At 59.3% G+C, this 57,671-nt stretch carries 51 protein-coding genes (2 of these 51 only partly in view); 27 read left to right on the forward strand and 24 right to left on the reverse strand.

The features are described from left to right. Positions 1–936 carry the 3' portion of a peptidoglycan DD-metalloendopeptidase family protein gene (locus HU718_RS27530; protein WP_186616290.1) on the forward strand. Its footprint begins 483 nt before the window's first position, so only the last 936 of its 1,419 coding nucleotides appear in the window; the start codon falls outside the window, past its left edge; its stop codon occupies positions 934–936. Positions 937–939: 3 nt separating this feature from the next. Continuing rightward, positions 940–2,031, forward strand: coding sequence for an anhydro-N-acetylmuramic acid kinase (locus HU718_RS27535; protein WP_110720705.1), 1,092 nt, complete (start codon positions 940–942; stop codon positions 2,029–2,031). A 73-nt stretch (positions 2,032–2,104) separates the two neighbouring features. Here the strand turns inward: HU718_RS27535 and erpA are convergent, their stop codons facing one another. Next, positions 2,105–2,455 carry an iron-sulfur cluster insertion protein ErpA gene (gene erpA / locus HU718_RS27540; RefSeq protein WP_008077999.1) on the reverse strand — a complete coding sequence of 117 codons (351 nt, stop codon included), beginning with the start codon at positions 2,453–2,455 and terminating at the stop codon, positions 2,105–2,107. Positions 2,456–2,623: 168 nt separating this feature from the next. Then, a complete protein-coding gene (gene argC, locus HU718_RS27545) occupies positions 2,624–3,658 on the reverse strand; it encodes an N-acetyl-gamma-glutamyl-phosphate reductase (RefSeq protein ID WP_102901762.1) in 1,035 nt (344 codons plus the stop codon). Between the two features lie 133 nt (positions 3,659–3,791). Here argC and hemJ point away from each other — a divergent pair, with 133 nt between their 5' ends. The 6 genes from hemJ (at position 3,792) to coq7 (ending at position 8,368) form a co-directional block, all read left to right on the forward strand. Next, positions 3,792–4,220, forward strand: a complete 429-nt coding sequence (gene hemJ, locus HU718_RS27550) for a protoporphyrinogen oxidase HemJ (protein ID WP_150793336.1) — start codon at positions 3,792–3,794, stop codon at positions 4,218–4,220. A gap of 33 nt (positions 4,221–4,253) precedes the next feature. After that, positions 4,254–5,222, forward strand: a complete 969-nt coding sequence (locus HU718_RS27555) for an NAD(P)H-dependent flavin oxidoreductase (RefSeq protein ID WP_186616291.1) — start codon at positions 4,254–4,256, stop codon at positions 5,220–5,222. 78 nt (positions 5,223–5,300) lie between these two features. Continuing rightward, positions 5,301–6,251 (forward strand): DUF805 domain-containing protein, encoded by a 951-nt coding sequence (locus HU718_RS27560; RefSeq protein WP_186616292.1) that lies wholly within the window; start codon positions 5,301–5,303, stop codon positions 6,249–6,251. Between the two features lie 61 nt (positions 6,252–6,312). After that, positions 6,313–7,101, forward strand: coding sequence for an SDR family NAD(P)-dependent oxidoreductase (locus tag HU718_RS27565; RefSeq protein ID WP_186616293.1), 789 nt, complete (start codon positions 6,313–6,315; stop codon positions 7,099–7,101). 81 nt (positions 7,102–7,182) lie between these two features. Further along, positions 7,183–7,521, forward strand: a complete 339-nt coding sequence (locus tag HU718_RS27570) for a histidine triad nucleotide-binding protein (RefSeq protein ID WP_003228789.1) — start codon at positions 7,183–7,185, stop codon at positions 7,519–7,521. Positions 7,522–7,720: 199 nt separating this feature from the next. Then, entirely contained in the window at positions 7,721–8,368 is a 648-nt protein-coding gene (gene coq7 / locus HU718_RS27575; protein WP_150708533.1) for a 2-polyprenyl-3-methyl-6-methoxy-1,4-benzoquinone monooxygenase, read from the forward strand. 110 nt (positions 8,369–8,478) lie between these two features. Here coq7 and speD read toward each other — a convergent pair whose 3' ends face one another. Both speD and HU718_RS27585 read right to left on the reverse strand, forming a co-directional pair. Then, complete coding sequence (gene speD / locus HU718_RS27580) at positions 8,479–9,273, reverse strand: adenosylmethionine decarboxylase (RefSeq protein ID WP_095122652.1); 795 nt, start codon at positions 9,271–9,273, stop codon at positions 8,479–8,481. A 237-nt stretch (positions 9,274–9,510) separates the two neighbouring features. Further along, positions 9,511–9,933: an OsmC family protein gene (locus tag HU718_RS27585; RefSeq protein WP_003228794.1), complete on the reverse strand. Its 423-nt coding sequence runs from the start codon at positions 9,931–9,933 to the stop codon at positions 9,511–9,513. Positions 9,934–10,169: 236 nt separating this feature from the next. Between HU718_RS27585 and crp the strand changes: the two genes are divergently transcribed. Beyond that, the gene (crp, locus tag HU718_RS27590; protein WP_095122650.1) at positions 10,170–10,814 is read left to right on the forward strand and encodes a cAMP-activated global transcriptional regulator CRP; all 645 of its coding nucleotides are present in this window, start codon (positions 10,170–10,172) and stop codon (positions 10,812–10,814) included. Between the two features lie 9 nt (positions 10,815–10,823). Here the strand turns inward: crp and HU718_RS27595 are convergent, their stop codons facing one another. The 4 genes from HU718_RS27595 to HU718_RS27610 form a co-directional block, all read right to left on the reverse strand. Next, positions 10,824–11,525: a lipoate--protein ligase family protein gene (locus tag HU718_RS27595; protein ID WP_150730249.1), complete on the reverse strand. Its 702-nt coding sequence runs from the start codon at positions 11,523–11,525 to the stop codon at positions 10,824–10,826. A gap of 135 nt (positions 11,526–11,660) precedes the next feature. Further along, a complete protein-coding gene (gene trpC / locus HU718_RS27600) occupies positions 11,661–12,497 on the reverse strand; it encodes an indole-3-glycerol phosphate synthase TrpC (RefSeq protein WP_122842381.1) in 837 nt (278 codons plus the stop codon). Further along, entirely contained in the window at positions 12,494–13,543 is a 1,050-nt protein-coding gene (gene trpD, locus HU718_RS27605) for an anthranilate phosphoribosyltransferase (RefSeq protein WP_038363370.1), read from the reverse strand. Before trpD ends, trpC begins: the two co-directional genes overlap by 4 nt. 9 nt (positions 13,544–13,552) lie before the next feature. Then, positions 13,553–14,146, reverse strand: coding sequence for an aminodeoxychorismate/anthranilate synthase component II (locus HU718_RS27610; protein ID WP_034155101.1), 594 nt, complete (start codon positions 14,144–14,146; stop codon positions 13,553–13,555). 408 nt (positions 14,147–14,554) lie between these two features. On the opposite strand from HU718_RS27610, the gene estP reads away from it, so the two are divergent. After that, positions 14,555–16,462 (forward strand): esterase EstP, encoded by a 1,908-nt coding sequence (gene estP, locus HU718_RS27615; protein ID WP_186616294.1) that lies wholly within the window; start codon positions 14,555–14,557, stop codon positions 16,460–16,462. Between the two features lie 171 nt (positions 16,463–16,633). On the opposite strand, the gene trpE is transcribed toward estP, so the two are convergent. The 10 genes from trpE to HU718_RS27665 all read right to left on the reverse strand — a co-directional run bounded on the left by trpE (position 16,634) and on the right by HU718_RS27665 (position 29,286). After that, a complete protein-coding gene (gene trpE, locus HU718_RS27620) occupies positions 16,634–18,115 on the reverse strand; it encodes an anthranilate synthase component I (RefSeq protein WP_186616295.1) in 1,482 nt (493 codons plus the stop codon). 71 nt (positions 18,116–18,186) lie between these two features. After that, positions 18,187–19,005, reverse strand: coding sequence for a phosphoglycolate phosphatase (locus HU718_RS27625; protein WP_150708527.1), 819 nt, complete (start codon positions 19,003–19,005; stop codon positions 18,187–18,189). After that, entirely contained in the window at positions 19,002–19,676 is a 675-nt protein-coding gene (gene rpe / locus HU718_RS27630; protein ID WP_007918813.1) for a ribulose-phosphate 3-epimerase, read from the reverse strand. The genes HU718_RS27625 and rpe overlap by 4 nt, the downstream gene beginning before the upstream one ends. A gap of 114 nt (positions 19,677–19,790) precedes the next feature. After that, positions 19,791–20,939 (reverse strand): iron-containing alcohol dehydrogenase, encoded by a 1,149-nt coding sequence (locus HU718_RS27635; RefSeq protein ID WP_186616296.1) that lies wholly within the window; start codon positions 20,937–20,939, stop codon positions 19,791–19,793. Positions 20,940–21,330: 391 nt separating this feature from the next. Next, on the reverse strand, positions 21,331–22,155 hold the full coding sequence (locus tag HU718_RS27640) for an ABC transporter permease (RefSeq protein ID WP_008084123.1): 825 nt from the start codon (positions 22,153–22,155) through the stop codon (positions 21,331–21,333). A 12-nt stretch (positions 22,156–22,167) separates the two neighbouring features. Then, positions 22,168–23,415 (reverse strand): ABC transporter permease, encoded by a 1,248-nt coding sequence (locus HU718_RS27645; RefSeq protein WP_008084125.1) that lies wholly within the window; start codon positions 23,413–23,415, stop codon positions 22,168–22,170. A 194-nt stretch (positions 23,416–23,609) separates the two neighbouring features. Beyond that, complete coding sequence (locus HU718_RS27650; RefSeq protein ID WP_038363355.1) at positions 23,610–24,653, reverse strand: ABC transporter substrate-binding protein; 1,044 nt, start codon at positions 24,651–24,653, stop codon at positions 23,610–23,612. Positions 24,654–24,701: 48 nt separating this feature from the next. Further along, entirely contained in the window at positions 24,702–25,826 is a 1,125-nt protein-coding gene (locus HU718_RS27655) for an ABC transporter ATP-binding protein (protein ID WP_038363353.1), read from the reverse strand. 348 nt (positions 25,827–26,174) lie between these two features. Further along, positions 26,175–26,804 (reverse strand): response regulator, encoded by a 630-nt coding sequence (locus HU718_RS27660; RefSeq protein ID WP_038363404.1) that lies wholly within the window; start codon positions 26,802–26,804, stop codon positions 26,175–26,177. Positions 26,805–26,889: 85 nt separating this feature from the next. Then, positions 26,890–29,286, reverse strand: a complete 2,397-nt coding sequence (locus tag HU718_RS27665) for a PAS domain-containing sensor histidine kinase (RefSeq protein WP_186616297.1) — start codon at positions 29,284–29,286, stop codon at positions 26,890–26,892. Positions 29,287–29,359: 73 nt separating this feature from the next. Here HU718_RS27665 and HU718_RS27670 point away from each other — a divergent pair, with 73 nt between their 5' ends. Then, positions 29,360–30,349: an alpha/beta hydrolase family protein gene (locus tag HU718_RS27670; protein WP_186616298.1), complete on the forward strand. Its 990-nt coding sequence runs from the start codon at positions 29,360–29,362 to the stop codon at positions 30,347–30,349. Between the two features lie 123 nt (positions 30,350–30,472). On the opposite strand, the gene HU718_RS27675 is transcribed toward HU718_RS27670, so the two are convergent. From HU718_RS27675 to HU718_RS27685, 3 genes are read right to left on the reverse strand one after another with little or no spacing between them, the layout of a single operon-like run. Continuing rightward, positions 30,473–31,240: a DnaJ domain-containing protein gene (locus HU718_RS27675; protein WP_186616299.1), complete on the reverse strand. Its 768-nt coding sequence runs from the start codon at positions 31,238–31,240 to the stop codon at positions 30,473–30,475. Between the two features lies 1 nt (position 31,241). Further along, on the reverse strand, positions 31,242–31,913 hold the full coding sequence (murU, locus tag HU718_RS27680) for an N-acetylmuramate alpha-1-phosphate uridylyltransferase MurU (RefSeq protein WP_095122624.1): 672 nt from the start codon (positions 31,911–31,913) through the stop codon (positions 31,242–31,244). Next, the gene (locus HU718_RS27685; RefSeq protein WP_150730243.1) at positions 31,910–32,929 is read right to left on the reverse strand and encodes an aminoglycoside phosphotransferase family protein; all 1,020 of its coding nucleotides are present in this window, start codon (positions 32,927–32,929) and stop codon (positions 31,910–31,912) included. The genes murU and HU718_RS27685 overlap by 4 nt, the downstream gene beginning before the upstream one ends. Before the next feature lie 130 nt (positions 32,930–33,059). On the opposite strand from HU718_RS27685, the gene HU718_RS27690 reads away from it, so the two are divergent. The 11 genes from HU718_RS27690 (at position 33,060) to HU718_RS27740 (ending at position 47,168) form a co-directional block, all read left to right on the forward strand. After that, the gene (locus HU718_RS27690; RefSeq protein ID WP_186616300.1) at positions 33,060–35,873 is read left to right on the forward strand and encodes an LPS-assembly protein LptD; all 2,814 of its coding nucleotides are present in this window, start codon (positions 33,060–33,062) and stop codon (positions 35,871–35,873) included. Then, positions 35,854–37,170, forward strand: coding sequence for a peptidylprolyl isomerase SurA (surA, locus tag HU718_RS27695; protein ID WP_146033668.1), 1,317 nt, complete (start codon positions 35,854–35,856; stop codon positions 37,168–37,170). Before HU718_RS27690 ends, surA begins: the two co-directional genes overlap by 20 nt. Beyond that, positions 37,167–38,156 (forward strand): 4-hydroxythreonine-4-phosphate dehydrogenase PdxA, encoded by a 990-nt coding sequence (gene pdxA, locus HU718_RS27700; protein ID WP_186616301.1) that lies wholly within the window; start codon positions 37,167–37,169, stop codon positions 38,154–38,156. The genes surA and pdxA overlap by 4 nt, the downstream gene beginning before the upstream one ends. After that, a complete protein-coding gene (gene rsmA, locus HU718_RS27705) occupies positions 38,153–38,971 on the forward strand; it encodes a 16S rRNA (adenine(1518)-N(6)/adenine(1519)-N(6))-dimethyltransferase RsmA (protein WP_102900136.1) in 819 nt (272 codons plus the stop codon). Before pdxA ends, rsmA begins: the two co-directional genes overlap by 4 nt. Positions 38,972–39,084: 113 nt before the next feature. Further along, the gene (apaG, locus tag HU718_RS27710; protein WP_186616302.1) at positions 39,085–39,465 is read left to right on the forward strand and encodes a Co2+/Mg2+ efflux facilitator ApaG/CorD; all 381 of its coding nucleotides are present in this window, start codon (positions 39,085–39,087) and stop codon (positions 39,463–39,465) included. Beyond that, the gene (locus HU718_RS27715; RefSeq protein WP_186616303.1) at positions 39,465–40,346 is read left to right on the forward strand and encodes a symmetrical bis(5'-nucleosyl)-tetraphosphatase; all 882 of its coding nucleotides are present in this window, start codon (positions 39,465–39,467) and stop codon (positions 40,344–40,346) included. Before apaG ends, HU718_RS27715 begins: the two co-directional genes overlap by 1 nt. 33 nt (positions 40,347–40,379) lie before the next feature. Then, on the forward strand, positions 40,380–40,709 hold the full coding sequence (glpE, locus tag HU718_RS27720; RefSeq protein WP_016983139.1) for a thiosulfate sulfurtransferase GlpE: 330 nt from the start codon (positions 40,380–40,382) through the stop codon (positions 40,707–40,709). 297 nt (positions 40,710–41,006) lie between these two features. Next, positions 41,007–42,929 (forward strand): PrkA family serine protein kinase, encoded by a 1,923-nt coding sequence (locus HU718_RS27725; RefSeq protein WP_007910115.1) that lies wholly within the window; start codon positions 41,007–41,009, stop codon positions 42,927–42,929. A 121-nt stretch (positions 42,930–43,050) separates the two neighbouring features. After that, positions 43,051–44,322, forward strand: coding sequence for a YeaH/YhbH family protein (locus HU718_RS27730; RefSeq protein WP_007910114.1), 1,272 nt, complete (start codon positions 43,051–43,053; stop codon positions 44,320–44,322). Next, the gene (locus HU718_RS27735; protein ID WP_186616304.1) at positions 44,319–45,881 is read left to right on the forward strand and encodes a SpoVR family protein; all 1,563 of its coding nucleotides are present in this window, start codon (positions 44,319–44,321) and stop codon (positions 45,879–45,881) included. Before HU718_RS27730 ends, HU718_RS27735 begins: the two co-directional genes overlap by 4 nt. Positions 45,882–45,944: 63 nt before the next feature. After that, positions 45,945–47,168, forward strand: coding sequence for a multifunctional CCA addition/repair protein (locus HU718_RS27740; RefSeq protein WP_186616305.1), 1,224 nt, complete (start codon positions 45,945–45,947; stop codon positions 47,166–47,168). 90 nt (positions 47,169–47,258) lie between these two features. Here the strand turns inward: HU718_RS27740 and folK are convergent, their stop codons facing one another. Then, positions 47,259–47,774, reverse strand: a complete 516-nt coding sequence (folK, locus tag HU718_RS27745; RefSeq protein WP_186616306.1) for a 2-amino-4-hydroxy-6-hydroxymethyldihydropteridine diphosphokinase — start codon at positions 47,772–47,774, stop codon at positions 47,259–47,261. Continuing rightward, positions 47,765–48,121, reverse strand: a complete 357-nt coding sequence (gene folB, locus HU718_RS27750) for a dihydroneopterin aldolase (protein ID WP_186616307.1) — start codon at positions 48,119–48,121, stop codon at positions 47,765–47,767. The genes folK and folB overlap by 10 nt, the downstream gene beginning before the upstream one ends. A gap of 74 nt (positions 48,122–48,195) precedes the next feature. Between folB and plsY the strand changes: the two genes are divergently transcribed. Then, positions 48,196–48,765 carry a glycerol-3-phosphate 1-O-acyltransferase PlsY gene (gene plsY, locus HU718_RS27755; RefSeq protein WP_038363312.1) on the forward strand — a complete coding sequence of 190 codons (570 nt, stop codon included), beginning with the start codon at positions 48,196–48,198 and terminating at the stop codon, positions 48,763–48,765. 23 nt (positions 48,766–48,788) lie between these two features. On the opposite strand, the gene tsaD is transcribed toward plsY, so the two are convergent. Further along, a complete protein-coding gene (gene tsaD / locus HU718_RS27760) occupies positions 48,789–49,814 on the reverse strand; it encodes a tRNA (adenosine(37)-N6)-threonylcarbamoyltransferase complex transferase subunit TsaD (protein ID WP_186616308.1) in 1,026 nt (341 codons plus the stop codon). 199 nt (positions 49,815–50,013) lie between these two features. Here tsaD and rpsU point away from each other — a divergent pair, with 199 nt between their 5' ends. From rpsU to HU718_RS27780, 4 genes are all read left to right on the forward strand, one after another. Continuing rightward, positions 50,014–50,229 (forward strand): 30S ribosomal protein S21, encoded by a 216-nt coding sequence (rpsU, locus tag HU718_RS27765; RefSeq protein ID WP_002551877.1) that lies wholly within the window; start codon positions 50,014–50,016, stop codon positions 50,227–50,229. 485 nt (positions 50,230–50,714) lie between these two features. After that, the gene (gene dnaG / locus HU718_RS27770) at positions 50,715–52,679 is read left to right on the forward strand and encodes a DNA primase (protein ID WP_102900131.1); all 1,965 of its coding nucleotides are present in this window, start codon (positions 50,715–50,717) and stop codon (positions 52,677–52,679) included. Positions 52,680–52,746: 67 nt separating this feature from the next. Beyond that, entirely contained in the window at positions 52,747–54,591 is a 1,845-nt protein-coding gene (gene rpoD / locus HU718_RS27775; RefSeq protein ID WP_095122598.1) for an RNA polymerase sigma factor RpoD, read from the forward strand. A gap of 126 nt (positions 54,592–54,717) precedes the next feature. Continuing rightward, a protein-coding gene (locus tag HU718_RS27780) for a bifunctional diguanylate cyclase/phosphodiesterase (RefSeq protein WP_186616309.1) crosses the window boundary here: on the forward strand, positions 54,718–57,671 show its 5' portion. The gene runs 793 nt beyond the window's last position; the window shows 2,954 of its 3,747 coding nt (coding positions 1–2,954); the start codon lies at positions 54,718–54,720; the stop codon falls past the right edge of the window.

Raw genomic sequence — 57,671 nt, forward strand, 5'->3', positions numbered from 1 at the left:
GAAGGCCAACTGACCAGTCTGCACAGCAAGGTCAGTGACGTCGAAACCATTACCCTGGCCAGGAATGACAAGGGTTATGCCTTCAACCGGGTTACCGCAAAACCCACCGTTCGCACCGCTTACGTACACGGCGTGATCAACAGCTCGCTTTCACAATCTGCGGCCCGAGCCGGCCTATCTCACAGCCTGACCATGGATATGGCCAGCGTCTTTGGCTACGACGTCGACTTCGCTCAGGACATTCGTCAGGGCGACGAATTCGACGTGATCTACGAGCAGAAAGTAGTCAACGGCAAAGCAGTCGGTAATGGCCCGATCCTGTCTGCCCGCTTCACCAACCGCGGCAAAACCTACACCGCCGTGCGTTACACCAATAAACAAGGCAACAGCAGCTACTACACCGCTGATGGCAACAGCATGCGCAAGGCTTTCATCCGCACACCGGTGGACTTCGCCCGCATCAGCTCGAAGTTCTCCATGGGCCGCAAGCACCCGATCCTCAACAAGATCCGCGCCCACAAAGGCGTTGATTACGCTGCGCCGCGCGGTACGCCAATCAAGGCTGCCGGTGACGGTAAAGTGCTGCTCGCCGGGCGTCGTGGTGGCTACGGCAACACCGTGATCATCCAGCACGGCAATACCTACCGCACGCTGTACGGCCACATGCAAGGGTTCGCCAAAGGCGTGAAGACTGGCGGTACCGTGAAACAGGGCCAAGTCATCGGTTACATCGGCACCACCGGCCTGTCCACCGGCCCGCACTTGCACTATGAATTCCAGGTCAACGGCGTTCACGTCGATCCTCTGGGCCAGAAGCTGCCAATGGCTGATCCGATTGCCAAAGCCGAACGCGCTCGCTTCCTTGCACAGAGCCAACCGCTGATGGCGCGTATGGATCAAGAGAAGGCCACCATGCTGGCTTCGAGCAAGCGCTAAGCCATGGCTCTTTATATCGGTGTGATGTCCGGAACCAGTCTCGACGGTCTGGACATTGCCCTGATCGAACAGTCTTCGGCGATCAAGCTGATCGCCACGCACTACATTCCAATGCCTGAATCCCTGCGCGCCGAGCTGCTTGGCTTGTGCGCCAGCGGTCCTGACGAAATCGCCCGCTCGGCGATTGCTCAACAGAACTGGGTGAAGCTCGCTGCGCAGGGCATTCATACCCTCCTCGATCAGCAGCAACTCAAACCCCAAGACATTCGTGCGATCGGCAGCCACGGCCAGACTATCCGCCATGAACCGGCGCGCGGTTTCACCGTGCAGATCGGCAACCCTGCCCTGCTGACCGAACTCACAGACATAACCGTAGTCAGCGACTTCCGCAGCCGCGATGTCGCAGCCGGAGGCCAAGGTGCTCCGCTGGTTCCCGCGTTCCATGAAGCTTTGTTCGAAGAGCGTACCGGTAATCAGGCCGTCTTGAATGTCGGCGGTTTCAGCAATCTCAGCCTGATTGAGCCGACCAAGCCTGTAGCCGGTTTCGACTGTGGCCCTGGGAATGTGCTGATGGACGCCTGGATTCAGCAGCAACGTGGCGAAAACTACGATCGCAATGGCGACTGGGCAGCCAGCGGTAAAGTGGAGCCAACGTTACTCGAAGCGCTCCTCCGCGATCCGTTCTTCGTCACCAAAGGACCAAAAAGCACCGGCCGGGAAGTGTTCAACCTGCCATGGCTGGAACAACACCTTTCACACCTGCCAACCTTTGCCGCTGAGAATGTGCAGGCCACGCTGCTTGAACTGACCGCATTGACCGTCATCGAGTCGCTGCAAAGCGCTCAATCCGACACTCAGGAATTGTTGGTCTGCGGCGGCGGCGCGCACAACGCCACACTGATGGAGCGTCTGGCCGATCTGCTGCCAAACGCAACGGTCGCCAGCACCGCCACTCATGGCGTTGACCCGGACTGGGTTGAAGCCATGGCCTTCGCCTGGCTGGCCCATTGCTGCCTTGAAGGCATCGCCGCCAACCGCCCAAGCGTCACCGGCGCACGCGGCCTTCGGGTTCTCGGCGCCATCTACCCGGCCTGATTAAATAGCACACAGCAAAACGCCGCAGAACCGTGAGGCTCTGCGGCGTTTTGTTATCTGGAACGAGGAGCGATCAGATCGAGAACGAAGACCCGCAACCACACGTCGTGGTGGCGTTCGGATTCTTGATCACGAAACGCGAACCCTCCAGACCTTCCTGGTAGTCCACCTCAGCACCGGCCAGGTACTGGAAGCTCATCGGATCTACCACCAGGCTCACGCCTTCGCGCTCGACGATGGTGTCGTCCTCGGCCACATCTTCATCGAAGGTGAAACCGTACTGAAACCCTGAACAACCGCCGCCCGTAACGAATACGCGCAGCTTCAAGCGATCATTCCCCTCTTCATCGACCAGGCTCTTCACCTTGTGCGCAGCACCGTGGGTGAATTGCAAAGCCGTGGGGGTGAAGGATTCGACGCTCATGCTGACTATCTCCCGGCGTTACGCCGCCATAATGCGTGATGACGCGCATTATCCGCTTGTCCGAGAAAATCGGTCAACTATTGTTACGGTATATCAATAAACCCGACGAGCTGATCAGAATACAAAAAGGCCCGTCAGACGGGCCTTTTCGCTGTGCCGTTTAAAATGTTACGGCAGCATACCGGCATGGGACAGACCGAAGCGTTCGTCCAGACCGAACAGGATGTTCATGTTCTGCACCGCCTGACCCGACGCACCTTTGACCAGGTTATCAATCACCGACAGCACCACCACCAGATCGCCATCCTGCGGACGGTGAACGGCGATACGGCAAACGTTGGCGCCACGCACGCTACGGGTTTCCGGATGGCTGCCGGCCGGCATCACGTCGACGAACGGTTCGTTGGCATAACGCTTCTCGAACAGCGCCTGCAGATCCACCGAGCGATCAACCACCGTCGCGTAGAGCGTGGAGTGAATGCCACGGATCATTGGGGTCAGGTGCGGAACGAAGGTCAGACCAACGTCCTTACCCGCTGCACGACGCAGACCCTGACGAATTTCCGGCAGGTGACGGTGACCTTTCACCGCATAGGCCTTCATGCTTTCCGACGTCTCGGAGTACAGCGAGCCGACAGCCGCGCCGCGACCAGCACCGCTTACGCCGGATTTGCAGTCGGCGATCAGACGCGAAGTATCGGCCAGACCCGCCTCCAGCAATGGCAGGAAACCCAGCTGCGTTGCGGTCGGATAGCATCCAGGCACCGCAATCAGACGGGCCTTCTTGATCTGCTCGCGATTGACTTCCGGCAGACCGTAAACCGCTTCGTCCAGCAACTCCGGCGCGCCGTGCGGCTGACCGTACCACTTGGCCCACTCTTCAGCGTCTTGCAGACGGAAATCGGCCGACAGGTCGATGACCTTGGTGCCCGCTGCCAGCAATTCGCCCGCCAGCGCGTGAGCGACACCGTGCGGCGTGGCAAAGAACACCACGTCACAAGCGCCAAGGGTCTTGATGTCCGGCACGCTGAAGGCCAGGCCGTCGTAGTGACCGCGCAGGTTCGGGTACATGTCAGCCACGGCCAGACCGGCCTCGGATCGGGAAGTGATAACAGCCACTTCTGCCTGCGGATGCTGCGCCAACAGACGCAGCAGTTCGACACCGGTGTAACCCGTGCCGCCGACGATACCGACCTTGACCATAACCTGCCCTCAAAGAACCCACTGGAAAGCCGTCGATAATAGGGGCCGCGGGGCCCTGCGACAACCATCAAGGTGACGTGCGGACGCTCAAGCCTCTACTATCCGGCTTACCGTGAACTTGGAATAACTAAAAATGCTCTATCTATGGATCAAAGCTTTTCACATCGTCAGCGTCGTGTGCTGGTTTGCCGGGCTGTTCTACTTGCCGCGTCTGTTCGTGTATCACGCGCAAAGCGAAGACACGATCAGCAAAGAGCGCTTCAGTGTCATGGAGCGCAAGTTGTATCGCGGCATCATGGGCCCGGCGATGATCGCCACGCTGATCTTCGGCGGCTGGCTGATCTATCTCAACCCGAGCCTCTTCAGCATGGGTGGCTGGATTCACGCCAAGTTGACACTGGTCGTCTTGCTGATCGGCTACCACCACATGTGCGGCGCGCAGGTAAAACGTTTTGCCCGTGGCGAAAACACCCGCAGCCATGTCTTTTATCGCTGGTTCAATGAAGTGCCGGTTCTGATATTGCTGGCTATCGTAATTCTGGTCGTGGTCAAGCCGTTCTAACTTCAACAAGTACAGATCCTTGGGGTGTTCATAATGTCGCTGCCCGCACTACTCGAACAACGTCTGCGTCTGCCTGTGGTGGCCGCACCGATGTTTCTGATTTCCAACCCGGAACTGGTACTCGCCTGCTGCCGCAATGGCGTGGTCGGCAGTTTTCCGGCCTTGAATCAACGCGAAAGCAGCGGGTTCAAAGCCTGGCTGGAACAGATTGAAGCGGGACTGGCGACACTGAACAACCCGGCGCCGTACGCGGTGAACCTGATCGTGCACAACAGCAACCCGCGCTTGCAGGCGGATCTGAACATCTGCGTCGAGCACAAAGTGCCAATCGTCATCACCAGCCTCGGCGCGGTGAAGGAACTGGTCGACGCGGTACATAGCTATGGTGGCCTGGTCTTCCACGACGTGACCACCCGCCGCCACGCCGAGAAAGCCGCCGAAGCCGGTGTCGACGGGTTAATTGCCGTGGCGGCTGGCGCCGGGGGCCATGCTGGCACCTGGAGTCCTTTTGCGCTGATCGCCGAGATCCGCCAGTTCTTCGATAAAACCCTGCTGCTTGCAGGATGTCTTAACCACGGTCATGAGATTCTCGCCGCACAGCTGCTCGGCGCGGATTTGGCCTACTTCGGTACGCGATTTATCGGCACCACCGAAAGTCATGCGCCTGACGCCTACAAGGAGATGCTGCTGACAGCCAAGGCTGCGGACATCATCCATACTCCAGCGGTCTCGGGAGTGCCGGCGAGCTTTATGCGTCAGAGCCTGGAGGCGGCCGGTTTCGATATGGCGGCTCTGCAAGGCAAGGGCGAGGTCAATTTCGGTGACAAGCTCAAGCCAATCAGCGATGAAGCCAAAGCCTGGAAAACCGTGTGGTCGGCCGGTCAAGGCGTAGGGCAGATCGACGACCTGCCAAGCGTTGATCAATTGATCGCCCGACTGGACGCCGAGTATCGCCAGGCACAGGAACGCGCAGCCCAGCTACCGCAACGCTGGCCACGCTAAGAAAAATCAGGCCAGCCCCAATCGACTGGCCTTACACTGCTGACCTTTCAATCTATTCGCGACAAGGATGCCTCGGCCATGAGCGAACCCCGTTACAAGATCGTGTTCGACGGAGCTCTACAGCCCGCTGTCGATATCACCACGGCCAAACTCAATCTGGCGGATCTGTTCAAAAGCGATGTGGCCGCGATCGAACGCCTGTTCAGTGGCCGCACCGTCGCACTCAAGCGTGATTTGTCCCACAGTGATGCGCAGGCCTATCTGCAAGCGCTGAGCAAAACCGGGATCGACGCACGCATTGAAGCTGAAACGGCAATCGAGCTGAACCTGGCGGACGTCCATGAGCACACCGCCGTTGTGGCCGAACCGGACTCGCCGTATGCACCGCCTCGCGCAAGCGTTGGCGAAAGCCAGGCTGAGTTCGCCACACTCAAGCCGTTCAGCGTCGAAGGGCGAATCGGTCGCTTGCGCTTTCTGGCGTGGACGATGGTCCTGAGCCTGGTGACCCTGCCCATTGTCGGCGTGTTCGCCCTGCTGGCTCTGGGGCTGGTCAGCGGCGATTCCACCACTGGCCTGATCATCGGCGGAATCTTCGCCTTTTTCCTGTTTGTCGCATTCCTGATTGTCAGCATTCTGTTCAGCGTCCAGCGTCTGCACGATATCGGCTGGTCGGGCTGGCTCTGGTTGCTGAACCTGGTGCCGTTCGTGGGCAGTTTCTTTCCGCTGGTGATCATGGTCGTACCGGGCAATACCGGCGCCAATCGCTATGGCCCTCCCCCGCCGCCCAACAGCACCGCCGTGAAAGTGCTGTGCTCCCTGTGGATCGTGTTCTTCGCGCTGATCTTTGTCGGTGGAATGCTCGGCGGGATCTCGGCTATCCAGCAGGAATATGAAAGCAATCTGGAAAGCAGCTACGAAAGTGGCTCGGTGACCACTGATGAAGTCGAAGTACAAGTCGAATCACCTGTGGATTCCGCCGACGAGGCAGCCGAAGCGGCGCAGGCCCCTGTAGACTCTGCGAAAGAATGAACAGCGCTCCCCGCCGTGACACCCGCGTCGCCGGCGCGGAGCTGTTGCGATGGAGAATTGCATGACCCGTTACGCACTGATCACCGGCGCCTCCAGCGGCATCGGCCTGGCGATGGCCGAAGCACTGGCCCGGCGTGGCCGCAGCCTGATTCTGGTGGCCCGACAGCGTGATCAGCTGGAAAGCATTGCGATCGAATTGACCCAGCGTTTTGGCATCGAGGTACTGTTCCGCGCCTGCGATCTGGGCGAGCCATTGCGTCTGTCCGGCTTCCTGCTGGAACTGGAAGAAGGTGACCGGCATATCGACTTGCTGGTCAATTGCGCCGGCATCGGCACCTGCGGCCCGTTTCTCGCGCAGGACTGGATGACCGAGCAGGATCTGATCGAAGTGAACATCCTCGCCCTCACCCGCCTCTGCCACGCCATCGGCAACAGCATGGCGCTACAGGGTGGCGGGCAGATTCTCAACGTTGCCTCGGTCGCCGCGTTCAATCCCGGCCCGTGGATGAGCACCTACTACGCCAGCAAGGCGTATGTGCTGCACTTCTCCGAAGCCTTGCGGGTTGAACTCAAACAAAGTGCGGTGAAGGTTTCGGTGCTCTGCCCCGGCCCGACCCGTACGGCATTTTTCCGCACGGCACAGCTCAACAGCGACAAACTCAAAGACAGCAAATTGCTGATGAGTCCCGAGGAGGTTGCGCTGTACACCGTGCGCGCCCTCGACAAGAACCGCGCCATCATCATTCCGGGGCGGCGCAACCGCTGGTTCGCGTTTTTACCGCGACTGGGTTCGCGCTGGCTCAACCGTACCATTGTCGGCATGGTCAACAAGGCTTACTGCCCGCGCTGAAATGCCCTACAGGTAAAACACTGGGCGGGATAAGCCGCCCTGCGTACACTCAGACCAGCCCAAACAACGGAGAAAACAGCAGTGGATACTCTGTTCACCAAGATCATCAACCGGGAAATTCCGGCCAAGATCATCTACGAGGACGACCAGGTTCTGGCGTTCCACGACATCGCCCCTCAGGCACCGGTGCATTTCCTGGTGATCCCGAAAAAACCGGTGCGCACCCTCAATGACCTGACCGAAGACGACAAGGCTCTGGCCGGGCACATCCTGTTCACTGCGCAGCGTCTGGCATTGGAGCTGGGTTGCGAAGAAGGTTTCCGCGTGGTGATGAACTGCAATGAGAAAGGTGGGCAGACCGTCTACCACATCCATATGCACGTACTCGGTCAGCGGCAGATGAACTGGCCGCCGGGCTAAGGCACGCCCCATCCCCCTGTGGGAGCGAGCCTGCTCGCGAAGACGTCAGCACATTCAATGTATCAGTGCCTGACACTCCGCCTTCGCGAGCAGGCTCGCTCCCACAAAAAATCATGACCGCGCAGCAAATGACCCAGCGCAAACCTTCCCCCGGCCGATTCGGTTAAACTGGCCGTCGAGATTCTTCCCGGAGGTCAGCATGACTACCCAACGTCACTACTCGCCGATTGACCGTCTTCTGCTGCAAGCCGATGCCGCGATGCGTACCCTGCTGCCCTTCAGTGGCCAGCCGTACCGTCCGTCGCCGGCGATTTTGCAGCCGGACACGCAAATGAGCGACGAAGACAGCCGCCACGTCGCCGGCCTGATGCGCATCAACCATACCGGTGAAGTCTGCGCGCAGGCGCTGTATCAGGGACAGGCGCTGACCGCCAAGCTGCCTCAGGTGCGCGAGGCCATGGAGCACGCCGCCGAAGAGGAGATTGATCATCTGGTGTGGTGCGAACAACGCATTCATCAGTTGGGCAGCCATACCAGCGTGCTCAATCCGCTGTTTTACGGCATGTCGTTCGGGATTGGCGCGGTGGCCGGGTTGATCAGCGACAAGGTCAGCCTCGGTTTTGTTGCGGCGACCGAACATCAGGTTTGCAAACACTTGAATGAACATCTCGAACAGTTGCCGGCCGAGGACGAAAAATCCCGGGCGATTCTCGAGCAGATGCGCATTGATGAAGAACATCATGCCGAAAGTGCTTTGGAGGCTGGAGGTTTCCGTTTTCCGGCGCCGGTGAAGTTCGGGATGAGTATTCTGGCCAAAGTGATGACCAAGAGTACTTATCGGATTTGAGAACGGTATTGCTGCAAAGGGCCCCTTCGCGAGCAGGCTCGCTCCCACAGGTGGGGCGGCAGAATTGAAAAAGGCGACCGAAAGGTCGCCTTTTTTGTGCCCGGTGAATCTTAGGTCGGCATGTTGCGCGCGTAGAAGATTTCGAGCATTTCGTGTTTCACCCGGTCAGTCACCTGAGCGCGTTGCTCGGAGGACAGGTTGCTGGTGGCGTCGCCGAACAGGTAGTTATCCAGTTCGAAGTTCTTCAGCAGCATTTTGGTGTGGAACAGGTTTTCCTGGTACACGTTCACGTCGGTCATCTGGTACGCGTCGCGAGTGTCTTCGGACAGGTAGTTCTGGATCGAGTTGATCTCGTGATCGATGAAGTGCTTGTTGCCTTCAACGTCACGGGTGAAGCCGCGCACACGATAATCCACAGTCACGATGTCCGAATCGAACTGGTGAATGAGGAAATTGAGCGCTTTCAGCGGTGAGATGACACCACAAGTCGACACGTCGATGTCCACACGGAAGGTTGCAATACCGTCGTCCGGATGGATTTCCGGGTAGGTATGCACCGTGATATGGCTCTTGTCGAGGTGGGCCAGGATAATTTCGGGCAACGGGCCTGGCGATTCTTCGATCTGGCTTTCAGTCGGGGTTACCGGCTCTTCAGAAATCAGAATCGTGACGCTGGCACCCTGAGGCTCATAGTTCTGACTCGCAATGTTCAGAATGTTGGCACCAATGATTTCGACAACTTCCGTGAGGATCTGCGTCAGGCGTTCGGCGTTGTACTCTTGATTGATGTACTCGACGTAAGCCTGCTGGTCTTGCGGGGTCTCCGCGTAGCAGATGTCATAGATGTTGAAGCTCAAGGTCTTTGTCAGGTTATTGAACCCGTGGAGCTTGAGTTTGCTTTTCACCGTTAAAAACTCTCTATGTATGCGGCACGGCCGCGTGATCAAGCATGCCCGTCAAGTGCGAACAACGCACCTGCGTAGGACGGTTAACACCTCTTCGCGATGGCGATTTTGGTTATCTGTTCAGGCGGATGATCTGTCGGCTGACTGACCACTGCCCTGAAAAAAGTGGCGCATTATGCAGACGTCAGCGGGGGATCGCCAGAGTCTGCACTGCTTTTATGATAGTTGAATGTCGGTTCAACCGAGTTCGACGATTTCATAGTCGTGTGTGATCGCGACACCGGCGGCACCGAGCATGATCGAAGCGGAGCAATACTTCTCGGCGGACAGTTCGATGGCGCGCTTGACCTGGGCCTCTTTCAGGCCGCGGCCCTTGACCACGAAATGCATGTGGATCTTGGTGAACACCTTCGGATCTTCAGTCGCGCGCTCGGCTTCAAGGAAAGCTTCGCAGCTTTCAACCGCCTGACGGGACTTCTTCAGGATGCTGACCACGTCGAAGTTGCTGCAACCGCCAACACCCAGCAGAAGCATTTCCATCGGGCGAACACCCAGATTACGACCACCGGCGTCCGGCGGACCGTCCATCACCACGACATGACCGCTACCGGATTCGCCGAGGAACATGGCTTCGCCAGCCCATTGGATGCGTGCCTTCATCGCCCAGACTCCACTGTAAAAAAAGGGTCGCCAGCTTAGCACAGGGCTTCGCCCGGACAGCGAGCGACGTTCCTAGGACGGATGCCTCAGCGACGTAGGTAATTTCTCGAATTTTCGACGAAGTGTCTGTTAAGCTGGCGCCAATTCGCTGGCGCCCATGTCAGCTGTGTAGCGACCGCCTTCAGCGCCTCATAAAAAAATCAAACATCACCGTGCAGTCTTTTCGGGATACAACCATGGTTGCTATTACCCCCACACCCAAAATCAAGAATCTCGACAAGCTGTTGATGCATTGCCAGCGCCGTCGCCATGCGGCCAAGAGCAACATCATCTGTGCGGGCGATCGCTCGGACACGCTGTACTTCATCATCAAGGGTTCGGTGACGATCCTGATCGAGGATGACGACGGGCGCGAGATGATCATCGCTTACCTCAACGCCGGGGATTTCTTTGGTGAGCTGGGCCTGTTCGAGCAGGCGGGTCAGGAACAGCAGCGCAGTGCTTGGGTGCGGGCCAAGGTCGAGTGTGAAACCGCGGAAATCAGCTATGCCAAGTTCCGCGAATTGTCGCAGCAGGATCCAGACATTCTTTACGTACTCAGCGGACAAATCGCACAACGCCTGCGTAACACCACGCGCAAGGTCGGCGATCTGGCGTTTTTCGACGTCACTGGTCGAGTGGCGCGTTGCCTGCTGGAACTGTGCAAGCAGCCAGACGCGATGACGCATCCGGACGGCATGCAGATCAAGGTGACCCGTCAGGAAATCGGGCGGATTGTCGGTTGCTCGCGGGAGATGGTCGGTCGCGTGCTCAAGGATCTTGAGGAACGCAACCTGGTCGATGTGAAAGGCAAGACCATGGTGGTCTTCGGTACGCGCTAAGCCCGAATATCAGGCGCTGTACATCTGCGCCAACATCAAACGAAACAACTCATCGAGACGCGCCAAGGCCTGTGGCGCGTTGAATTTTTCATGCAGGGCGATGTGGCTTTGCGCCCGCACCCGCTGTTCCAGGCCACACGCTTCGTTGAAGCGATTGACCGCTGCGACCATCGATTCCCGTTCGTTATCCATCAGCATCGCACCGTGCACCAGACCGACCGGGCGCTGTCCACCCTGACTCTGGCGCCAGCGCTGCGCGGTGCCGACCATTTTGCGGCCGTCGAGATTGACGTTGAAGCGACCGTCGCAGAACGCACCGTCGATTTCACCCAACGATGCCGTGCCACCCAACTCGTCGAGCAACTGACAGATCGGATCGCACAAGCGGCGGTAGCCGGTTTCGATGCGATTGAGGTCGCCTTCGCTGCGCGGTGGTGCGTAGACCAGAGCGATGTTGATAGTGGCGGCAGATTGCGGCACGGGTTCGCCGCCGGTTTCGCGCAGCAGGACGGGCCAGCCGCCGGCGGCGGAGACTTCAGAGGCGCGGTCGAAACCGGGGAGACGATTGAGGCGGCGCGGCATGACCAGCGCGCGATCACTGGGTTGCCAGAACAGCAGGCCGAATTCGGAGTCGCCGGCGCAAACCGAGGCCAGCAAATCCTGTTCGGCTTGCAGGCCGGCTTCGATGGTCAGGGGGGTTGGCAGCGACATAACAGGCTCCGGCAACATGGAAATCTTTAGCGGTTTCGATGGCCCCTTCGCGAGCAGGCTCGCTCCCACATTTGGAATGCATGTTCATGTGGGAGCGAGCCTGCTCGCGAAGCAGTCGACTCGGTCTAACCGCAATCAGTCGAGGGTCGAACCGCTGATGGAAGTGCCACGCTCCGGGAAGAACAGTCGCTGCAGTTCAGTGCCCGGATTCTCGGCGCGCATGAACGCTTCACCGACCAGGAACGAGTAAACGTCACTGATTTCCATCAACTCGACATCGGCGCGGTTGAGGATGCCGCTCTCGGTAATCACCAGACGATCGCGCGGAATGCGCGGCAGCAGGTCGAGGGTGGTTTCCAGGCTGACATCAAAGGTGTGCAGGTTACGGTTGTTGACTCCGACCAGCGGTGTGTCGAGGGTTTTCAACGCACGTTCCAGTTCATCACCGTCGTGCACTTCGACCAACACATCGAGACCGACGCTTTTGGCGACGGCGGCCAGCTCGGCCATTTTCACGTCATCCAGTGCGGAGACGATCAACAGCACACAGTCGGCGCCCAGCGCACGGGCTTCAACGATCTGGTAAGGATCGATCATGAAGTCCTTGCGGATAACCGGCAGGCTGCACGCGGCACGGGCCTGTTGCAGGTACGCATCGGCGCCCTGGAAGTAATCGATGTCGGTCAGCACGGACAGACAGGTCGCCCCGCCCTTCTCGTAGCTCTTGGCGATGTCGGCGGGAACGAAGTTCTCGCGGATCACGCCTTTGCTTGGCGAAGCCTTTTTGATTTCGGCAATCACCGCAGGCTGCTTCTTCTTCGCCTGGGTCAGCAATGCCTGGGCAAAACCACGGGGTGCATCGGCCGCCTTGGCCAGACTTTCCAGCTCGCTCAGGCTGACGCGAGCGCTACGCTCGGCGACTTCCTGAACTTTGCGCGCCAGAATGTTTTCCAGAACCGTCGGTACACTCATCCCTCATTCTCCACTTTGAATACCGCGGTAAAGGCACCCAGCTCCTCGAGTTTTTCCCGAGCGAGGCCGGTGTGCAGAGCGTCGTGCGCAAGCTCGACGCCCTGTTTCAAACTACTGGCCACGTCAGCGGCATACAGCGCTGCACCGGCATTGAGCACAATCATTTCGGCGGCTTTCTGGCCGTTTTCGGTTTTGCGCTTACCCAACGCATCGCGGATCAGCGCCAGCGAGGCTTCCGGGCCGTCGACCGATAGACCGTGCAGGCTCTGGCTCTTCATGCCGAGGTCTTCCGGCTCGACCCAATATTCGCTGATCTCGTTGTTTTTCAGCTCGGCGACAAAAGTCGGCGCAGCGAGACTGAACTCGTCCAGACCGTCCTTCGAATGCACCACCAGCACATGCTTGCTGCCCAGACGCTGCAAGACTTCGGCCAGTGGCCGGCACAGCGCCTTGTTGAATACGCCCACAACCTGATGCTTCACACCGGCCGGATTCGTAAGCGGGCCGAGCATGTTGAACAGCGTACGCAGGCCGAGATCGCGGCGCGGGCCGGCGGCGTATTTCATGGCTTTGTGGTGGGTCTGGGCGAACATGAAACCGATGCCGACGTTGTCGATGCAACGCGCGACTTGCACCGGTGTCAGGTTCAGATAAATGCCGGCCGCTTCGAGCAAGTCGGCGCTGCCGCTCTTGCCCGATACCGCGCGGTTACCGTGTTTGGCCACGGTGCAACCGGCTGCCGCGACGACGAACGAAGAAGCCGTCGACACGTTGAAGATGTTTGCGCCGTCACCGCCGGTGCCAACCACATCGACGACGCCGTCGAGGGTCTTCAGTTCGACCTGATCGGCCAGCTCACGCATCACCGACACGGCGCCGACGATTTCGTCGATGCTCTCGCTCTTCATGCGCATGGCCATCATGAACGCGCCAATCTGCGCGTCAGTGCATTGGCCCGTCATGATTTCGCGCATCACATCGCGCATTTCATCGGTGCTGAGGTCGAGGTGTTCGACGATACGGCTCAGGGCTGTCTTGATATTCATGGGAAGTCCTTAGCGCGTGCCGCCGGTTTGTTTGAGGAAGTTGGCAAACAGTTCATGGCCCTGCTCGGTCAGGATCGACTCGGGGTGGAACTGTACGCCCTCAATGTTCAGGGTCTTGTGACGCAGGCCCATGATTTCGTCAACCGAACCGTCATCGTGTTGGGTCCACGCGGTCAGTTCGAGGCAATCGGGCAAAGTGTCGTGCTTGACGATCAGCGAGTGGTAGCGGGTAACCGTCAACGGATGATTCAGACCTTGGAAAACGCCCTTGTCCTCGTGGAATACCGGGCTAGTCTTACCGTGCATCACTTGGCGGGCGCGGACTACATCGCCGCCAAACGCTTGGCCGATGGACTGGTGGCCAAGGCAGACACCGAGGATCGGCAGCTTGCCGGCGAAGTGTTTGATGGCTTCGATGGAGATGCCGGCTTCGGTCGGTGTACACGGGCCTGGCGATACCACGATGCGCTCAGGTTTCAGCGCTTCGATTTCGGCGACGGTCAATTCGTCGTTGCGCACAACTTTGACCTCGGCACCCAGCTCGCCGAGGTATTGCACAACGTTGTAAGTAAAGGAGTCGTAGTTGTCGATCATCAGCAACATGGCGTGTCGAACCTCTTGAATTCTGATTTGAAAACAGCCTTCAGATCACTTGCCCGCAGGGCGCTGCACGATGTCGGACGCAGGAAGATGCGTCGGCACAGCGGCATTTCAAACAGGCAAGGAAGGCAAAGCGATACAGATCCGGCGGGGCCGGCAGAAAAGATTCAGGCGCGCCAACGCCAGCGGGCGTGTGCCTTGATGACTTGATCCAGAAGTTTGCTGGTGATCAACACGGGGAAGGTCTCGTTCATACGTTCCGGCACAGTAACTTAGCTGGGCGGAGCGTGCAATATGGCCGGGGCTTTGGGGAATAAATCCAGGGGAGGATTCGCGACCGATGGCAAAACGCCGGGAGTTTTTGGTACTGTCGTTTCGTTCACCTACAACAATAAATAAACGGACTTGCTCATGATCAAACAGACGTTGTTTGTACCGCTGGCCGGCTGCTTGCTCGCACTGGCCTGCGCCCAGGCCAATGCTGCGCCCAACCCCTATTCGAATTTCATTGTTTTCGGCGATAGCCTGAACGATGCCGGGACCTTTACCGACACCGGCGGCCCGGCCGGCTCCACCGAGCGTTACACCAACCGTACCGGGCCGGTGTATCAGGATGGCAGCGGTGAACTGTATTCATTGAATTCCACGCAACTACTCGGCGGGCGCCTGGGTTTTTCCGCAGACCAGACAGCCTCTTCCAGTTCCGCAGTGCGTGCCGAAAACGGTCAACCTGATGGCAACAACTGGGCGGTTGGCGGTTATCGTACTGACCAGATTCTCGACTCGATCACGACGCAATCCGCCACCGGCGAGCGCACCCGCGCCGGTTACCTGCCATCGAACGGCTTTCGCGCCGACCCGAATGCGCTGTATTACATCTCTGGCGGCGGTAACGACTTCCTGCAAGGGCGCATTCTCAGCCTGCCGCAGGCCAACGCCGCCGCCGATCGACTGGCTGACAGCGTGCAAACCCTGCAAACCGCCGGCGCCAAATACGTGATGGTATGGCTGTTGCCTGATGTTGGCCTGACCCCGGCCATCAACGGTACGCCGCTGCAAGCCTTCAGCAGCCAGCTCGCCACGCAGTTCAACAGCCAGTTGGTCACACGCCTGCAAGGCATCAACGCCGAAGTCATTCCGCTGAACATTCCGGTGCTGCTCTCGGAAGTGTTTGCCGATCCTGGGCGCTTTGGCCTCGCCACCGATCAGAACCTGACCGCGACCTGCTTCAGTGGCAATAGCTGCACCGAGAACGCCCGTTACGGGATCAACAGCGCGACACCCGACCCGAGCAAGCTGATCTACAACGACGGCGTACACCCGACCGAGGCCGGGCAAAAGCTGATCTCTGACTATGCCTATTCCCTGCTCGCCGCGCCGTGGGAACTGACGCTGTTACCGGAAATGGCCCACGCCACCGTGCGCGCGCATCAGGATGAACTGCGCAACCAATGGCAAGCGGATTGGGAGAACTGGCAGGCAGTCGGCCAGTGGCGGGCGATTGTTTCCGCCGGTGGCCAGCATCTGGATGTCGACAGCCAAAGCAGCGGCGCCAGTGCCGATGGCAATGGTTACAACCTCAACGTCGGTGGCAGCTATCGCTTGAATGAAGCCTGGCGCGTCGGCGTGGCAGGCGGTTTCTACCGGCAGAATCTGGAGGCCGGACATAACGACTCGGACTACAAACTCAACAGCTACATGGCCACGGCATTCGCCCAGTTCCAGCAGAACCGCTGGTGGGCTGACGCGGCGTTGACCGGCGGTAAACTCGACTACGACAACCTCAAGCGCAAGTTCGATCTGGGCGCCAGCGAAGGTGCGGAGAAAGGCGACACTGACGGCAGCCTCTGGGCCTTCAGCGCGCGTGTCGGTTACGACATTGCCCAGCCGGGCAGCGAGTGGCACCTGTCGCCATTCGTCAGCGCCGACTACGCCAGCGTTGATGTCGATGGTTATTCAGAGAAGAGCAACCGCGCCACGGCATTGACCTTTGATGATCAGACTCGCGATTCGAAACGTCTGGGTCTGGGCTTGCAGGGCAAGTACAACATCACCCCGCAAACCCAGGTGTTTGGCGAATACGCTCACGAGCGTGAGTACGAAGATGATGTGCAGAAGGTGCGTATTGCGCTCAATACCTTGCCGGCGAATGACTTCAAACTTGAAGGCTATACGCCGCAGAGTCATTTGAACCGCTTGAGTCTGGGCGTCAGCCACAAGCTCACGGCTGATCTGGCGCTGCGCGGCGGTTACTCGTTGCGCAAGGATGATGACTTTACACAGCAGGGCGTTAACGTCGGAGTGGTGCTGGATTTCTAAAACCGCAGGCAAAAAAAAGCGGCGCCCTCACAGGCGCCGCTTTTTTATTGCCGAACGCAAAGCCAACTGTGGGAGCGAGCCTGCTCGCGAAGAGGGTGTGTCAGTCGCCATTAATGTTGGCTGACACACCGCTTTCGCGAGCAGGCTCGCTCCCACAAGGTTTTGTGTTGGTCAGGCTTCCGGGGTTTGCTCGGCCAGCGCCACGGCACGGAACATCGCGCGGCGTTTGTTCAGGGTTTCTTCCCATTCCAGCGCCGGCACCGAGTCGGCGACGATACCGCCACCGGCCTGCACGTGCAGTTCGCCGTTCTTGATCACCGCCGTACGAATCGCAATCGCGGTGTCCATGTTGCCGTTCCAGGCGAAGTAACCGACCGCCCCGCCGTAGACGCCACGCTTGACAGGCTCCAGTTCGTCGATGATTTCCATCGCGCGAATCTTCGGTGCGCCCGACAAGGTGCCCGCCGGCAGAATCGCTCGCAGCGCGTCCATTGCCGTCAGCCCGGCCTTCAACTGGCCCGTGACGTTGGAGACGATGTGCATAACGTTGGAATAACGCTCGATAACCATTTTCTCGGTGAGCTTCACCGAACCAATCTCCGAGACGCGCCCGGTATCGTTACGACCCAGATCAATCAGCATCAAGTGCTCGGCGATCTCCTTGTCGTCCGACAGCAGATCTTCTTCCAGCGCCACGTCCGCCTCTTCGGTCGCGCCACGAGGGCGAGTACCGGCAATCGGACGCACGGTGATCAGGTTGTCTTCAACGCGCACCAGCACTTCTGGCGAACTGCCAACAACGTGGAAGTCGCCGAAGTTGAAGAAGTACATGTACGGCGTCGGGTTGAAGCAACGCAGCGCGCGGTACAAATCGATCGGCGCAGCCTTGAAGTCGATCGACATGCGCTGCGACGGCACGACCTGCATGCAGTCACCGGCCAGGATGTATTCCTTGATGGTGTCGACGGCTTTCTCGTAATCGTTCTGGGTGAAACTGGAGCGGAACACTGGGTCAGTGGATTGTTGCTTGCTGAAATCCAGGCCCCGGCGCGGGGTGATCGGCTGACGGAGCTTTTCCAGCAACGCCTGCAGTTGCGCCTGACCTTGTTCGAAGGCATCGGCCTGCGCAGGATCGGCCAGCACGATCGCGTGCATCTTGCCGGCGAGGTTGTCGAACACAACGACCGCGTCGGAGACCATCAGTAGAATGTCCGGGACGCCCAGCGGATCCGGGTTCGGGCACTTGCCCAAACGCTTCTCGACATAACGCACACAGTCGTAACCGAAGTAACCGACCAGACCACCGTTGAAACGCGGCAGACCGGCGATAGTCGGCACGTTGTAGCGCGCCTTGAAGGTTTCGACGAAGGCCAGCGGATCTTCAACATCGTGGCTTTCGGTCTCGACGCCATCAACAGTGATGCTGACGTGATGGTCGTGAACCCGCAGCACGGTGCGGCACGGCAGGCCGATGATCGAGTAACGGCCCCATTTCTCGCCACCCTGCACCGATTCGAGCAGGTAGGAGTTGGGCTGGTCGGCCAGTTTCAGGTAGATCGACAGCGGCGTGTCGAAGTCGGCCAGGGTTTCGCAGGCCAACGGAATGCGGTTGTAGCCGTCAGCGGCCAAGCGCAGGAATTCTTCGCGGATCATAAGGTGCCTCGTGGTGTGAGGGGCAAATCAGTCAGGTATGCAAACGCGCCGGCGAGCCGGCCAGGAACAAGTCAGGCGCGCCAACGCCAGCGGGCCAAGGCCTTGATGACTTTCATCCAGAGTTTGCGAGTGACCACCACGATGGCGTTTCCAGAATGGGAGTGAGAAGCGTCGGGCAACGTTATCTCAGCGGCCGAACCGAGGCAACCGGGAATTAGCTTGCGCAGATCGTCGATCACCAGCGCCGGCGATTCTTCGGCAATCGGTCGGCCATGGTTGTAGCCGTAACTCAGCGCCACGCATTTGACCCCCGCCGCTTTCGCCGCCAGCACATCGCTGCGCGAGTCGCCGACGAAGAGCGATTGCGAGGCCGGGATGTTGGCCATTTTCATCACAAAGAACAGCGCTGCCGGATCAGGCTTTTTCTGCGGCAGGGTATCGCCACCGATGATCCACTTGAAGTAGCGGCCGATCTTCATCTGATCCAGCAGCGGCGCGACGAAACGCTCCGGTTTGTTGGTAATCAGCGCCATGGCCACGCCTTGCTTGTGCAGCCACTTCAGCGTGTCGCGCACGCCGGGATAGACCACGGTCAGCTCATGGCTGGCACCGTAGGCTTGCATGAACACTTCCAGCGCGTGCTCGGCTTCGACGTCATCCACCGTCGAATGATCGATACCACCGGCCAACGCACGGCGCACCAGGACCGGCGCGCCGTTGCCAACCCACTCGCGCACCGAATCGATGCCCGCAGGCTGGCGGCCGAGGGAGAGCAGCATGGTGTCCACCGCTGCTGCCAGGTCTGGAACCGAGTCGATCAGCGTACCATCCAGATCGAACATCACCAGCCGAGGCAGTTTTCCCGGGAACAGCTGCTCAAAACCGCTCATGGGCGTGCCAGTGCCAGTTCGGAACGCATCTTGTCGATGACTTCCTGATAGTTCGGCGCATTGAAGATCGCCGAGCCGGCAACAAAGGTGTCAGCGCCAGCGGCAGCGATTTCACGGATATTGTTGACGTTGACGCCGCCGTCGATTTCCAGACGAATGTCACGGCCCGAGGCATCAATGATCGCCCGTGCTTCGCGCAGTTTGTCGAGGGTGCCGGGAATGAATTTCTGCCCGCCGAAGCCCGGGTTGACGCTCATCAGCAAGACCATGTCGACCTTGTCGATCACGTACTTGAGCACGTCCAGCGGCGTCGCCGGGTTGAACACCAGGCCGGATTTGCAGCCGCCTTCACGGATCAGTTGCAGCGAACGATCAACGTGCAGCGTGGCTTCCGGGTGGAAAGTGATGTAAGTAGCGCCGGCTTCGATGAAGTCGCCAACGATGCGATCCACCGGGCTGACCATCAGGTGCGCATCGATCGGCGCGGTGACGCCGTATTTGCGCAATGCCGCGCAGACCATCGGACCGATGGTCAGATTCGGCACATAGTGGTTGTCCATGACGTCGAAGTGGACGAAGTCGGCGCCAGCGGCCAGAACGTTGTCGACTTCCTCGCCGAGGCGGGCGAAGTCGGCGGAGAGAATCGACGGAGCAATTACGAAGGGCTGCATGACGCACCTTTTCTGAGCTAAATCACGATGGCGCGCATTGTATACCTCAAGTTTCCAAGCGCGCACCGTGACCGCGATGATTGGGTTGTGCCATGACGGATGACCGGCGCTGACTCAATACGCCGCGCGGTAGATCTTCTCGATGTCCACGGCGCTGAGTTTGCGCGGGTTGTTGCGCATCAGCCGTTCAATGCCTGCGGCCTCCACGGCCATCGCCGGGATCGCCTCTTCCGGCACGCCGAAACTGCGCAGCCCGGCAGGAATTTCCACGGCCGCGCACAAGTCGGTCATCGCCTGTACGGCTTTGTCCGCCGCCTCGGTTGCACTCAAATGAGCAGTCTTCACCCCCATGGCTTCGGCGATATCCTGCATGCGCTCGACGCAGGCCATCTTGTTCCAGGTCATGACATACGGCAGCAGCAACGCGTTACTGACGCCATGGGCAATGTTGAAACGCCCGCCCAGCGGATACGCCAGCGCATGCACCGCACCGACCCCGGCATTACCAAACGCCATGCCGGCCATCAGGCTGGCGGTGGCCATGTCTTCGCGGGCTTGCAGGTTGGCACCGTTGGCATAAGCCTTGGGCAGGGACCTGGCAATCAGCTTGATGGCACCGATGGCCAGGGAGTCAGTGATCGGCGAGGCATTCACCGACAGGTAGGATTCGATGGCGTGCACCAGTGCGTCGACGCCACTGGCGGCGGTGACGCTGCGTGGGCAGGTCAGGGTCATTTGCGGGCTGACCAGCGCCACGTCCGGTAATAGAAAGTCGCTGACGATGCCTTTCTTCAGTTGCGCGACTTTGTCCGAGAGGATCGCGACGTTGGTCACTTCGGAACCGGTGCCGGCGGTGGTCGGGATGGCGATCAGCGGCGGGCCTTTGCGCGGCACCTGATCGACGCCGAACAGATCCTCCAGTGCGCCGTGGTAACCGGCGTAGGCGGCGACGCTTTTGGCGATGTCGATGGCACTGCCGCCACCGAGGCCGATCAAGCCGTCATGCCCGCCTTCGCGGTAGACACGCATGCAGTCTTCGACGATGGCGATTTCCGGATCGGGCAGCACGCGGTCGAAAATCTCGTAGTCGCGCCCGCCCAATTGGCACAGCGCCAGCTCGACAGTGCCGGACTTGACCAGCGCGGCGTCGGTGACGATCAGCGGATTGTCGATATCGAGGCGAGTGAGCTCGGCCGCCAGTTGCTCGATGGCCTCGGCGCCGGTGATCAGTTTGTGAGCGATTTTGAACTGGGACAGACTCATCGTGCGCAGCCTCTTATAGATGTGGGAGCTGGGCACAAGATTAGCTGGGGATTTGGGGTTGTCTGCTATTCAGGGTGTGAATGGTTGATCGGTTAGAAAATCAAGAGCCCCTCACCCTAGCCCTCTCCCGGAGGGAGAGGGGACTGATCGAGGTGGATGGGAGAGGTACACCGACGTGAAATACCGAGTCGAACTCGGGTTTTGACAACCATGAAGATCTGCTCCCTTCCTCCCGAAGTTTAAAAGACTGATCGAGGTGGATGGGAGAGGTACACCGACGTGCGATACCGAGTCGAACTCAGGTTTTGAAAATCATGAAGATCTGCTCCCTTTCCCCCTCGCCCCTTTGGGGGAGAGGGCTGGGGTGAGGGGGTGGCTTTTGATCTGGCCCTTAAACCTGAGCCGTACGCAGTTTTTCGCTGCGGCCACGTAGCCATTCCAGCGTCAGCAGCAGGATCACCGAGAAGGCAATCAGCAACGTAGCCGCAGCCGCAATCGTCGGACTCAGGTTCTCGCGAATCCCGCTAAACATCTGCCGAGGCAACGTCGCCTGCTCAGGCCCGGCAAGAAACAACGTCACCACCACCTCATCAAACGAAGTCGCAAACGCAAACAGCGCCCCGGAAATCACCCCCGGCGCAATCAGTGGCAAGGTCACCCGACGGAACGCAGTCAACGGTGATGCACCCAGGCTCGCAGCAGCCCGCACCAGATTATGGTTAAACCCCTGCAACGTCGCCGACACCGTGATGATCACAAACGGCACACCCAGCACCGCATGCACGACGATCAATGAGAAAAAGCTGTTACCCAACCCCAGCGGCGCGAAAAACAGATAACTCGCCACACCGATGATTACCACCGGCACCACCATCGGCGAAATCACCAGCGCCATCACCAGCGCTTTACCGGGGAAGTCACCGCGAGTCAGACCAATCGCCGCCAGCGTACCGAAGATCATCGCCAGCACCGTCGCCGCCGGGGCGACGATGATGCTGTTCTTCAGCGCACGCATCCATTCCGCCGAAGCGAAGAAGTCGTGATACCACTGCAGCGAGAAGCCCTGTAGCGGATAAACCAGAAAACTCCCCGAGTTGAACGACAGCGGAATGATCACCAGCACCGGCAGAATCAGGAACAACAGAATCAGGCCGCAGAGGATCCGCAGGCTGTAGAACCACACCCGTTCGATGGGCGACATGTAAGGACTCAGCATCTCGAATTCCCCTTAGCTCAGGCGCAGGCGACTGGCGCCGACCAGCCAGCTGTAAATCAGATAAAGCACCACGGTCGCCAGCAGCAACAGCCCGCCCAGCGCCGTGGCCATGCCCCAGTTGATGCTGGTGTTGGTGTAGAAGGCGACGAAGTAGCTGACCATTTGATCGTTCGGGCTGCCGAGCAGCGCCGGGGTGATGTAGTAGCCGATGGCGAGGATGAACACCAACAGACAACCGGCGCCGACACCGGCATAGGTCTGCGGGAAGTACACCCGCCAGAAACTGGCGAACGGGTGGCAGCCGAGGGAAATCGCCGCGCGCATGTAGGTCGGCGAGATGCCTTTCATCACGCTGTAGATCGGCAGGATCATGAACGGCAACAGGATGTGCACCATCGAGATGTACACACCGGTGCGGTTGAACACCAGTTCCAGCGGTTTATCGATGATGCCCATGGCCATCAGGCCACTGTTGATCAGACCGCCCGATTGCAACAGCACGATCCACGCCGCCACCCGCACCAGAATCGAGGTCCAGAACGGCAGCAGCACCAGAATCATCAGCAGGTTGCTTTGCCGCGATGGCAGGTTCGCCAGCAGATAAGCCAGTGGATACGCCAGCAGCAGGCAGATCACGGTGATGACCAGGCCCATCCAGAAGGTGCGGGCGAAGATGTCGAGGTAGATCGCCTGATCCGGGGTGGCCGGGGCGATTTCGCCGAGGTCGTCGATGCGATGATCGACGGACGCCAGCAAGTAATACGGGGTGATGCTGCTGGTGTTGCGTTTGACCGCCTGCCAGTAGGCCGGGTCGCCCCAACGTTCGTCGAGTGCTTCCAGGGCTTCTTTATAAGAGGCCGGTTCGCTGGCGAAGGGCAGCGCCCGGGCGGTTTTGGTCAACAGGCTGCGATAGCCGGCCAACTCCATGTTCAAGCGCTTGGACAAATCGCCCAGCGTCTGGTTTTTGCGCGCTTCGGCGAGGTCTTCGCCGGCGGCTTTGTAGACCGGTTCAGCGGGCAGGCCACGGCCGTCCCAACTGGCGATGGCCGCCACGGTGCGCGGCATGCCGCCGACCACTTCGGGGTTGCCGACGCTTTTGTAGAGCAGCGCCACGATCGGCACCAGAAACACCAGCAACAGAAACAGCACCAGCGGCGCAATCAGCGCTTGAGCCTTCCAGCGGTTGACCCGCTCGGCGCGCTTGAGCTTCTGCTTCAAGGTGGGGCTGTTGCCCTCGTTCAGGGGAACGGCGATGGCCATGACGTACTCCGCAAATCTTTGATCGTTACAGAGGTGGCGAACCACCGCTGTTATGTTGAAACACAGCTACCTGTGGGAGCGAGCCTGCTCGCGAAGAGGCCAGCACATTCAACATCCATGCTGGCTGATCTAGCGCTTTCGCGAGCAGGCTCGCTCCCACAGGGGTGGGCAAGCCCACCCTCACCAGGTTCTGCTTATTTCGCAGCCCAGGAGTTGAAGCGCTGCTCGAGTTGCTCGCCGTTGTCAGCCCAGAAGCTGACGTCGATCTGCACCTGGTTGGCGATGTTTTCCGGGGTGGTCGGCATGTCTTTCAGGACATCCTTGGCCAGCAGCGGCACAGCCTGGGTGTTGGCCGGGCCGTAGGCGATGTTTTCCGAGTAGGTCTTCTGTTGCTGCGGCTGTACCGAGAAGGCGATGAATTTCTTCGCCGCTTCCGCGCGTTTGGCGTCCAGACCTTTCGGGATGGCCCAGGCGTCGAAGTCGTAGATGCCGCCGTTCCACACCACTTTCAGGTTGGATTCTTTCTGCACGGCGGCGATGCGACCGTTGTAGGCCGAGCTCATCACCACGTCACCGGAAGCGAGGTATTGCGGCGGTTGCGCGCCGGCTTCCCACCATTGGATGCTCGGCTTCAGCTCATCAAGCTTCTTGAACGCGCGATCCTGGCCGCCCTTGCTCGCCAGCTCTTTGTAGACGTCTTTCGGCGCCACACCATCGGCCATCAGCGCGAATTCGAGGGTGTACTTGGCGCCTTTGCGCAGGCCACGCTTGCCCGGGAATTTCTTGGTGTCCCAGAAATCCGCCCAACTGGTCGGCGCGGTTTTCAGCTTGTCGGCGTTGTAAGCCAGTACGGTCGACCAAACGAAGAAGCCCACGCCGCATGGCTGAATCGCGCCTTTGACGTAGTCTTCAGTCTTGCCGAACAGCGCCGGGTCGAGTTGTTCGAACATGTCTTCGTCGCAGCCACGGGACAGTTCTGGCGATTCAACTTCGACCAAGTCCCACGACACGCTCTTGGTGTCGACCATGGCTTTGACCTTGGCCATTTCACCGTTGTATTCGCCGGCGACGATCTTGCCGTTGCCCGCCGCTTCCCACGGTGCATAGAAGGCTTTGACTTGCGCCGCCTTGTTCGCCCCGCCAAACGACACCACGGTCAAATCCGGGCCAGCGGCCATTGCGCTGGCCGCACCCATCAGGCCCAGGGTCAGGGCGGTGAACTTCAGGGATCTCAACATTTATTGTTCTCTCCACGTGCAGGGTTGGTGTTGGTATTGCCGGGGCGATCAGTTCGCCTCTAAAAGCGGGTCAAGCGCGCGAACGTGCTCGACCTGCCAGCCAAGCGGTACCACGTCACCGACCGCGAGCGCTGGATCGAGCTCGGCAATCGGTTGTTTCACGAAGAAGTCGGTCTTGCCGCAGACTTCCAGGCGCACCCGGACGTGGTCGCCCAGATAGATGAATTCCGCCACCCTCCCTGAGAAGCGGTTAACGCATTGATCGCTCGAACCGTTGAGGCTGACGCGCTCCGGACGGATCGACAAAGTCACCGGTTCGCCGGTCTGGCCGACGTTGACCGCCAGCGCCTCGACCTTTTCGCCACGACCCAACTCGACCACGCAACGCTCACCGCTCTGGCTGAGCAGGCGACCGTTGAGGCGGTTGTTCTCACCGATGAAGTTGGCGACGAAGGTATTTTTCGGTTCTTCGTAAAGGGTGCGCGGTGGGGCGATCTGCTGGATTTCGCCTTGATGGAACACCGCGACGCGGTCGGACATGGTCAGCGCTTCACCCTGATCGTGGGTCACGTAGACCACGGTCACGCCGAGGCGCTGGTGCAGGTGTTTGATTTCCATCTGCATGTGTTCACGCAGTTGTTTGTCGAGGGCGCCGAGGGGTTCGTCCATCAGCACCAGTTGCGGTTCGAACACCAGCGCGCGGGCCAGTGCCACACGTTGTTGCTGACCGCCGGACAACTGCGCCGGGTAGCGTGAGGCGAATGCGTCGAGCTGGACCATGCTGAGGACTTTCTTCACGCGGTCGCTGACATCACTTTTGTTCAGGCCACGGACGGTCAGCGGGAACGCGAGGTTCTCGGCCACAGTCATGTGCGGGAACAGCGCGTAGTTCTGGAACACCATGCCGATGTCGCGTTTGTGCGGCGGCACATTGTTGATCGAGCGCCCGGCCAGCAGAATCTCGCCGGCGGTCGGTGTTTCGAAACCGGCGAGCATCATCAGACTGGTGGTCTTGCCGGAACCGGACGGCCCGAGCAGGGTGAGGAATTCGCCTTTGCGAATGTCGAGGTTGAGGTCTTTGACGATCAGGTTCTCGCCGTCGTAGCTCTTCTGCACTCCACGAAAGCTGACCAGCACATCACTGGCCCCTGCGTTTGTATCGACCTGGCTCATACCCACACCTTTGTTGTTGATGACTGCTTGTGGATTAAGCCTAGTGGTTGCTGACAGGCACGCAAATCGGGGCGCAGGAGAGAATCGCCTCAGCCGGATGGAAGGTTGGGGGTAGGGATTGCCCTACAAGGATGGCGCTAATGGATAAGGCAGTGACAAGCGACAAGCTGCGAGCCACAAGCAATGGCAAAAACGCGTGTCGCTTAGGGATATGCGCACAATCCGGATCCAAAGCAGATCCCTTGTGGGAGCGAGCCTGCTCGCGAATGCGGTGGGTCATTCAGCTTATTCGGTGACTGTTACACCGCTTTCGCGAGCAGGCTCGCTCCCACAGGGGAACAGTGCTGATCAGAGAAGTTTGTGTTCCATCGCGTATTTGACCAGTTCGGCCAGCGAGGTGATGTTGAGCTTTTGCATCAGCCGCGCCTTGTGGGTGCTGATGGTCTTGCTGCTCAGCGCCAGTTGCTGGGCGATGTCATTGACGTTGGCGCCTTGGGCCAAGCGTTCGAACACCGAGAATTCGCGTTCGGACAATAGCGAATGCAGTGGCCGGGCATCGGTCAGGCCGACTTCGAAGACCATGCGATCGGCCAGATCCGGGTCGATATAACGCCCACCCGCCGCGACCTTGCGGATCGCCGTGAGCAACAGCGCCGGGTCGCTGTCCTTGGTCGCATAACCGGCCGCGCCGACCTTCAATGCGCGAGCAGCCATCTGCGCTTCGTCGTGCATCGACAGCACCAGAATCGCCGGCGGATTGTTCAGTGCACGGATGCGCGGTATCGCTTCGAGGCCATTGACCCCGGGCATGGAGATGTCGAGCAGCACCACTTCGCACGGAATATGGCGCAGGGTCTCGAGCAATTGCTCGCCATTACTCGCCTCGCCCACCACTTGCAGATCCTTGGCCAGGCCGATCAATTGCTTGATGCCTTCGCGGACGATGGTGTGGTCTTCGGCTACCAGTACACGGATCAAATCTTTTCTCCAGATTTCAGGTACACACCAATCCCTGTGGGAGCGAGCCTGCTCGCGAAGGCGTCAGTCCAGACACCACAACATGTCAAACCTCACTCACCGGCACTCGCACCATCAGACTGGTGCCCTCCCCCGGCTCACTCTCCAGCGTCAACCGTCCGCCCATGATCAGCACCCGCTCACGCATGCCGACCAAACCGAACGAAGTCGGCCGACCGGCAGCGGGGACAAACCCTACGCCATCATCACTGACCGTCAGACACAATTCGTCGCCTTCCAGCGCCAGCGTCAGTTCTACAGTATGCGCTTGGGCATGGCGCATCACATTGGTCAGCGCCTCCTGCAGGATCCGGAACAGACCAATCGCCTTGGCATCACTGAGCGCAGGCAGATTCTCCGGCACCTGCACCAGACACGGAATCTGTGTCCGCGCCTCGAACCGCCGCGCCTGCCACTCGATTGCCGACGCAATCCCGGCATCGAGAATCGGCGGTCGCAATGCCGTCGCCACATCGCGCACCAACTGGAACAGCTGGGCGATCAGGCGCTTCATGCTGTTCAGCCGCTCATTCAGCCCCGGATCGAGTTGCGCGTAGGCCAATTCGCACATCGATGTCTCCAGTTTCAGCACCGTCAACATCTGCCCCAGCTCATCGTGCACCTCGCGGGCGATCCGCGCCTTCTCTTCTTCGCGCACGCTCTCAAGGTGCGCCGACAGTTCGCGCAGTTGCTCGCGCGATGCCGCCAGCTCCAACTCGATACGCTTGCTTTCGGTGATGTCCCAGACGATACCGTCCCAGACGTAGGCGCCATCCTCCAGTTGCCGGGTGATCGCCTTGATCTCGGCCCAGCGTTGCTCGCCCTGACGCGTGAGGATTCGGCCCTGCCATGACCAATCGCTGTCGGTGTCCAGCGCCTGATCCTGAGTTTGGTGATAACTGGCCTTGTCGTCGGGATGCACCAGGCTGCGCAGACCCATGTCGCGATGCGCGATAGCGGCCGGTGCGTAGCCGACCAGACTTTCACTGCCCTCACTGATGTAGGCAAAGTCGATCTGCCCAGTCACCGGCGCCCGCTCCAGACGGAACACAAGCCCCGGCACGTTGGCGGCGATACCTTGCAGGCGCGCCTCGCTTTCCTGCAACGCCGCCAGTGCACGGCGGCGCTCGGTGACATCCGTGAGGTAAACCACCAGATATTCGCTGTCGCGAAAACGCAGAAAACTCAGCGAAACATCCGCAGGCAAGACACTGCCATCGGCGCGCACGCAACTGGTTTCAAAACTCAGCGGCCCTTCTTCACTGGCCCGCGCGCGCTTCCACAGATTGAGCCAGCGGTCCATGTGCAGTCCCGGTTCAAAGTCGATCAGCGGGCGCTCGATCAATCCACCTGAGTGATAACCGAGCATGACTTCCGCCGCACGATTGGCGTAGCGCACATGGCTGTCCCAGTTGACCCAGAGAATGCCGACGGTGCTTTGATCGATGGAGAACTGCGTCAACCGCAGCGCTTCTTCGCTGGCCGCGCGCAAGGCAATGTCTTCCCGGGCGGCCAGCAGCCGCTGTTCGAGACTGTGCTGTTGGCGGCGCTGCCAGAATACGATCGCGACACAACTGAGCAGCATCACCGCGAACAACAGACTGAGGTTCTGCCAGAACCCCGGTGACTCCGACAGCCGCGGATATTTCGGTTGCAGCCATTGGCTGTGCAATTGCTCCAGATCCTTGGCCGGGATTGCACGCAAGGCGCTTTGGACGATGCCAGCCAACTCTGGCCAATCGCGGCGCGAGCCGACTCGCAACAGTTGCGGCAGGCCGATATCACCAACGACTACCAGTCCGGCGAACTCCGGTTCCGCGGACAAGCGTCCGAGTTGCGCCTCATCGACCACGGCGTAAGTGGCCTGCTGACTCAACAGCAACTGCAAGGCCTGACGCTCCAGCGGCACACCTTGCAGATTCAGATGCGGATAGTTGCCGCGCAGATAGTCGGCGGTGCTGCTGGGCATGCGCACGGCGACGCGGGTCTGGCTGTCGAGTTTCTCCAGATCGACCACACTACTGGCCTTCTGGTCGCTGACCACCAGTTGCGGGACACGCATGTAAGGATCGGAGAACTGCCACAGGCGCAGCGCACTCGGAGTCTGGCTCAGGCCCGGAGCGATATCGATCTCGCCCTCACGCACGGCGGCTTCCAATTGCGCGAGATCCTGAAAATTGCGCCAGCTCAATTCGACATTGAGCGTCTTGGCCAACAACTTCATCAGCTCGACGTTGGCCCCCGACAACCGCTGCAAGCGCCGGTCGTATAGCGCGTACGGCGCTTGCAACACCAGGCCGACGCGCAATTCATTGTGTTGCGCCAGCCATTGCTGCTGGCTCGCCGACAACTGTGCGAGATGAGACGGCGGCGCAGGCGCCGCCCAGCCCATCAAGGGAAAGCACAAACAGCCGATAACCCACAGGCAGCAAAATCGCTTCATTGAAGTCTCATACACTGACAAATTCTGACCAACCCATTAGGCTGCCGGGATACTTTCTGGCCTGGAATAACCGATGCCCTCTGTTTACCGCCTGGCAATGCCAGCATTGTGCCTGTCGCTGCTCCTGCCTTGTGCGTTTTCCGTCGAAGCCGCCGATCCGGCACCCGCCGCCACGGCGGAAAAACCGGCCGAAGAAAAACCGGCCGAACGCCAGCCACTGCTTGAGCGTAGTCAGGAAGAGGCCGCCGCACTGGAACGTAAAGTCCCGGCGCAAGAACAGCAACAGTTGCAGGCCGGCAGCGACACCTTTCTCGCCCTGTGGAAACCGGCCAACACCGCCGAACCCAAAGGCGCGGTGATCATCATCCCCGGCGCTGGCGAAACCGCTGACTGGCCGCAGGCAATCGGCCCATTGCGACAAAAACTGCCAAACGCCGACTGGAGCAGCCTGAGCATCACGCTGCCTGACCTGCAAAGCGATACCATTGCCCCGCGCGTCGTCGAAGCAGCCGCAGCGCCGAAAGCACCGGAAAGCGGCAGCAAGGATGCCACCACCGCACAGCCAATCGAACAGGCGGCGGGTGGTGAAGCTGAAGTGGCGGATCAAGTGGTCGCCGAAACCACTGAAGAGCAATCCAAGGCAGACGCGGAACGAATCTTCGCGCGCATCGACGCGGCGATTGCCTACGCCGAGCAGCAGAGCGCGCGCAGCATAGTCGTGCTCGGACACGGCACCGGTGCCTATTGGGTCGCGCGCTACTTGAGCGAGAAACAAACTTCGCAGGTCGAAAAGTTCATCATGGTTGATGTGCAGACACCGACCAAGGCCAAACCGGCGCTGGTAGAACTGACACCGACGCTGAAACTGCCGACCGTGGATATTTTCTACATGGACAAGCCGCTGGATCGCAACGCAGCGCTGGAGCGCATGCAGGCGAGCAAACGTTTGAAGACTTCGGCGTTCAGCCAGGTCGCGCTCAAGGCTTTGCCGGATAACAAGGCAGAACAGGAGCAGCTGTTCCGCCGGGTGCGTGGCTGGTTGAATCCGCAGAACCCGAACTGATCGGTAAACCGCGTCGCCCCCTTCGCGAGCAGGCTCGCTCCCACATTGGATCTGCGTACACAATCCATTGTGGGAGCGAGCCTGCTCGCGAAGGGGCCATCACCGGCAACACAGCTCTAACGACTAACGAAAATCCCGCCTCTCACGAATCAACGTGTAGGCACTGTGCAACTCGCGGGTTTTCTCGGTCGCTTCACGCACCTGCGCTGGCGTCGCTCCCGTACCGGCAATCTTGTCCGGGTGATGACGACTGAGCAGGCGTCGATAGGCCCGTTTGATCTGCGCCGGTTCACTGGACGTGGACACGCCCAATAAACGCATCGCCTCCTGATAACTCACTGCAGCACTGACGATCGGTCGTTTGCCCGGCTCGTAATCACTGGCCAATGCCTGCACCTGATGCGTCGTCCAGCCGAGCCACTTGCCCCACTGCGCCAGCAATTCACGCTCACTGACACCCGCGCGGCCATCGGCCCAGACCATCCGCCAACAGGCGCGCAACACACCTTCGCTGGCGTGCGGCTGGACACTGAGGCGGCGCAGATAACCGCGCAGATTGTCGCTGCCGGACTTGCCACGGTTGAACGCGGCAATCGCCCGACGTGTCGCCGGTTCGCTCATCTCCAGCGCACGCATCTCGTTTCGCGCCTGCTGGATATGCCCATCGGTGACGCGACCGTCGCTCTTGGCCAGACGACCGAGCAACACAAACAACAGTTCGTCGTTGCGCAGCATCGGCCGACCGCCGAGCTTTTCCCGCAAGTGTCCCCAGCTCTGCAAGTGCAAGCGCCGATCCAGCGCTTGCCCCAACAATGCCCCAAGCATGGCCCCCGGAATACTGGCAATCGCAAAACCCGCTCCGGCTCCAATCAGAGTCCCTGGCCACAACATGTCAGCGACTCGCTTCTATCAAGGTTTCAGCTTCGGCCAGACGCTCGTGCGTACCGACATCGACCCAGTGACCTTTCAGACGCTCGCCCGTGACTTCGCCAGCCGCCATGGCGTTGCGCAACAGCGGTGCCAGTTTGAAAGCACCGTCGGCGCAGCCGTCGAACAACTGAGGATGCAGCACCGCGATGCCGCTGTAGGTCAGGGTTGCAGCGTCCGGCTGACCGTCGTGCACCTTGCCATCGACCAAAGTGAAATCTCCACTCGGGTGATGCGCCGGGTTGTCCGCCAGCACCAGATGCGCCAGGCCGTTGATCGGCTGGTGCAGCACGCTGAAATCGTAATCGGTCCAGATATCACCGTTGACCACCAGAAAGGCATCATCGCCGAGCAGCGGCAGCGCACGGAAAATCCCGCCGCCGGTTTCCAGTGGCTCACCTTCCGGCGAGTACTGAATGCTCACGCCAAACTGCGAACCGTCACCCAGGTAATCTTCGATCTGCTGGCCGAGCCAGGCGTGGTTGATGACGATCTCGTTGAACCCCGCGGCCGCGAGGGCGCGCAGGTGATATTCGATCAGGGGGACGCCGCCGGCACGCACCAGCGGTTTCGGAGTGGTCAGGGTCAGCGGGCGCATGCGCTCGCCTTTGCCTGCCGCCAGAATCATTGCCTTCATGCCGTCGCTCCACCCCGCAGGCTGGTGAACAGCGTTTGCAGTTCCGCCAGTTCAGGACGACGCGCAATCACCGCTTCTATATAAGAGAAGAAACGCGGCACGTCGGCCAGATAACGCGGCTTGCCGTCGCGGTGACAGATGCGCGCAAAGATGCCGATGACTTTCAGGTGACGCTGCACGCCCATCAGATCGCTGGCGCGCAGGAAGTCTTCGAAGTCCGGCTGCACCGGGATGTTCAGCGCCGAGGCTTGTTGCCAGTAACTTTCCAGCCAGCCGCGTACGCGTTCTTCAGGCCAGCTGAGAAACGCATCTTTGAACAGGCAGGTCACGTCGTAGGTCACCGGACCATAGACCGCATCCTGGAAATCCAGCACACCGGGATTCGGCTCGCTGAGCATCAGGTTGCGCGGCATGTAGTCGCGGTGCACCAGCACTTTCGGCTGCGCAAGGGCGCTGTCGATCAACAGGTCGCTGACGTGTTGCCATTGTTGCTGCTGGGTCGCGTCGAACTCGATGCCGAGCTCACGCTTCACGTACCACTCGGGGAACAGTTCCAGTTCACGGCGCAGCAACGCCACGTCGTAACTCGGCAACGGTGCAACCATCGGCAACTGCTGAAAAGCCAGCAGCGCTTGCAGGGCATCGTCGAACAAAGCGTCGGCATTCTCGCCATCGATCACGTCGAGATAGGTCTTGTTGCCCAGGTCATTGAGCAAAAGAAAACCGCGTTCGAGGTCTTCGGCATAAATTTTCGGCACGTTTATTCCGGATTTCGCCAGCAAAAAGGCGATATCCACGAACGGTTTGCAGTTTTCCTGGGGCGGCGGCGCGTCCATCACGACAAAGCTGCGACCCTCACCTTCCCAACGGAAGTAACGGCGAAAACTCGCGTCGCTGCTGGCCGCAGTCAACGTGGCCGGGGGCACGGCGCCCCAGCCCTGATCCGCAAACAGGTTTGCCAACTGCTCATCGAGCCAAACTTTCAGGTGTTGCAAGCGTACATCTTGGTCAGGCATTGCAAGGGTCTCCGACGGCGCTAGCCGTCAAGCGGGTCATGCTTTATTATCCAGCATCTTTTTCAGACCATCGAGAGGCGTGCGGCCCACACCGCGGGCAGATGGCACGCAGGAAGCCCGGACTAATAAGATGGCATTGAAATCCCCCGCGTTTCGTAAAAAATTTCCGTTGTTGGTAACCGGCAGTCTGCTGGCTATGCAACCTCTGGCCAGTCAATTCGTTGTTGCCGCCGAGCAGTATGACTGCTCCGTCTCGGCTTCGGGTGGTTGGGCCTGTGCGCCCAAATCAACCGCTGCTGCGTTGCCGCCGCGCCCGGTGCATGACGGCAGTGCCGTCAGCGCCACTGGCGAAGCCGCGACCGAGAACGGTTCGGGTGCCGACACAGCCCCTAAAACGGCGCTGGTCACCGAAGCCAAGGGCCGCGGTCTGAAATCCCGTAGCGAAGACTTCAGTCACCTCGACTGGGTTCCGCGCGAGAAGCTCACCGCCGCCCAATTGGCCGAGACCGGGCCTTACTGCTCTGGTGCCTATATCGAACCGATTCGTCCTGGCATGAATGACAAGACGAACAAAAGCGATGCTCCGACCTTTATCGGCGCAAAAGCCTCGCGCTATAACACCGATGATCAAGTCGGTACGCTGGCCGGCGATGTCGTCCTGCGTCAGGGCAGCATGCAGGTCGAGTCCGACGAGGCCAGCCTGTATCAGGCCGAGAGCCGCGCCGAACTCAATGGCGATGTGCGCATCCGCGACAACGGCGCGCTGATCGTTGGCGACCACGCCGATGTGCAACTCGACACCGGTGAAGCCAAGGTCGACAACGCCGAATACGTGATGCACAAATCGCGTATCCGCGGCAACGCGCTGTACGCCAAGCGTGCGGAAAACGCGATCATCCGTCTGAAGGACGGCACGTACACCACGTGCGAACCGAACAGCAATGCCTGGCAGCTCAAGGGCAACAACATCACCTTGAACCCGGCTACCGGTTTCGGTACCGCGACCAACGTGACGTTGCGCGTAAAAGACATTCCGATTCTGTACACGCCGTACATCTACTTCCCGATCGACGACCGTCGTCAGTCGGGCTTCCTGCCGCCGACCATTGGCAGCGGCAGCGACACCGGCTTCATGCTGGTCACACCGTACTACTTCAACCTGGCGCCGAACTACGACGCCACGTTGTACCCGCGTTACATGAGCAAGCGTGGCATGTTGGTGGAAGGCGAATTCCGTTACCTGACCAAGTCGAGTGAAGGTCAGTTCGGTGCGGCTTACCTCAATGACGAGGACGATGATCGCAAAGGCCAGACCGACTACGATAAAACCCGCTACATGTATAACTGGCAGCACAAGGGCGGTCTCGACTCCCGCGTGCTCACCGAGGTTGATTACACCAAGATCAGCGATCCTTATTACTTCCAGGATCTGCAAACCGATCAGATTGGTGTGAAAAGCAGCGACTACGTGAACCAGCAGGGCGCGATCACCTATCGTGGTGATAGCTATACCGCACGCCTGAATGCTCAGCAGTACCAGTTGGCGACTGTTTCCAACATCACCCCGTATGGTCGCCTGCCGCAGATCACCTTCAATGGTCAGCTGCCGTACCACCCGGAAGGTTTGAACTTCGATTACGAGACCGAGCTTGTCCGGTTTGATCGTGATTTGAAAACCGGCAACTTTGTTAACGAAGATGGCACTGTTGATCGTCGTCTCGACAACAATGTCCAAGGGCTCGACCGCGCGAACGGCGATCGGTTGAACCTTAAGCCGGGTGTCAGCCTGCCGATGAACTGGACTTATGGCTTCCTGAAGCCATCGCTGAAGTATCAGTACACTCAGTATCAGCTGGATCTGGACGGTACTGGTAAATCGCAGATTGTCGCGCAGCAAAACGCAGCAGCTGCAGCCGGCACTGATTACGTCGGCGGCAAGTTCGACAGCAATCAGAATCGTGGTGTACCGATTGCCAGCATCGACAGCGGTTTGTACTTCGACCGCAATACACAGTTCTTCGGCAAAAACTATCGTCAAACCCTGGAACCACGCCTGTTCTACCTTTATGTTCCCGAGGTGGATCAAGAAGACATTCCAGTATTTGACACCAGCGAATACACCTTCAATTACGCCTCGCTGTTCCGCGACAACCGCTTCTCCGGCGCCGACCGTGTCGGCGACGAGAACAAGCTGTCGCTGGGCGTTACCAGCCGCTGGATCGAAGACGATGGCTTCGAACGTCAACGCATCAGTGTTGGTCAGGCTCTGTACTTCAAGGACCGCGAAGTTCAATTGCCTGGCATCGCGTTCAAGGATCGTGATGACGCGAAATCCAACGTCTCGCCCTATGCACTGGAATACGAATACCGCTGGAACCGCGACTGGCGTACCACGGCCGACTACAACTGGGATCCAGACAGCCGCAGCCCGCGCTCCGGCAGTGCGATGTTCCACTACCAGCCTGAAGACAACCCGAACAAGGTCATCAACGCCGGTTATCGCTATCGCAATGACCAGGTCCGCTACGACCAGAACACCGGTAAGTGGTCGGTGGGTGGTGGTGACTACGGCACTCCGGGCACACCTGGCTACGTGAAGGACTACTACAAGATCCAGCAGCATGACTTCTCGGTCATCTGGCCGATCGTTCCGCAGTGGAACGCGATCAGCCGCTGGCAGTACGACTACAACCGTAACCGTACCCTGGAAGCGTTTGGTGGTTTCGAGTACGACAACTGCTGCTGGAAACTGCGCCTGATCAACCGTTACTGGGTTTCCTATGACGAGTTCAGTCAGAACGCCCCGGAAAACGAAAAAGGCGACCATGGCATCTTCCTCCAAATTGTTCTGAAGGGACTCGGCGGCCTCACCGGCGCCAAGGTAGAGAGCTTCCTCGACAAAGGCATTCAAGGTTATCGTGAACGTGAAGACCAAGCTTTCTGATTGTCTGCGCCCGCTGATGCTGGGCGCGCTGTTCCTGGGTACTGCGGCTAACGCCGCAGTTCAATCCATCGACAAAGTGGTAGCAATCGTCGACAACGACGTGGTCATGCAAAGCCAACTGGACCAGCGCGTCCACGAAGTGCAGCAGACCATCGCCAAGCGTGGCGGCGGTTTGCCGCCTCCTGGCGTACTGGATCAACAGGTGCTCGAGCGCCTGATCGTCGAAAACCTGCAACTGCAGATTGGCGAGCGTTCCGGCATCCGCATCACCGATGAAGAATTGAACCAGGCAGTCGGTACCATTGCTCAGCGCAACAACATGTCGGTTGAGCAGTTCCGTGCTGCTCTGGCTCGCGACGGCCTGTCCTACGACGATGCCCGTGACCAGATCAAACGCGAAATGGTCATCAGCCGTGTGCGTCAGCGCCGCGTGGCAGAACGCATTCAGGTCTCCGAACAGGAAGTGAAAAACTTCCTCGCCTCCGACCTGGGCAAGATGCAACTGTCCGAAGAACTGCACCTGGCCAACATCCTGATCCCGACGCCGGAAAGCGCCAACTCTGACGCGATTCAGAGTGCTGCCCGTCAGGCCATGGAGGTTTACCAGCAGCTCAAGCAAGGCGCTGACTTCGGCCAGATGGCCGTTGCCAAATCCGGCAGCGACAACGCTCTGGAAGGCGGCGACATGGGCTGGCGTAAAGCCGCGCAACTGCCACCGCCGTTCGACCGCGAGCTGAGCAGCATGGCCGTCGGCGACATCACTCAACCTGCACGCACACCGGGTGGTTTCATCATCCTCAAGCTGCTGGCCAAGCGTGGTGGCGAAGCGCAGATGCGTGACGAAGTGCATGTTCGTCACATTCTGGTGAAGCCAAGCCCGATTCGTGATGAAGCGAAAACCAAAGCGCTGGTTCAATCTTTGTATGAACGCATCGTGGCCGGTGAAGACTTCGCCACTCTGGCGAAAAACTACTCAGAAGACCCGGGCTCGGCGCTCAACGGCGGCGACCTGAACTGGATCGACCCGAATGCACTGGTTCCGGAGTTCCGCGAAGTGATGGCCAAGACCCCACAAGGTCAGCTGTCCAAGCCGTTCCAGACCCAATATGGCTGGCACGTTCTGGAAGTCCTTGGCCGCCGCGCTACCGACAGCACCGAACAAGCCCGCGAGCAGCAAGCCATGACCGTACTGCGTAACCGCAAATACGACGAAGAGCTGCAAACCTGGCTGCGTCAGATCCGTGACGAAGCGTACGTAGAGATCAAACTCCCTGGTGCAGACCAGGCAGCGCAGTGAAACCCAAGCGTTTCGCGCTGACACCCGGCGAACCAGCCGGCATCGGTCCCGACCTGTGCCTGCTGCTCGCCTCGCAAGCCCAGCCACATCCCCTGATTGCCATCACCAGCCGCGGCCTGCTCACCGAGCGGGCCGCGCAGCTGGGGCTGGCCGTCAACTTGCTGGATATCGGCCCGAATCACTGGCCGGACGCCCCGGCACCCGCAGGCAGCCTGTATGTCTGGGATACGCCGCTGAGCGCCCCCGTGGTTGCCGGGCAACTGGACAAGGCCAACGCTGCGTTCGTCCTCGAAACCCTGACCCGCGCCGGCAACGGCTGCCTCAACGGCGACTTCGCCGGGATGATTACCGCCCCTGTACACAAGGGCGTGATCAACGAGTCGGGCATCGCGTTCTCCGGGCACACCGAATTCCTCGCCGACCTGACTCACACCGCCCAAGTGGTGATGATGCTCGCCACCCGTGGCTTGCGCGTGGCACTGGTCACCACTCACCTGCCCCTGCGCGAGATTGCCGATGCGATCACCCCAGAACGGCTGGAGCGGGTCACACGGATTCTGCACAGCGACCTGCAAAACAAATTCGGCATCGCCCAGCCACGCATCCTCGTCTGCGGACTCAACCCGCACGCCGGTGAAGGCGGCCACCTGGGCCATGAAGAAATCGACATCATTGAACCGACATTAGAGCGCCTGCGCGGCGAGGGCATGGACCTTCGTGGCCCGCTGCCTGCCGACACTCTGTTTACCCCCAAATATCTGGAGCACTGCGACGCAGTGCTGGCGATGTACCACGACCAGGGTTTGCCTGTGCTCAAGTACAAAGGCTTCGGCGCTGCCGTCAACGTGACCCTTGGCCTGCCGATCATCCGCACGTCGGTCGATCACGGCACCGCCCTGGATCTGGCCGGCAGCGGCAAGATCGACACCGGCAGCCTGCAAGTCGCCCTGGAAACCGCCTACCAGATGGCCGAGACCCGTTTATGACCGAGCAATACCAACACAAGGCGCGCAAACGCTTTGGCCAGAACTTCCTGCACGATGCCGGCGTTATCGACCGTATCCTGCGCTCCATCAGCGCCAAGTCTGAAGACCGCCTGCTGGAAATCGGCCCGGGCCAGGGCGCCTTGACCGCCGGCCTGCTCAACTCCGGCGCGCAACTCGACGTAGTGGAGCTGGACAAGGATCTGATCCCGATCCTCAACCAGCAGTTTGCCGGCAAGAGCAATTTCAACCTGCATCAGGGCGATGCACTGAAGTTCGACTTCAACACGCTCAACGCCGCGCCGAACAGCCTGCGCGTGGTCGGCAACCTGCCGTACAACATCTCGACGCCGCTGATTTTTCACCTGCTGAACAACGCCGGCATCATTCGCGACATGCACTTCATGCTGCAAAAAGAAGTCGTCGAGCGTCTGGCCGCAGGCCCTGGCGGTGGTGACTGGGGTCGCCTGTCGATCATGGTTCAGTACCATTGCCGCGTGGAACACCTGTTCAACGTCGGCCCAGGCGCGTTCAATCCGCCGCCTAAAGTCGATTCAGCCATCGTCCGACTGGTGCCGCACGCGGTACTGCCGCACCCGGCCAAGGATCACAAGTTGCTGGAGCGCGTCGTCCGCGAAGCGTTCAACCAGCGTCGCAAAACCTTGCGCAACACCCTCAAGCAATTGCTCAGCAACGCTGAAATCGAAGCCGCCGGCGTCGATGGCAGTCTGCGTCCGGAGCAACTGGATCTGGCCGCGTTCGTGCGTCTGGCCGACCAGCTCGCGATACAAGTCCCGGCCTCCCCCGCCGCCGACTGATAAACGATGAACGCTATCGGGCAGGACGCCACTCTGGTTTACTGCCCGATACTTGCCTAGACTGATTCCCCATCAGCTACGCCCCGCGTTCCGCTTCGTTTAAGGCCTCTTGCATGTCCGATTCCCGTTACCAGGTCGATGTCAGCGTCGTTACCCGCTATCTGGCAGACCAATCGCAACCCGAGCACGACCGCTTCGCCTTCGCCTACACCATCACTGTGCAGAACAATGGCGAGCAACCCGCACGCCTGATATCACGGCATTGGGTGATCACCGATGGCGACGGCCATGTCGAAGAGGTGCGTGGCGCCGGCGTGGTGGGTCAGCAACCGTTGATCGATGCTGGCCAGAGCCATACCTACAGCAGCGGTACAGTGATGACCACCAAGGTCGGCACCATGCAGGGCACCTATGAAATGGTCGCCACTGACGGTAAACATTTCGACGCCATCATCAAACCTTTCCGCCTGGCGGTGCCCGGAGCCCTGCACTGATGGCAACGTATGCCGTTGGCGACCTGCAAGGCTGCCTCGAACCACTCAAGTGCCTGCTCAAGCAAGTAGCGTTCGACACGAAACTCGATCGGCTATGGCTGGTGGGTGATCTGGTCAATCGTGGCCCGCAGTCACTGGACACCCTGCGCTTTTTGTATGGCATGCGTGAATCGCTGGTCTGCGTGCTGGGCAACCACGATCTGCACCTGCTGGCTGCGGCTAAAAACATCGAGCGCCTGAAGAAGTCCGACACCCTGCGCGAGATTTTCGAAGCACCGGACAGTGCCGAGCTGCTGGAATGGTTGCGCCAACAAAAGCTCATGCACTACGACGAGCAGCGCGATGTCGCCATGGTCCACGCCGGCATACCACCACAATGGTCGCTGAACCGCGCACTGAAGTGCGCCGCCGAAGTCGAATCGGCCCTGCGTGACGACAATCTGTTCCCTGCGTACCTCGACGGCATGTACGGCAACGACCCGGCGAAATGGGACAACGACCTTAAAGGCGTGACCCGCCTGCGCGTCATCACCAACTATTTCACGCGGATGCGCTTCTGCACTGCCGAGGGCAAGCTCGACCTCAAGAGCAAAGAAGGCCTCGACACCGCGCCCGCCGGTTACAAACCGTGGTTCCAGCATAAAGAACGCAAGACGAAAGGTTTGCGAATCATCTTCGGCCACTGGGCGGCACTCGAAGGCAATATCAATGAGCCAGGTATCTCGGCGCTGGACACCGGTTGTGTCTGGGGCGGCAGCCTGACCCTGATGAATGTCGACAGCGGCGAACGGCTGTCGTGCAAATGCGACGAACACGGCGGACTCGCGCCAACTGTCGCACCACTTATCCCCCAAACTTCGCCAGTCAGCGCACCGCGTTAGACTGCGCTTTCAGCCGAGCAACAGGAACCCGCCATGAGCGAATTCAAACGAATCCCCCCGGAACAGGCCCAGGCCCTGCGTGAACAAGGTGCCGTCGTCGTCGACGTACGCGACCCGGCGACTTTCGCCGCCCTGCACATCAGCGGCTCGAAGCATCTGGACAATCATTCCCTGCACGCTTTCATTCAAGGCGCTGACCTTGATGCACCGACCGTGGTCGTCTGCTACCACGGCAATTCCAGCCAGGGTGCCGCGGCGTACCTGATCAGCCAAGGCTTCTCTGACGTCTACAGCATGGACGGCGGCTTCGAGCTGTGGCGTACGACTTATCCTGCGGAAACTGCGCAAGGCACCGCCGAATAATTTTTTTGTCACGCGCAGGCCCCGGCTGCCGTGGGCCTGCGCGGGCAGACGAACGGTCTTGCCACAACTAATTACGTATCTCGCCTTTACCTCCCGAATTCCCAACTATCCTTAAGCCCAGGCCATCCAAATCAGGGGAGAGCCGGTACACCGGCGCACGGGTCATCGGGAGTGACTTTCACGATTGTCGATCGTGAAAGTGTTCTGGGGGGTAAACAAACAGCTGCCAAAACGGTTGTTTGCCAGCATCGACTGAGTGATCCGGCGTCGGCTCCACGTATCGAGCGAGGTGACGTCATGAGTATCTTTAGCCACTTCCAACAACGCTTCGAGTCCACACGCCAGGAAGAACTCTCGCTGCAAGAGTACCTGGAGCTGTGCAAGAAAGACCGTAGCGCCTACGTTTCCGCCGCCGAGCGTCTATTGCTGGCCATCGGCGAACCGGAACTGCTCGACACCTCGACCAACTCGAGGCTGTCACGCATCTTCTCCAACAAGGTGATCCGTCGCTATCCGGCCTTTGAAGACTTCCACGGGATGGAAGAATGCATCGACCAGATCGTCTCGTATTTCCGCCATGCCGCCCAAGGCCTGGAAGAGAAGAAACAAATCCTCTATCTGCTCGGCCCCGTCGGCGGCGGTAAATCGTCCTTGGCCGAGAAGCTGAAACAACTGATTGAAAAAGTGCCCTTCTATGCGATCAAGGGCTCGCCGGTATTCGAATCGCCACTGGGTCTGTTCAACGCCACCGAAGATGGCGCGATCCTCGAAGAAGACTTCGGTATCCCACGGCGCTACCTGAACACCATCATGTCGCCATGGGCGACCAAACGCCTGGCCGAATTCGGCGGCGACATCAGCCAGTTCCGCGTGGTCAAACTGTATCCGTCGATCCTCAACCAGATCGCCGTGGCCAAGACCGAACCGGGTGACGAGAACAACCAGGACATCTCGGCGCTGGTCGGTAAGGTCGACATCCGTAAACTCGAGGAATACCCACAGAACGACGCCGACGCCTACAGCTACTCCGGTGCGCTGTGCCGGGCCAACCAGGGCCTGATGGAATTCGTCGAAATGTTCAAGGCACCGATCAAGGTGCTGCACCCATTGCTCACCGCGACTCAGGAAGGCAACTACAACAGTACCGAAGGCCTCGGCGCGATTCCGTTCACCGGGATCCTGCTCGCCCACTCCAACGAATCGGAATGGCACACCTTCCGCAACAACAAGAACAACGAAGCGTTCATCGACCGGATCTACATCGTCAAAGTGCCGTACTGCCTGCGCGTCAGTGACGAAGTGAAGATCTACGACAAACTGCTGTTCAACAGCTCCCTGGCCAAAGCGCATTGCGCGCCGGACACCTTGAAAATGCTGGCGCAGTTCACTGTCCTGTCACGCCTCAAGGAGCCGGAAAACTCCAACATCTACTCGAAAATGCGCGTCTACGACGGCGAAAACCTCAAGGACACCGATCCGAAGGCCAAGTCGATTCAGGAATACCGCGACTCGGCAGGTGTCGATGAAGGCATGAACGGTCTGTCGACCCGCTTCGCCTTCAAGATCCTCTCCAAGGTGTTCAACTTCGACCCGCACGAAATCGCCGCCAACCCGGTGCACCTGCTCTATGTGCTGGAACAGCAAATCGAACAGGAACAGTTCCAGGCGGAAACCCGCGAGCGCTACCTGCGCTACCTCAAGGAATACCTGGCGCCGCGTTATATCGAATTCATCGGCAAGGAGATCCAGACCGCGTACCTCGAGTCTTACAGCGAGTACGGCCAGAACATCTTCGACCGCTACGTGCTGTACGCCGACTTCTGGATTCAGGATCAGGAGTACCGCGACCCGGAAACCGGCGAGATCCTCAACCGCGTCGCGCTGAACGAAGAACTGGAGAAAATCGAGAAACCGGCCGGCATCAGCAATCCGAAGGATTTCCGCAACGAGATCGTCAACTTCGTATTGCGCGCGCGGGCCAACAACAACGGCAAGAACCCGACCTGGCTCAGCTACGAAAAACTGCGGGTGGTCATCGAGAAGAAAATGTTCTCCAACACCGAAGACCTGCTGCCAGTCATCAGCTTCAACGCCAAGGCCAGCAAGGAGGACCAACAGAAGCACAACGACTTCGTCACTCGCATGGTCGAACGTGGCTATACCGACAAACAGGTACGACTGCTGTCCGAATGGTACCTACGGGTCCGGAAGTCGCAGTGAAGCAGCAGCAAGCTTCCAGCTACGAGCTGCAAGAACAAAGCGCGTAACCCACTGATGCCCGGGAACCTGCTTTTACTTGCAGCTTGAGGCTCACAACTTGAAGCTGCCCGGAGGGCTTCCTATGAGTTATGTGATCGACCGACGTCTGAATGGCAAGAACAAGAGCACGGTGAACCGCCAGCGTTTCCTGCGGCGTTATCGTGACCACATCAAAAAGGCTGTCGAAGAGGCGGTCAGCCGGCGTTCCATTACCGATATGGAGCACGGCGAACAGATCAGCATTCCCGGTCGCGACATCGACGAACCGGTGCTTCACCATGGTCGCGGCGGCAAGCAGACCGTGGTTCATCCTGGCAACAAGGAATTCACCGCTGGCGAACACATCGCCCGCCCGCCGGGAGGTGGCGGCGGACGCGGCCCGGGCAAGGCCGGCAATTCCGGCGAGGGTATGGACGAGTTTGTCTTCCAGATCACCCAGGAAGAATTTCTCGAATTCATGTTCGAAGACCTTGAGCTGCCGAACCTGGTCAAGCGCAACCTCAGCGGCACCGACACCTTCAAGACCGTTCGTGCCGGGATCAGTAACGAAGGTAACCCGTCACGCATCAACATCATCCGCACGCTGCGCTCGGCTCATGCGCGACGCATTGCCCTGTCTGGCAGCAGTCGGGCAAAACTGCGCGAAGTCAAAGAAGAACTTGAGCGTCTGAGACGCGAAGAGCCGGACAACTTCGGCGATATTCAGGAACTCGAGGCGGAAATCGAAAAACTCAGCGCGCGCATCCATCGCGTGCCGTTCCTCGACACCTTCGACTTGAAATACAACCTGCTGATCAAACAGCCAAACCCCAGTTCGAAAGCCGTCATGTTCTGCCTGATGGACGTTTCCGGCTCCATGACCCAGGCGACCAAGGACATCGCCAAACGCTTTTTCATCCTCTTGTACCTGTTCCTGAAAAGGAATTACGACAAGATCGACGTCGTGTTCATCCGTCACCACACCAGTGCCCGGGAAGTCGATGAAGAGGAGTTTTTCTACTCGCGGGAAACCGGCGGCACCATCGTTTCCAGCGCCCTGAAACTGATGCAGGAGATCATGGCCGAGCGTTACCCGAGCAACGAGTGGAACATCTACGCGGCGCAGGCTTCCGACGGCGACAACTGGAACGACGACTCGCCAATCTGCCGCGACATCCTGATCAACCAGATCATGCCATTTGTGCAGTACTACACTTATGTGGAGATCACCCCGCGCGAACATCAGGCTTTGTGGTACGAGTACGAACGCATCGCCGAAGCCTTTTCTGACACTTTTGCCCAGCAGCAACTGGTCTCGGCCGGGGATATTTATCCGGTCTTCCGTGAACTCTTCCAGCGCAGGTTAGTGACATGACCGCCAAAGAGCAGAAGCGCCAACCCATTTCCACCGGCTCCGAATGGACGTTCGAGCTGATCCAGACCTACGACCGCGAAATCGCCCGTATCGCGGCTCGCTATGCGCTGGATACCTACCCCAACCAGATCGAAGTGATCACCGCCGAGCAGATGATGGACGCCTATGCCTCGGTCGGCATGCCGCTGGGTTACCACCACTGGTCCTACGGTAAACACTTCCTCAGCACCGAAAAGTCCTACAGCCGTGGACAGATGGGTCTGGCCTACGAAATCGTGATCAACTCCGACCCGTGCATTGCCTATCTGATGGAAGAAAACACCATCTGCATGCAGGCGCTGGTGGTGGCGCATGCATGCTACGGCCACAACAGCTTTTTCAAGGGCAACTACCTGTTCCGCACCTGGACCGATGCCAGCTCGATCATCGATTACCTGGTGTTCGCCAAGCAGTACATCATGCAGTGCGAAGAGCGCCACGGCATTGATGCGGTGGAAGACTTGCTCGACTCCTGCCATGCCCTGATGAACTACGGCGTCGATCGCTACAAGCGTCCGTATCCGATTTCCGCCGAGGAGGAGCGCCGGCGGCAGAAGGATCGCGAAGAGCACCTGCAAAAGCAGATCAACGATCTGTGGCGCACCATTCCCAAAGGCGCGGACAAGTACAGCGACAGGGACAACGCGCGCTTCCCGGCCGAGCCACAGGAAAACATCCTGTACTTCATCGAGAAACACGCGCCGCTGCTCGAACCATGGCAGCGCGAGATCGTGCGGATCGTGCGCAAGATCGCTCAGTATTTCTATCCACAGCGCCAGACCCAGGTAATGAACGAAGGCTGGGCGACATTCTGGCACTACACACTGATGAACGACCTGTACGACGAAGGGCTGGTCACCGACGGGTTCATGATGGAATTCCTCACCTCGCACACCAGCGTGGTGTTTCAACCGGGTTTCGACAGCCCCTACTACAACGGCATCAACCCCTACGCGCTGGGCTTCGCCATGTATCGGGACATCCGGCGCATGTGTGAAGAGCCTACCGAAGAAGATCGTCACTGGTTCCCGGAAATCGCCGGGACCGACTGGCTGTCGACCATCAAGTTCGCCATGAGCAGCTTCAAGGATGAGAGCTTTATCCTGCAGTACCTGTCACCGAAAGTGATCCGCGATCTGAAACTGTTCAGCATCATGGATGACGATCAGAAGGAGGACTTGTTGGTGCCTGCGATTCATGACGAACCCGGCTACCGGATCATCCGCGAAACCCTTGCTGCGCAGTACAACCTCGGCAACCGCGAGCCGAACGTGCAGATCTACAGCATTGATCGGCGCGGCGACCGCTCACTGACCTTGCGTCACCAACAGCACGACCGCAAACCATTGGGCGATTCCACCGAAGAAGTGCTCAAACACTTGCATCGCCTGTGGGGCTTCGACATTCACCTGGAAACCCTGCAAGGCGACCAGATCATGAAAACCCATCACGTTCCGCCACGCAGTGAACACAGCGAAGGGGATTACGGTCGGCTCGACCTCGCAGTCATTCATCTTTGAAACGGTTCTGGCCTCCGAAAGTCCGGCGCAAGGGTTATCCTGTCGGGCTAACGGAGGTTTTTTATGCAGATTTTCAAGGTTGGCGGCGCGGTCCGTGATCGCTTGCTGGGCAAACCGGTCACGGACATTGATTGGGTGGTGGTCGGTGCCACCACAGAAGAAATGCTCGCCCTGGGCTATCGTCCGGTCGGTGCGGATTTCCCGGTGTTTCTTCACCCAAAAAGCGGCGAGGAATATGCCCTCGCCCGCACCGAGCGCAAAAGCGGGCGCGGTTATGGTGGCTTCACCTTTCACGCCAGCCCCGAAGTCACGCTTGAAGAAGACCTGATCCGCCGCGATCTGACCATCAACGCCATGGCGGAAGACGATCAGCAGAATCTGACCGATCCGTACCATGGCCAGCGCGATCTCGATGCTCGCATCCTGCGCCACGTATCACCGGCGTTTGCCGAAGATCCCCTCCGAGTATTGCGCGTTGCCCGTTTCGCCGCGCGCTATGCCGAACTCGGTTTCACGGTCGCGCCAGAGACGCTGGAATTAATGCGGCAGCTCAGCGAGTCCGGCGAACTGGAGGCGTTGACCGCAGAACGCAGCTGGAAAGAAATCTCCCGCGCCTTGATGGAAGATCAGCCGCAGGTATTTATCCAAGTGCTTCGCGACTGTGGAGCGCTCAAGGTACTGATGCCAGAGGTCGACGCGCTGTTTGGCGTGCCGCAACCGGCAGCGCATCATCCGGAAATCGACACTGGCGTCCACACACTCAGCGTGCTCGAGCAGTCGGCGCTGCATAAACAACCGCTGACGGTACGTTGGGCCTGCCTGCTGCATGACCTCGGCAAAGGCCTCACACCGGAAGAAGAGTGGCCACGGCATATCGCTCATGAGCACACCGGACTGAAACTGATCAAAGCCGTAAACGAACGCTTCAAGGCGCCGAAGGATTGCCAGGAGTTGGCGCTATTGGTTGGCAAGTACCACACCCATGGCCACCGGGCGCTGGAGTTGAAGGCTTCAACGTTGCTGGAGTTGTTGCAGAGTTTTGATGTGTATCGTCGACCGCAGCGGTTTGAGGAGTTTATCGTCGCATGCGAAATGGACGCCCGAGGCCGCAAAGGGCTGGAACAGAGAAGTTATCCACAGGCGGATTATTTGCGCGGCGCTGCCAAGGTTGCGCGGGAAGTCGCGGTGCAACCGTTGCTGGAGAAGGGATTCAAGGGGCCGGAGCTGGGTGAGGCGCTAAAGCGTGAGCGGCTAAAGGCTTTGAAGTCTTACAAAGAGAACGCCTGAATCAAGATCAAAAGATCGCAGCCTGCGGCAGCTCCTACATGGGATTAAGTGTTTTCCTGTAGGAGCTGCCGAAGGCTGCGATCTTTTGCTTTAAAGATTCGACGGCGTGAGCTGCTGCCCGCGCCACTCGAACGCTACTGGCGCCAATACCTGATCAATCTGCGCTTCAGCCCACAAAGTCGCGAAGCTTTTTCCCACACCCGGATGCACGCGATCCGGCGCAATCAGCGACAACGGCCACAGCACAAAGGCATTTTTCAGAATCTCGGCACGCGGCAGAACCAGCCCGTCGAAATTCCCCGCCAGATCACCATACAGCAGCACATCGATATCCAGCGGCAAACCCTTGCGATCCGGCGCGTAACGGCCGTTATCCGCCTCAATGAATTTCAAGCGCCGATCCAGCTCCATCAACGGCAGATCGGTATACGCCGACACCACAAAGTTGAAGAACGGCCCGCTCTTGATCCCCACTGGCGCGCTCTCGAACACCGCCGAACAGCGGATATCCACCAGAAATGTCGCCAAAGCGTCGAGTCCGGCACGCAAATGGGTTTCGCGCTCGATATTGCTACCGAGCCCGAGGTAGACCTGAGTCAGCGACATCCGCGCTCGATCTCCACACCCACACCGCCCTTCGCGGCCGGTACAGCGCCAGGCTTGGTCAACTTCAGACGCACCCACGTGATCTTGAATTCATCCATCAGCACTTCGACCAGACGCTCGGCAAAGGTCTCGACCAATTGAAACTGCGCCTGCTCGGCAAAAGCCTGAATCCGCGTGGAAACGCTAGCGTAGTCGAGCGCCAGGGTCAGGTCGTCACCGGTGGCGGCCGGGCGATTGTCCCAGGCGAAGCTCAGATCAAGTCGCAAGCACTGTCGGATGCCGCGCTCCCAGTCGTAGGCACCAATGACGGTGTCGACTTCCAGGCCCTCGATAAACACTCTGTCCAAGCACTTCTCTCCGCTGCACGACAAGGGCGCAATGCGCCGTTAGAATCAGGGCGTCCTCGCCCGGAATAGTTAGCATGTTTTGGTTACTGGCGACTTTCGCCTACCTGCTCGGCTCGCTGTCCTTCGCCATTTTGCTCAGCCGCCTGACCGGAAATCCGGATCCGCGAATGAGTGGCTCGGGCAATGCCGGTGCCACCAACATGCTGCGCCTGGCCGGTCGCAAACTGGCGATCCTGACCCTGCTGGGTGATCTGTGCAAAGGCCTTGTGCCGGTGCTGATCGCCTCGGCTGTCGGCCTTTCGCTGCAGGATCAGGCGTGGATCGGCGTGTGCGCCGTGATCGGTCACCTGTTCCCGCTGTATTTCCGCTTCCGTGGCGGCAAAGGTGTCGCCACCGCTGCCGGGATGCTGCTGGGCCTGTATCCGCCCGCTGCGCTGTTGGCCGTGTGCGCCTGGCTGCTGACGTTCTACCTGACCCGTACCAGCTCGCTGGCCGCGCTGATTGCCACGCCGCTGACCCTGCCGTTGCTGGCCTGGCAGGAACCGGAGGCGCTGTTGCCAATGAGCGCGCTGACACTGCTGATCGTCTGGCGCCACCGCGGCAATCTACGCGACCTGTTTGCCGGGCGCGAACGGCATTTTTAAATAGCGCCCATGAGCGCCTCTCATCACAACGGCGACAATTGCTCCATTGGCCAGCGCGCCTGCACGCTGATTGCCAGACTTTCCTGCTGACCGGCCTGCAAGCGCTGGCAACCGGCAAACGCGATCATCGCGCCGTTGTCGGTGCAGAACTCGGGACGGGCGTAGAACACATCACCCTTCATATCGCCGAGCATCTTTTCCAGCGAAACGCGCAAGGCCTTGTTGGCACTGACGCCGCCAGCGATCACCAGACGCTTCATGCCGGCCTGTTTCAGGGCACGCTTGCACTTGATGGTCAAAGTCTCCACCACGGCCTGCTGGAACGCCAGCGCGATGTCGCAACGGGCTTGCTCGTTGTCGTCCCCGGCGCTGACGCACTGCTGCCAAGCGTTGAGCGCAGAGGTTTTCAGACCACTGAAGCTGAATTGCAGACCCGGGCGATCGCACATCGGACGCGGAAAGGTGAAACGTCCTGCAACGCCCTTCTCCGCCAACTTGGCAATTTCCGGCCCGCCCGGATAATTCAGGCCCATCATCTTCGCGGTTTTGTCGAATGCTTCGCCCGCAGCGTCGTCGAGTGTCTCGCCGAGCAAGGCGTATTGGCCGATACCATCGACCTGAACCAGCTGCGTATGACCGCCCGAAACCAACAAAGCGACGAACGGGAATTCCGGCGGTTTTGGCTCCAGCATCGGTGCGAGCAAATGCCCTTCCATGTGGTGCACGCCGAGCGCTGGAATGCCCCAGGCAAACGCCAGCGCCTGAGCGCAGGAAGCACCGACCAACAGCGCGCCAACCAGGCCAGGACCCGCGGTATAGGCGATCGCATCGATCTCGGTCGACACGCAGTCCGCCTCGGCCAACACCTGACGAATCAAGGGCAGCATGCGTTTGACGTGATCACGCGAGGCTAGCTCCGGCACTACACCGCCATAGGCCCGGTGCAGGTCGATCTGGCTGAACAGCGCGTCGGCCAGCAGGCCGCGTTCACTGTCATATAATGCGACGCCGGTTTCGTCGCAGGAGGTTTCTAATCCCAGTACTAGCATGGGTTTGCGCCTTGTTTAGGCTGAATTCGAAGGCGCGCATAATAGTCGCCGCGCGATGCCCCGACCAGCGGTTTTCGATCAGAGGCTTTGCATTCCGAGCGATGAGGGGTTAACATCCGCAACCCTTAAAAACCGACGTCTTCAAGTGCTCTTTTGCCGCGAGGATGTTGACCCCGGTAATGAATGAAGGTAGCTCTGGATGCCAGCCGTCAAAGTTAAAGAGAACGAACCCTTCGACGTAGCTCTGCGTCGTTTCAAGCGCTCCTGCGAAAAAGCCGGTGTACTGGCTGAAGTTCGTAGCCGCGAATTTTACGAGAAGCCAACTTCTGAGCGTAAGCGCAAAGCAGCAGCCGCTGTTAAGCGTCACGCCAAGAAAGTTCAGCGCGAACAGCGCCGCGCCGTTCGTCTGTACTAATACACAGACGTTCGTAGCAAGCTTCTTGCCTAAGCCCGGCTCTCAGCCGGGCTAATGGCATTTGCGTAAAACGCTTGATGCTTCACCGTCGAAGCCGCACACGCGACCGAGACAAATCTGCTTCACGCGTCAGACCTGGCTCTTTTGCCAGCGGTGCACGTCTTTTCTGACGAGCCTTTCAAGGCTACTGACGAGCACACCCACTGATTCCTCTTACGACGATCAGCCCAAGGCACCTGCATGCGTGCCCGCTTTATTGAGCTATCCGAGGCCCTTTACCGGCCGCCAGCGGATTCAGCGCAACACTTTCAAATAGTCGAAGGCTGATGAGTACTAACGTCAGTGGATTTTCGGCAGATACACTTCCCGACAGCGATTACGCAGACGACACCGGTCGAGCCGCATATTTTGCGCGCTTCAAACAATGACCCGCGTTCGGCAGCATTTCGCATCGGACTTATTACAGCGCAGACGACGAGTACGCCATGGCCGGGCTGATTCCCCAGAGCTTCATTGACGACCTGCTGAACCGCACCGACATCGTCGACGTGGTCAGTTCGCGCGTGCAATTGAAGAAGGCCGGCAAGAACTACACCGCCTGTTGCCCGTTTCACAAAGAGAAAACCCCGTCCTTCAGCGTCAGCCCCGACAAGCAGTTTTATTATTGCTTCGGCTGCGGCGCCGGCGGCAATGCCCTCGGCTTTCTCATGGATCACGACAACCTGGACTTCCCCCAGGCCGTCGAGGATCTGGCCAAAGCCGCCGGCATGGAAATTCCCCGCGAAGAAAGCGGCCGCGAGCGCAAGCCACGGCAACCGACCGATTCGCCGCTCTACCCGCTGCTCACCGCTGCCGCTGACTTCTACAAGCAGGCGCTCAAGAGCCATCCCGCCCGCAAGGCTGCCGTGGATTACCTCAAGGGCCGCGGCCTGACCGGCGAAATCGCCCGCGATTTCGGCCTCGGTTTCGCGCCGCCGGGCTGGGACAACCTGTTCAAACACTTGAGCAGCGACACGCTTCAGCAAAAAGCCATGATCGACGCCGGCCTGCTGATCGAGAACGCCGAAACCGGCAAACGCTATGACCGCTTCCGCGATCGCGTAATGTTCCCAATCCGCGACACGCGTGGGCGGATCATCGCTTTCGGCGGCCGCGTTCTCGGCGACGACAAGCCGAAATACCTGAACTCACCGGAAACCCCGGTCTTCCATAAAGGCCAGGAGCTCTACGGCCTTTATGAAGCGCGCAAGAACAACCGCAACCTCGACGAAATCATTGTCGTCGAAGGGTATATGGACGTCATCGCCCTCGCCCAGCAAGGCCTGAAGAATGCCGTCGCGACACTGGGCACCGCGACCAGCGAAGAACACTTGAAACGCCTGTTCCGCGTCGTACCGAACGTATTGTTCTGTTTCGACGGCGACCAGGCCGGCCGTAACGCCGCATGGCGAGCTTTGGAAGCAACGCTGTCGAGCCTGCAGGATGGGCGCCGGGCGCGATTTTTGTTTCTGCCCGAAGGCGAAGACCCGGACACTCTGGTGCGCGCCGAAGGCACTGACGCGTTCAAAGCACGGATCAATCAGCATGCTCAACCGCTGGCGGACTATTTTTTCCAGCAACTGACTGAAGAAGCCGATCCACGTTCGCTCGAAGGCAAGGCCCATATGGCCACCCTTGCCGCACCGTTGATCGACAAAGTGCCGGGCGCCAACCTGCGCATTCTGATGCGCCAGCGCCTGACCGAAATCACCGGCCTGAGCAGCGAAACTGTCAGCCAGCTCGCACAAAATGCGCCGCAGGAAGCGCCGCCCGCCTACGATCCGGGCATCGATTACGACGCGATGCCGGACTACAGCGACTACCATCAGCCGCAGGCACAGGACCTGTATGTGCCGCAGCAGGAATGGACGCCGAAAAAACCCGGCGCGGGCGGCAAGAAGTGGGACAAGAAGCCCTGGGACAAGAACGGCAAACGCGGCGGCGATCGTGACCAACAACGCCCGCGCACGCCGATCGGCGTCGAATCGCCGACCCTGACCGCCCTGCGCACCTTGCTGCATCACCCGCAATTGGCCGAGCGCGTTGAGGACGCCGGACACATTGCGGACGAAAATCAGACCAACGCCCAGTTGCTTGTGGCGTTGCTCGAAGCCGTACAGAAGAATCCCAAGCTAAACTCATTTCAGTTGATCGCGCGATGGCACGGCACTGAACAGGGTCGCCTGCTCAAGGCACTGGCAGAAAAGGAGTGGCTGATTGACGGAGATAACCTTGAACAACAGTTTTTCGACACCATTACTAGCTTGTCAGCCCGCCAACGCGAGCGAAATCTGGAACAGTTGCTCAGGAAAGCGCGTCAAAGCGAACTGAGCATTGAAGAGAAAAACCAACTGCGCGACCTATTAAGTCGCAATGTTTCCGCATCAAACCCGACCTCAACTGGCGCGTGAGGTCATAGCTCAGGTATAATCCTCGGCTTGTTTTTTGCCCGCCAAGACCTTCAGTGGATAGGGTGTTATGTCCGGAAAAGCGCAACAGCAGTCTCGTATTATTGAGTTGATCAAACTGGGTCGTGAGCAGAAGTATCTGACTTACGCCGAGGTCAACGACCACCTGCCCGAGGATATTTCAGATCCAGAGCAGGTGGAAGACATCATCCGCATGATTAACGACATGGGGATCCCCGTACACGAGAGTGCTCCGGATGCGGACGCCCTTATGTTGGCCGACGCCGATACCGACGAGGCCGCTGCGGAAGAAGCAGCCGCTGCGTTGGCAGCGGTGGAGACCGATATCGGTCGCACCACTGACCCAGTGCGCATGTACATGCGTGAAATGGGTACGGTCGAGCTTCTGACTCGTGAAGGCGAAATCGAAATCGCCAAGCGTATCGAAGAGGGCATCCGTGAAGTGATGAGCGCAATCGCGCACTTCCCTGGCACGGTTGACCACATTCTCTCCGAGTACACCCGCGTCACCACCGAAGGTGGTCGCCTGTCCGACGTCCTGAGCGGTTACATCGACCCGGACGACGGCATTGCGCCGCCTGCCGAAGTGCCGCCGCCTGTCGAAGCGAAAGTGGCGAAAGCCGACGACGACACCGACGACGATGAAGCCGAATCTTCCGATGACGAAGAAGAAGCCGAAAGTGGCCCGGATCCGGTCATCGCTGCCCAGCGCTTTGGCGCCGTGGCTGATCAGATGGAAGTCACTCGCAAGGCCCTGAAAAAGCACGGTCGCAGCAACAAGGCAGCGATTGCCGAGTTGCTGGCACTGGCCGAGCTGTTCATGCCGATCAAACTGGTACCGAAGCAATTCGAAGGCCTGGTCGAGCGTGTTCGCGGTGCCCTGGATCGTCTGCGTCAGCAAGAGCGCGCGATCATGCAACTGTGTGTACGTGATGCACGTATGCCACGCGCCGATTTCCTGCGTCAGTTCCCGAGCAACGAAGTCGACGAAAGCTGGTCCGACGCCCTGGCCAAAGGCAAGAGCAAGTACGCCGAGGCCATTGGTCGCGTGCAGCCGGACATCATTCGTTGCCAGCAGAAACTGATCGCGCTGGAAACCGAAACCGGTCTGACCATCGCCGAAATCAAGGACATCAACCGTCGCATGTCGATCGGTGAGGCCAAGGCCCGCCGCGCGAAGAAAGAGATGGTTGAAGCCAACTTGCGTCTGGTGATCTCGATCGCCAAGAAGTACACCAACCGCGGTCTGCAATTCCTCGATCTGATCCAGGAAGGCAACATCGGCCTGATGAAAGCGGTAGACAAGTTCGAATACCGTCGTGGTTACAAGTTCTCGACTTATGCCACCTGGTGGATCCGTCAGGCGATCACTCGCTCGATCGCCGACCAGGCCCGCACCATCCGTATTCCGGTGCACATGATCGAGACAATCAACAAGCTCAACCGTATTTCCCGGCAGATGTTGCAGGAAATGGGTCGCGAACCGACTCCGGAAGAGCTGGGCGAACGCATGGAAATGCCTGAGGATAAAATCCGCAAGGTATTGAAGATCGCTAAAGAACCGATCTCCATGGAAACGCCGATCGGTGATGACGAAGACTCCCATCTGGGTGACTTCATCGAAGACTCGACCATGCAGTCGCCAATCGATGTCGCCACTGTTGAGAGCCTGAAAGAAGCGACTCGCGAAGTGCTGTCCGGCCTCACTGCCCGTGAAGCCAAAGTACTGCGCATGCGTTTCGGTATCGACATGAACACCGACCACACACTCGAAGAAGTGGGCAAACAGTTTGACGTAACGCGTGAGCGGATCCGTCAGATCGAAGCCAAGGCGCTGCGCAAGCTGCGCCACCCGACGCGAAGCGAGCATTTGCGCTCCTTCCTCGACGAGTGATACCAGAACCCCCGGCCCAGGCCGGGGGTTTTGTTTATATGGCAGATTAAATCCTTCGCAACGCCCCTCCCCCGCATACCCCGTCTACACTCGAAACAATCATCCCCGAGCCATAACGAGAGCGTTATGCCCAGATTGGCGTCCGTGCTTTTTTTGCTGCCACTGATGATCTGGACCGCAACGGCTGACGCGCTGACTCTGACCGATGAAGAACGTAGCTGGCTGGCGGCTCACCCGGACTTGCGCCTGGGTGTCGATGCATCGTGGCCGCCCTTTGAGTTTCGCGACGATCAGAGCCGCTATCAGGGCCTGGCTGCCGACTATATCGATGTGATTCGCCAACGCCTGGCAATCAAGTTGACCCCCATTGAGCCAGTGAGCTGGACGGTGGTGCTGGAGCAGGTCAAATCGGGCAAAATCGATCTTCTCCCCGGCATCATGTCCACCCCTGAGCGCCAGACCTACCTGTCGTTCACCCGCCCTTATCTTGATTTCCCGATTGTCATCCTTGCCCACATTGGCGGCGCGCAACCGCGCAAGCTCGACGACCTGTACGGTTTGAAAATCGCCGTGGTGGAAAACTATGCGCCCCACGAACTGCTGCGCACCCACCACCCCGATCTGAATCTGGTGGCCATGCCCAATGTCAGTTCGGCGCTGCAGGCGTTGGCGACCGACGAAGTGGACGCCGTGGTCGGCGACCTCGCTTCGAGTGTCTGGAGCCTGCGCCAGCTCAAGCTCGACGGCCTGTACGTCAGTGGCGAAACCCCGTATCGCTACCAACTGGCAATGGCCGTGCCCCGCGACAACAAGGTGCTGGTGGGGATTCTCGACAAAGTGCTCGCGGACATGAGCCCTGATGAAATCAGCAGCATTCAGGAGCACTGGGTCGGCAACGTCCTTGATCATCGGACATTCTGGTCAGATTTGTTGATCTACGGATTGCCAGGACTGTTGCTGCTGGTGACGATCCTCGCCGTGGTGATCCGCATCAACCGTCGTCTGAGTTCGGAAATCGCCCGTCGCATCGACCTCGAACAGGAACTGCGCAGCAGCGAATATCACTATCGCGGCCTGGTCGAGAGCCTGTCGGCCATCGCCTGGGAAGCGCGGATGAGCGACTTCACCTACAGCTATGTCTCGCCCCACGCCGAAGACTTGCTCGGCTATCCACAATCGCACTGGCTGATCCCCGGCTTCTGGCACAACATCATTCACCCGGCCGATCTGACCCGTACGCAGAGCTACTGCAAGGAGGCCCTGCGCGAGGGCCGTGATCACATCGTCGACTATCGGGTGATCACCGCCGATGGTCGCTGCTTGTGGGTGCGCGACATCGTCAGCCTGATCGAACATGGTCATGAGCCGGTGATGCGCGGCCTGATGATCGACATCAGCGAAATCAAGCGCACTGAAGAAGCACTGCAGCTCTCGGAGCAAAAATTCGCTTCGGTTTTCCAGCAATGCCCGGACATTCTGGTGATTGCACGGCTGTCCGACGGTTGCCTGCTGGAGGTCAACGAAGCGTTTGAAGAACAGATCGGGCTGAAAGCCGAGGAAGTCCTTGGCCAAACGGCGACCGACCTGAATATCTGGGGGATTCCCGGCGTCGGTCCGGGACTTCTGCAACGTTTGCAGGCGGGCAGTATTCGCAACCTGGAGATGCCCTTTCGCCGCAACAACGGCCAATTGTTCACTGGCCTGATTTCCGCCGAGCCGTTCGATCTGGACACCACGCCAGCCCTGGTGGTCGTTGTACGTGACATCACCCAGCTCAAGGAAACCCAGCAGCAACTGCAAACCTCCGAAGAGAAGTTCGCCAAGGCCTTCCATGCCTCGCCGGACGGTTTGTTATTGTCGCGCCAGAGCGATGGCCTGCTGCTGGAGGTCAACGAAGGTTTCAGCCGAATCACCGGTTTCAATAGCGCCATGTCGGTGGATCGCTCGGCACTGGACCTGGGGATATGGGTCAATCTCAACGAGCGCAAACAGATGCTCGACCTGTTGCACCGCGACGGCTTTGTGCGTGACTTCACCTGTCATATTCGCCGCAGTGACGGGCAGATTCGCCTCTGCGAAGTCTCCAGCCGTCCGCTGCCGATCGGTGAAGAAGACTGCATGCTGACCATCGCCCGCGACATCACCGAGCGCCATCTGATGCAGGAAAAACTGCAACAGGCCGCCACCGTGTTCGAAAGCACCGCTGAGGGCGTGTTGATCACCGACACCCAACAGCACATCAGCGCGGTCAACCGTGCCTTTACCGAGATCACCGGCTACAGCGAAAGCGAAGCGCTCGGGCATACGCCGCGCCTGCTCGCCTCCGGCCTGCACGACAGCGCCTTTTACGCGGCCATGTGGCACCAGTTGACCGACGAAGGTCACTGGCAAGGCGAGATCTCCAACCGGCGCAAGAACGGCGAGTTGTACCCGAGCTGGCTGACCATCAGTGCCGTACGCAACCGCGACAAGTTCATTACTCACTTTGTCGCGGTATTTGCCGACATCTCCAGTCTCAAGCATGCGCAAGCCAAACTCGACTATCAGGCACACCACGACCCGCTCACCGGCCTGCCAAACCGCACGCTGTTCGAAAACCGCTTGCTGATGGCACTGAACAGTCAGCAGGAAAACGGCGGTCAGGGCGCCGTGCTGTTTCTCGATCTCGACCGCTTCAAACACATCAACGACAGCCTCGGTCACCCGGTCGGCGACCTGCTGCTCAAGGGCATCGCCGTACGCCTGAAGGAACAACTACGCGACATCGATACCGTGGCGCGTCTGGGCGGTGACGAATTCATCATCCTGCTGCCCGGCCTGCAACAGGCCAGCGACGCCGACAACATCGCCACCAAACTGCTCAATTGTTTCGGTGCGCCGTTCCAGGCCGGCGAGCATGAGTTCTTCATCAGCGCCAGCATCGGCACCAGCCTCTATCCGCGGGACGGTTGCGACGTCGCCACACTGGTGAAAAACGCCGACGCGGCGATGTACCGCTCCAAGGCCAAGGGCCGCAACCGTGTCGAGAGCTATACCCGCGACCTCACCGCCCAGGCCAGCGAGCGCATCGCGCTGGAACA

The sequence above is a fragment of the Pseudomonas tensinigenes genome, from assembly GCF_014268445.2.
Classification (GTDB): Bacteria; Pseudomonadota; Gammaproteobacteria; order Pseudomonadales; family Pseudomonadaceae; genus Aquipseudomonas; species Aquipseudomonas tensinigenes.

Bases quoted from the DNA above. Each gene is read 5' to 3' on its own strand.
- HU718_RS27535 (WP_110720705.1), top strand. From the start codon at position 940: ATGGCTCTTTATATCGGTGTGATGTCCGGAACCAGTCTCGACGGTCTG.
- erpA (WP_008077999.1), bottom strand. From the start codon at position 2,455: ATGAGCGTCGAATCCTTCACCCCCACGGCTTTGCAATTCACCCACGGT.
- argC (WP_102901762.1), bottom strand. From the start codon at position 3,658: ATGGTCAAGGTCGGTATCGTCGGCGGCACGGGTTACACCGGTGTCGAA.
- hemJ (WP_150793336.1), top strand. From the start codon at position 3,792: ATGCTCTATCTATGGATCAAAGCTTTTCACATCGTCAGCGTCGTGTGC.
- HU718_RS27555 (WP_186616291.1), top strand. From the start codon at position 4,254: ATGTCGCTGCCCGCACTACTCGAACAACGTCTGCGTCTGCCTGTGGTG.
- HU718_RS27560 (WP_186616292.1), top strand. From the start codon at position 5,301: ATGAGCGAACCCCGTTACAAGATCGTGTTCGACGGAGCTCTACAGCCC.
- HU718_RS27565 (WP_186616293.1), top strand. From the start codon at position 6,313: ATGACCCGTTACGCACTGATCACCGGCGCCTCCAGCGGCATCGGCCTG.
- coq7 (WP_150708533.1), top strand. From the start codon at position 7,721: ATGACTACCCAACGTCACTACTCGCCGATTGACCGTCTTCTGCTGCAA.
- HU718_RS27585 (WP_003228794.1), bottom strand. From the start codon at position 9,933: ATGAAGGCACGCATCCAATGGGCTGGCGAAGCCATGTTCCTCGGCGAA.
- crp (WP_095122650.1), top strand. From the start codon at position 10,170: ATGGTTGCTATTACCCCCACACCCAAAATCAAGAATCTCGACAAGCTG.
- HU718_RS27595 (WP_150730249.1), bottom strand. From the start codon at position 11,525: ATGTCGCTGCCAACCCCCCTGACCATCGAAGCCGGCCTGCAAGCCGAA.
- trpC (WP_122842381.1), bottom strand. From the start codon at position 12,497: ATGAGTGTACCGACGGTTCTGGAAAACATTCTGGCGCGCAAAGTTCAG.
- trpD (WP_038363370.1), bottom strand. From the start codon at position 13,543: ATGAATATCAAGACAGCCCTGAGCCGTATCGTCGAACACCTCGACCTC.
- HU718_RS27610 (WP_034155101.1), bottom strand. From the start codon at position 14,146: ATGTTGCTGATGATCGACAACTACGACTCCTTTACTTACAACGTTGTG.
- estP (WP_186616294.1), top strand. From the start codon at position 14,555: ATGATCAAACAGACGTTGTTTGTACCGCTGGCCGGCTGCTTGCTCGCA.
- trpE (WP_186616295.1), bottom strand. From the start codon at position 18,115: ATGATCCGCGAAGAATTCCTGCGCTTGGCCGCTGACGGCTACAACCGC.
- HU718_RS27625 (WP_150708527.1), bottom strand. From the start codon at position 19,005: ATGAGCGGTTTTGAGCAGCTGTTCCCGGGAAAACTGCCTCGGCTGGTG.
- rpe (WP_007918813.1), bottom strand. From the start codon at position 19,676: ATGCAGCCCTTCGTAATTGCTCCGTCGATTCTCTCCGCCGACTTCGCC.
- HU718_RS27635 (WP_186616296.1), bottom strand. From the start codon at position 20,939: ATGAGTCTGTCCCAGTTCAAAATCGCTCACAAACTGATCACCGGCGCC.
- HU718_RS27640 (WP_008084123.1), bottom strand. From the start codon at position 22,155: ATGCTGAGTCCTTACATGTCGCCCATCGAACGGGTGTGGTTCTACAGC.
- HU718_RS27645 (WP_008084125.1), bottom strand. From the start codon at position 23,415: ATGGCCATCGCCGTTCCCCTGAACGAGGGCAACAGCCCCACCTTGAAG.
- HU718_RS27650 (WP_038363355.1), bottom strand. From the start codon at position 24,653: ATGTTGAGATCCCTGAAGTTCACCGCCCTGACCCTGGGCCTGATGGGT.
- HU718_RS27655 (WP_038363353.1), bottom strand. From the start codon at position 25,826: ATGAGCCAGGTCGATACAAACGCAGGGGCCAGTGATGTGCTGGTCAGC.
- HU718_RS27665 (WP_186616297.1), bottom strand. From the start codon at position 29,286: ATGAAGCGATTTTGCTGCCTGTGGGTTATCGGCTGTTTGTGCTTTCCC.
- HU718_RS27670 (WP_186616298.1), top strand. From the start codon at position 29,360: ATGCCCTCTGTTTACCGCCTGGCAATGCCAGCATTGTGCCTGTCGCTG.
- HU718_RS27675 (WP_186616299.1), bottom strand. From the start codon at position 31,240: ATGTTGTGGCCAGGGACTCTGATTGGAGCCGGAGCGGGTTTTGCGATT.
- murU (WP_095122624.1), bottom strand. From the start codon at position 31,913: ATGAAGGCAATGATTCTGGCGGCAGGCAAAGGCGAGCGCATGCGCCCG.
- HU718_RS27685 (WP_150730243.1), bottom strand. From the start codon at position 32,929: ATGCCTGACCAAGATGTACGCTTGCAACACCTGAAAGTTTGGCTCGAT.
- HU718_RS27690 (WP_186616300.1), top strand. From the start codon at position 33,060: ATGGCATTGAAATCCCCCGCGTTTCGTAAAAAATTTCCGTTGTTGGTA.
- rsmA (WP_102900136.1), top strand. From the start codon at position 38,153: ATGACCGAGCAATACCAACACAAGGCGCGCAAACGCTTTGGCCAGAAC.
- apaG (WP_186616302.1), top strand. From the start codon at position 39,085: ATGTCCGATTCCCGTTACCAGGTCGATGTCAGCGTCGTTACCCGCTAT.
- HU718_RS27715 (WP_186616303.1), top strand. From the start codon at position 39,465: ATGGCAACGTATGCCGTTGGCGACCTGCAAGGCTGCCTCGAACCACTC.
- glpE (WP_016983139.1), top strand. From the start codon at position 40,380: ATGAGCGAATTCAAACGAATCCCCCCGGAACAGGCCCAGGCCCTGCGT.
- HU718_RS27725 (WP_007910115.1), top strand. From the start codon at position 41,007: ATGAGTATCTTTAGCCACTTCCAACAACGCTTCGAGTCCACACGCCAG.
- HU718_RS27730 (WP_007910114.1), top strand. From the start codon at position 43,051: ATGAGTTATGTGATCGACCGACGTCTGAATGGCAAGAACAAGAGCACG.
- HU718_RS27735 (WP_186616304.1), top strand. From the start codon at position 44,319: ATGACCGCCAAAGAGCAGAAGCGCCAACCCATTTCCACCGGCTCCGAA.
- HU718_RS27740 (WP_186616305.1), top strand. From the start codon at position 45,945: ATGCAGATTTTCAAGGTTGGCGGCGCGGTCCGTGATCGCTTGCTGGGC.
- folK (WP_186616306.1), bottom strand. From the start codon at position 47,774: ATGTCGCTGACTCAGGTCTACCTCGGGCTCGGTAGCAATATCGAGCGC.
- plsY (WP_038363312.1), top strand. From the start codon at position 48,196: ATGTTTTGGTTACTGGCGACTTTCGCCTACCTGCTCGGCTCGCTGTCC.
- tsaD (WP_186616308.1), bottom strand. From the start codon at position 49,814: ATGCTAGTACTGGGATTAGAAACCTCCTGCGACGAAACCGGCGTCGCA.
- rpsU (WP_002551877.1), top strand. From the start codon at position 50,014: ATGCCAGCCGTCAAAGTTAAAGAGAACGAACCCTTCGACGTAGCTCTG.
- dnaG (WP_102900131.1), top strand. From the start codon at position 50,715: ATGGCCGGGCTGATTCCCCAGAGCTTCATTGACGACCTGCTGAACCGC.
- rpoD (WP_095122598.1), top strand. From the start codon at position 52,747: ATGTCCGGAAAAGCGCAACAGCAGTCTCGTATTATTGAGTTGATCAAA.